The organism is Corallococcus sp. AS-1-6, assembly GCF_020037015.1.
Classification (GTDB): Bacteria; Myxococcota; Myxococcia; order Myxococcales; family Myxococcaceae; genus Corallococcus.
On the sequence record NZ_JAIQDE010000007.1, the window covers coordinates 1 to 56,927 of the forward strand.

At 69.3% G+C, this 56,927-nt stretch carries 51 protein-coding genes, 1 tRNA gene and 1 pseudogene (1 of these 53 running past the window's edge); 40 read left to right on the forward strand and 13 right to left on the reverse strand.

Annotated elements, in window-relative coordinates; genetic code table 11:
• The 33 genes and pseudogenes from tuf to polA form a co-directional block, all read left to right on the forward strand.
• Positions 1–135: pseudogene (gene tuf, locus K8612_RS11560) on the forward strand (elongation factor Tu); the annotation flags it as partial.
• Positions 136–229: 94 nt separating this feature from the next.
• On the forward strand, positions 230–394 hold the full coding sequence (rpmG, locus tag K8612_RS11565; protein ID WP_002617522.1) for a 50S ribosomal protein L33: 165 nt from the start codon (positions 230–232) through the stop codon (positions 392–394).
• A gap of 22 nt (positions 395–416) precedes the next feature.
• Positions 417–492: transfer RNA gene (locus K8612_RS11570), tRNA-Trp, on the forward strand.
• Between the two features lie 88 nt (positions 493–580).
• On the forward strand, positions 581–1,024 hold the full coding sequence (gene secE, locus K8612_RS11575; protein WP_223741317.1) for a preprotein translocase subunit SecE: 444 nt from the start codon (positions 581–583) through the stop codon (positions 1,022–1,024).
• Positions 1,024–1,572, forward strand: a complete 549-nt coding sequence (gene nusG / locus K8612_RS11580) for a transcription termination/antitermination protein NusG (protein WP_014397772.1) — start codon at positions 1,024–1,026, stop codon at positions 1,570–1,572. Before secE ends, nusG begins: the two co-directional genes overlap by 1 nt.
• Positions 1,573–1,680: 108 nt before the next feature.
• Complete coding sequence (gene rplK / locus K8612_RS11585; protein WP_120596209.1) at positions 1,681–2,127, forward strand: 50S ribosomal protein L11; 447 nt, start codon at positions 1,681–1,683, stop codon at positions 2,125–2,127.
• Positions 2,128–2,155: 28 nt separating this feature from the next.
• Positions 2,156–2,869 (forward strand): 50S ribosomal protein L1, encoded by a 714-nt coding sequence (gene rplA / locus K8612_RS11590; RefSeq protein WP_223762317.1) that lies wholly within the window; start codon positions 2,156–2,158, stop codon positions 2,867–2,869.
• A gap of 397 nt (positions 2,870–3,266) precedes the next feature.
• Positions 3,267–3,788, forward strand: a complete 522-nt coding sequence (gene rplJ, locus K8612_RS11595) for a 50S ribosomal protein L10 (RefSeq protein ID WP_206793013.1) — start codon at positions 3,267–3,269, stop codon at positions 3,786–3,788.
• Between the two features lie 89 nt (positions 3,789–3,877).
• Positions 3,878–4,249: a 50S ribosomal protein L7/L12 gene (rplL, locus tag K8612_RS11600; protein ID WP_120587545.1), complete on the forward strand. Its 372-nt coding sequence runs from the start codon at positions 3,878–3,880 to the stop codon at positions 4,247–4,249.
• Positions 4,250–4,430: 181 nt separating this feature from the next.
• Positions 4,431–8,657: a DNA-directed RNA polymerase subunit beta gene (rpoB, locus tag K8612_RS11605; protein ID WP_223741319.1), complete on the forward strand. Its 4,227-nt coding sequence runs from the start codon at positions 4,431–4,433 to the stop codon at positions 8,655–8,657.
• Between the two features lie 139 nt (positions 8,658–8,796).
• Positions 8,797–13,008, forward strand: a complete 4,212-nt coding sequence (gene rpoC, locus K8612_RS11610; RefSeq protein WP_223741320.1) for a DNA-directed RNA polymerase subunit beta' — start codon at positions 8,797–8,799, stop codon at positions 13,006–13,008.
• A 178-nt stretch (positions 13,009–13,186) separates the two neighbouring features.
• Positions 13,187–13,648, forward strand: a complete 462-nt coding sequence (locus K8612_RS11615; protein ID WP_223762318.1) for a hypothetical protein — start codon at positions 13,187–13,189, stop codon at positions 13,646–13,648.
• A 104-nt stretch (positions 13,649–13,752) separates the two neighbouring features.
• Positions 13,753–14,103 (forward strand): phasin family protein, encoded by a 351-nt coding sequence (locus tag K8612_RS11620; RefSeq protein ID WP_223741322.1) that lies wholly within the window; start codon positions 13,753–13,755, stop codon positions 14,101–14,103.
• Positions 14,100–14,861, forward strand: a complete 762-nt coding sequence (locus tag K8612_RS11625) for a lytic transglycosylase domain-containing protein (protein WP_223741323.1) — start codon at positions 14,100–14,102, stop codon at positions 14,859–14,861. The genes K8612_RS11620 and K8612_RS11625 overlap by 4 nt, the downstream gene beginning before the upstream one ends.
• Positions 14,862–15,022: 161 nt before the next feature.
• A complete protein-coding gene (locus K8612_RS11630; RefSeq protein ID WP_223762319.1) occupies positions 15,023–15,703 on the forward strand; it encodes a hypothetical protein in 681 nt (226 codons plus the stop codon).
• Positions 15,704–15,726: 23 nt separating this feature from the next.
• Positions 15,727–16,191 (forward strand): social motility and stimulation tgl protein, encoded by a 465-nt coding sequence (locus tag K8612_RS11635; protein ID WP_171413696.1) that lies wholly within the window; start codon positions 15,727–15,729, stop codon positions 16,189–16,191.
• Between the two features lie 23 nt (positions 16,192–16,214).
• A complete protein-coding gene (tgl, locus tag K8612_RS11640) occupies positions 16,215–16,973 on the forward strand; it encodes a social motility TPR repeat lipoprotein Tgl (RefSeq protein WP_223741325.1) in 759 nt (252 codons plus the stop codon).
• A gap of 21 nt (positions 16,974–16,994) precedes the next feature.
• Positions 16,995–17,381 carry a RodZ family helix-turn-helix domain-containing protein gene (locus K8612_RS11645; RefSeq protein WP_120568121.1) on the forward strand — a complete coding sequence of 129 codons (387 nt, stop codon included), beginning with the start codon at positions 16,995–16,997 and terminating at the stop codon, positions 17,379–17,381.
• A gap of 9 nt (positions 17,382–17,390) precedes the next feature.
• Positions 17,391–18,125: a DNA repair protein RecO gene (gene recO / locus K8612_RS11650; protein WP_120587552.1), complete on the forward strand. Its 735-nt coding sequence runs from the start codon at positions 17,391–17,393 to the stop codon at positions 18,123–18,125.
• Between the two features lie 31 nt (positions 18,126–18,156).
• Positions 18,157–19,161, forward strand: coding sequence for a carbohydrate kinase (locus tag K8612_RS11655; RefSeq protein WP_223762320.1), 1,005 nt, complete (start codon positions 18,157–18,159; stop codon positions 19,159–19,161).
• A 78-nt stretch (positions 19,162–19,239) separates the two neighbouring features.
• Positions 19,240–20,529, forward strand: a complete 1,290-nt coding sequence (locus tag K8612_RS11660) for a DNA polymerase beta superfamily protein (protein ID WP_223762321.1) — start codon at positions 19,240–19,242, stop codon at positions 20,527–20,529.
• Complete coding sequence (locus tag K8612_RS11665) at positions 20,526–21,314, forward strand: DNA polymerase beta superfamily protein (protein ID WP_223762322.1); 789 nt, start codon at positions 20,526–20,528, stop codon at positions 21,312–21,314. The genes K8612_RS11660 and K8612_RS11665 overlap by 4 nt, the downstream gene beginning before the upstream one ends.
• Positions 21,315–21,410: 96 nt before the next feature.
• A complete protein-coding gene (locus tag K8612_RS11670; protein WP_223762323.1) occupies positions 21,411–23,675 on the forward strand; it encodes a serine/threonine-protein kinase in 2,265 nt (754 codons plus the stop codon).
• Between the two features lie 89 nt (positions 23,676–23,764).
• The gene (gene glyQ / locus K8612_RS11675; protein ID WP_120619333.1) at positions 23,765–24,757 is read left to right on the forward strand and encodes a glycine--tRNA ligase subunit alpha; all 993 of its coding nucleotides are present in this window, start codon (positions 23,765–23,767) and stop codon (positions 24,755–24,757) included.
• Positions 24,747–26,846: a glycine--tRNA ligase subunit beta gene (gene glyS, locus K8612_RS11680; protein ID WP_223762324.1), complete on the forward strand. Its 2,100-nt coding sequence runs from the start codon at positions 24,747–24,749 to the stop codon at positions 26,844–26,846. Before glyQ ends, glyS begins: the two co-directional genes overlap by 11 nt.
• 167 nt (positions 26,847–27,013) lie before the next feature.
• Positions 27,014–28,543, forward strand: a complete 1,530-nt coding sequence (locus K8612_RS11685) for a YncE family protein (RefSeq protein ID WP_223762325.1) — start codon at positions 27,014–27,016, stop codon at positions 28,541–28,543.
• 2 nt (positions 28,544–28,545) lie between these two features.
• Positions 28,546–30,774: a hypothetical protein gene (locus tag K8612_RS11690; RefSeq protein ID WP_223762326.1), complete on the forward strand. Its 2,229-nt coding sequence runs from the start codon at positions 28,546–28,548 to the stop codon at positions 30,772–30,774.
• Positions 30,775–30,837: 63 nt separating this feature from the next.
• Entirely contained in the window at positions 30,838–31,695 is an 858-nt protein-coding gene (locus K8612_RS11695) for an FHA domain-containing protein (protein WP_223741335.1), read from the forward strand.
• Positions 31,696–31,807: 112 nt separating this feature from the next.
• Positions 31,808–32,344 carry a prepilin peptidase gene (locus K8612_RS11700; RefSeq protein WP_223741336.1) on the forward strand — a complete coding sequence of 179 codons (537 nt, stop codon included), beginning with the start codon at positions 31,808–31,810 and terminating at the stop codon, positions 32,342–32,344.
• Between the two features lie 46 nt (positions 32,345–32,390).
• Positions 32,391–33,839, forward strand: coding sequence for a type II and III secretion system protein family protein (locus K8612_RS11705; protein WP_014397747.1), 1,449 nt, complete (start codon positions 32,391–32,393; stop codon positions 33,837–33,839).
• Positions 33,840–33,988: 149 nt separating this feature from the next.
• Positions 33,989–35,740 (forward strand): ATPase, T2SS/T4P/T4SS family, encoded by a 1,752-nt coding sequence (locus K8612_RS11710; protein WP_223741337.1) that lies wholly within the window; start codon positions 33,989–33,991, stop codon positions 35,738–35,740.
• Positions 35,741–35,747: 7 nt separating this feature from the next.
• The gene (locus tag K8612_RS11715) at positions 35,748–37,964 is read left to right on the forward strand and encodes an FHA domain-containing protein (RefSeq protein WP_223762327.1); all 2,217 of its coding nucleotides are present in this window, start codon (positions 35,748–35,750) and stop codon (positions 37,962–37,964) included.
• 59 nt (positions 37,965–38,023) lie between these two features.
• On the forward strand, positions 38,024–40,729 hold the full coding sequence (gene polA, locus K8612_RS11720; RefSeq protein WP_223762328.1) for a DNA polymerase I: 2,706 nt from the start codon (positions 38,024–38,026) through the stop codon (positions 40,727–40,729).
• Between the two features lie 296 nt (positions 40,730–41,025).
• Here the strand turns inward: polA and K8612_RS11725 are convergent, their stop codons facing one another.
• The 5 genes from K8612_RS11725 to K8612_RS11745 form a co-directional block, all read right to left on the reverse strand.
• Entirely contained in the window at positions 41,026–41,568 is a 543-nt protein-coding gene (locus K8612_RS11725; protein ID WP_223741340.1) for a hypothetical protein, read from the reverse strand.
• Between the two features lie 182 nt (positions 41,569–41,750).
• Positions 41,751–43,034 (reverse strand): peptidase MA family metallohydrolase, encoded by a 1,284-nt coding sequence (locus K8612_RS11730; RefSeq protein ID WP_223762329.1) that lies wholly within the window; start codon positions 43,032–43,034, stop codon positions 41,751–41,753.
• Between the two features lie 8 nt (positions 43,035–43,042).
• Positions 43,043–43,342 carry a DUF167 domain-containing protein gene (locus K8612_RS11735; protein WP_223762330.1) on the reverse strand — a complete coding sequence of 100 codons (300 nt, stop codon included), beginning with the start codon at positions 43,340–43,342 and terminating at the stop codon, positions 43,043–43,045.
• 10 nt (positions 43,343–43,352) lie between these two features.
• Positions 43,353–43,880: a DivIVA domain-containing protein gene (locus K8612_RS11740; protein ID WP_014397740.1), complete on the reverse strand. Its 528-nt coding sequence runs from the start codon at positions 43,878–43,880 to the stop codon at positions 43,353–43,355.
• An 88-nt stretch (positions 43,881–43,968) separates the two neighbouring features.
• Positions 43,969–44,538: a HEAT repeat domain-containing protein gene (locus K8612_RS11745; RefSeq protein ID WP_223762331.1), complete on the reverse strand. Its 570-nt coding sequence runs from the start codon at positions 44,536–44,538 to the stop codon at positions 43,969–43,971.
• 146 nt (positions 44,539–44,684) lie between these two features.
• Between K8612_RS11745 and K8612_RS11750 the strand changes: the two genes are divergently transcribed.
• A complete protein-coding gene (locus K8612_RS11750; RefSeq protein WP_223741344.1) occupies positions 44,685–45,200 on the forward strand; it encodes a J domain-containing protein in 516 nt (171 codons plus the stop codon).
• Here K8612_RS11750 and K8612_RS11755 read toward each other — a convergent pair.
• Both K8612_RS11755 and K8612_RS11760 read right to left on the reverse strand, forming a co-directional pair.
• Positions 45,116–46,126, reverse strand: a complete 1,011-nt coding sequence (locus tag K8612_RS11755; RefSeq protein WP_223741345.1) for a stage II sporulation protein M — start codon at positions 46,124–46,126, stop codon at positions 45,116–45,118. The two genes, K8612_RS11750 and K8612_RS11755, sit on opposite strands and share 85 nt — an antisense overlap.
• Position 46,127: 1 nt before the next feature.
• On the reverse strand, positions 46,128–46,892 hold the full coding sequence (locus tag K8612_RS11760) for an RDD family protein (protein ID WP_223741346.1): 765 nt from the start codon (positions 46,890–46,892) through the stop codon (positions 46,128–46,130).
• A gap of 484 nt (positions 46,893–47,376) precedes the next feature.
• Here K8612_RS11760 and fruA point away from each other — a divergent pair, with 484 nt between their 5' ends.
• The gene (gene fruA / locus K8612_RS11765; protein WP_043321786.1) at positions 47,377–48,063 is read left to right on the forward strand and encodes a response regulator transcription factor FruA; all 687 of its coding nucleotides are present in this window, start codon (positions 47,377–47,379) and stop codon (positions 48,061–48,063) included.
• Positions 48,064–48,124: 61 nt separating this feature from the next.
• Here the strand turns inward: fruA and K8612_RS11770 are convergent, their stop codons facing one another.
• Entirely contained in the window at positions 48,125–48,352 is a 228-nt protein-coding gene (locus tag K8612_RS11770) for an MbtH family protein (RefSeq protein WP_014397734.1), read from the reverse strand.
• Between the two features lie 189 nt (positions 48,353–48,541).
• Between K8612_RS11770 and K8612_RS11775 the strand changes: the two genes are divergently transcribed.
• Positions 48,542–49,549 carry a DUF4105 domain-containing protein gene (locus K8612_RS11775; protein WP_223762332.1) on the forward strand — a complete coding sequence of 336 codons (1,008 nt, stop codon included), beginning with the start codon at positions 48,542–48,544 and terminating at the stop codon, positions 49,547–49,549.
• A gap of 19 nt (positions 49,550–49,568) precedes the next feature.
• Here the strand turns inward: K8612_RS11775 and K8612_RS11780 are convergent, their stop codons facing one another.
• Positions 49,569–50,318 (reverse strand): hypothetical protein, encoded by a 750-nt coding sequence (locus K8612_RS11780; protein ID WP_223762333.1) that lies wholly within the window; start codon positions 50,316–50,318, stop codon positions 49,569–49,571.
• A gap of 58 nt (positions 50,319–50,376) precedes the next feature.
• On the opposite strand from K8612_RS11780, the gene K8612_RS11785 reads away from it, so the two are divergent.
• Positions 50,377–51,009 carry a YdeI family protein gene (locus K8612_RS11785; RefSeq protein ID WP_223741349.1) on the forward strand — a complete coding sequence of 211 codons (633 nt, stop codon included), beginning with the start codon at positions 50,377–50,379 and terminating at the stop codon, positions 51,007–51,009.
• Positions 51,010–51,028: 19 nt separating this feature from the next.
• Here K8612_RS11785 and K8612_RS11790 read toward each other — a convergent pair whose 3' ends face one another.
• On the reverse strand, positions 51,029–51,652 hold the full coding sequence (locus tag K8612_RS11790; protein ID WP_223762334.1) for a hypothetical protein: 624 nt from the start codon (positions 51,650–51,652) through the stop codon (positions 51,029–51,031).
• A gap of 127 nt (positions 51,653–51,779) precedes the next feature.
• Between K8612_RS11790 and K8612_RS11795 the strand changes: the two genes are divergently transcribed.
• Both K8612_RS11795 and K8612_RS11800 read left to right on the forward strand, forming a co-directional pair.
• Entirely contained in the window at positions 51,780–52,229 is a 450-nt protein-coding gene (locus tag K8612_RS11795; RefSeq protein ID WP_223762335.1) for an NUDIX hydrolase, read from the forward strand.
• Between the two features lie 116 nt (positions 52,230–52,345).
• On the forward strand, positions 52,346–52,756 hold the full coding sequence (locus tag K8612_RS11800) for a hypothetical protein (protein WP_223762336.1): 411 nt from the start codon (positions 52,346–52,348) through the stop codon (positions 52,754–52,756).
• A 27-nt stretch (positions 52,757–52,783) separates the two neighbouring features.
• Here K8612_RS11800 and K8612_RS11805 read toward each other — a convergent pair whose 3' ends face one another.
• Positions 52,784–53,680 (reverse strand): cyclic nucleotide-binding domain-containing protein, encoded by an 897-nt coding sequence (locus K8612_RS11805; RefSeq protein ID WP_223741352.1) that lies wholly within the window; start codon positions 53,678–53,680, stop codon positions 52,784–52,786.
• A 213-nt stretch (positions 53,681–53,893) separates the two neighbouring features.
• On the opposite strand from K8612_RS11805, the gene K8612_RS11810 reads away from it, so the two are divergent.
• On the forward strand, positions 53,894–54,889 hold the full coding sequence (locus K8612_RS11810; RefSeq protein WP_223762337.1) for a hypothetical protein: 996 nt from the start codon (positions 53,894–53,896) through the stop codon (positions 54,887–54,889).
• A gap of 13 nt (positions 54,890–54,902) precedes the next feature.
• Here K8612_RS11810 and K8612_RS11815 read toward each other — a convergent pair whose 3' ends face one another.
• Entirely contained in the window at positions 54,903–56,072 is a 1,170-nt protein-coding gene (locus K8612_RS11815; RefSeq protein ID WP_223762338.1) for a right-handed parallel beta-helix repeat-containing protein, read from the reverse strand.
• A 137-nt stretch (positions 56,073–56,209) separates the two neighbouring features.
• A protein-coding gene (locus K8612_RS11820) for an alanine racemase (protein ID WP_223762339.1) crosses the window boundary here: on the reverse strand, positions 56,210–56,927 show its 3' portion. It continues 377 nt past the right edge of the window; only the last 718 of its 1,095 coding nucleotides appear in the window; the start codon falls outside the window, past its right edge — the gene reads right to left on this strand; its stop codon occupies positions 56,210–56,212.

Genomic DNA, 56,927 nt, shown 5'->3' on the forward strand with positions numbered 1-56,927 from the left:
GTCATGCCGGGCGACAACATCGCCATCGAGGTGGAGCTCATCACCCCGGTCGCGATGGAGAAGGAGCTCCGGTTCGCCGTCCGCGAGGGTGGCCGTACGGTGGGCGCCGGCGTCGTTGCGGAGATCATCGCCTAGTCGGCTTCCCGCCGACCGGCTTTCACGGGCACTGAGTTGCGGAGGGGAGGGCTGCTTTTGTAGCCTTCCCTTCTCGCATCTGGTGAAATGAACCATGCCTAAGGGTAACCGTTCCATCATCTCGCTCGAGTGCACCACGTGCAAAGAGCGGAACTACACGACCACGAAGAACAAGCGGAAGAGCCAGGACAAGCTTGAGCTGAGCAAGTTCTGCCCTCGCTGCCGCAAGCACACGGACCACAAGGAAGGCAAGGTCTAGGTCGTCGGTTTCATGAAGGTTTAGGCCAGTAGCTCCAACGGTAGAGCAGCGGTCTCCAAATCCGCGTGTTGGGGGTTCGAATCCCTCCTGGCCTGCCAGCTTCAGTACAGGGACCCCCGGTACCGAGCGGTGCCGGGGGTCCCTGCCTTTTCGCAGTCCCGCTTCCGCAGTCCCTCGTGAGGCACCATGGCGACGGCATCTGAGGCCAGCCAGCAGGCTAACCGCTCGGGCATCGACCCCAAGCGGCTCGTGGTCATCTTCTATCTCGTCTCCGGCATCGTCCTGGCCCTCTTCCTGGAGCACGTCTTCGGGTTGCTCTGGAGCCGGTTCGGCTGGAGCGACGCGGAGCTCTTCGAGGGCCTCGGCTGGCGCGTGTCGACCCTGGTGGGCTACGCGGCCGGCCTGGCCGTGGTGCTGGCGGCCTACTTCCACCCTCGTACGCACGCCCTCTCCATCGACGTGGCGTCCGAGCTGATGAAGGTCACCTGGCCTACCTGGTCGGAGACCCGCGCATCGACCATGGCCGTGGTCGTCGCCTCGCTGGTGGCGGCCGTTCTTCTCTTTTGCATCGACACCGTCGCCTACAACTTGATGGTGGAGTGGCTGCCTGCGCTGTGGGGGAAGCTGTAATGGCGAAGAAATGGTTCACGGTCCAGACCTACTCGAACTACGAGAACCAGGCGAAGAAGAACCTGGAAGAGCAGGTGCGCCTCAAGGGCCTGCAGGACCAGGATCTGATTGGTGAGATCCTCATCCCCATGGAGCAGGTCGTGGAGATGGTGAACGGCGAGAAGAAGACCACCCGCCGCAAGCTGTTTCCGGGCTACATCTTCGTCCAGATGGAGCTCAGCGACACCACCGTCCACCTGGTGAAGAACACCTCCAAGGTGACGGGGTTCCCGGGCGTCGGCCAGAACGAGCAGCCCCGGCCCATGTCGGACCGCGAGGTCGAGCGCCTCACCGCGCAGGTCACCGAGGGCGCCCACAAGGCCAAGCCCAAGGTCCAGTTCGAGACCAGCGACACGGTGCGCGTCATCGATGGCCCGTTCGCCAACTTCAATGGCACCGTGGAAGAGGTCAACCCGGAGAAGGGCCGCGTGCGCGTGCTCGTCAGCATCTTCGGCCGTGCGACCCCCGTGGAGCTCGACTTCATGCAGGTGGAGAAGACCACCGGCTAGTTTCACAAGTCTTCCGCGCCCGGGTGACGGGCGCGGATCAACGGGTGGGAGGGTCGCCCCGTCTGGCGGCCCGTCGGAACCACCCTCTCGAAAGGCAGCAGTCCGCCGATGAAGAAGGTCACAGGTCAGGTCAAGTTGCAGATCCCCGCCGGCAAGGCGAACCCCGCCCCGCCGATTGGTCCCGCGCTCGGTCAGCAGGGCGTGAACATCATGGAGTTCTGCAAGCAGTTCAACGCCAAGACGCAGGCGGAGGCCAAGGAGGGTCTGATCATCCCGGTGATCATCACCGTGTATCAGGACCGCTCCTTCACCTTCATCCTGAAGACCCCTCCCGCCGCCATCCTCATCAAGAAGGCCGCGGGTCTCCACACGGAGAAGAAGAAGGGTTCGGGCGCGAAGAAGCCGGGCAAGGAGAAGGTGGGGCAGATCACCCGCAAGCAGCTCGAGGAGATCGCCAACAAGAAGATCCAGGACACCACCGCCGCGTCCATCGAAGCCTGCATGAACACCATTGCTGGCACCGCGCGCTCCATGGGCATCGACGTCGTCGGCTAGCCCGCCCTCTCTCTCAAGGATTCCTGCAATGGCTAACTCCGGAAAGAAGTTCCGCGCGTCCAACGAGCTGGTGGACCGCAACAAGCGCTACCCCGTCGCCGAGGGTTTCGCGCTGCTGAAGAAGACGGTCGAGGCCCGCGCGACGAAGTACGACCAGACGGTCGACGTCGCCATCAACCTGGGCGTGGACCCGAAGCACGCGGACCAGATGGTCCGTGGCGCCGTGGTGCTCCCGCACGGCACCGGCGCCACCGTGCGCGTGGCCGTGTTCGCCAAGGGTGAGCGCGCCACCGAGGCCACCAACGCCGGCGCGGACATCGTCGGCGCCGAGGACCTCCAGAAGCGCATCGAGGAGGGCTTCCTCGACTTCGACACCGTCATCGCGACGCCGGACATGATGGGCATCGTCGGCCGCCTCGGTAAGGTGCTCGGTCCCCGCGGCCTCATGCCGAACCCGAAGGTCGGCACCGTGACCATGGACGTCGCCAAGGCCATCCGCGACTCCAAGGGCGGTAAGGTGGACTTCCGCGCGGAGAAGGCGGGCATCGTCCACGCCAAGATGGGCAAGGCCTCCTTCGCCTCGGACAAGCTCGAGGCGAACTTCAACGCGCTGGTGGACCTGGTGATGAAGCTCAAGCCGGCCACCGCCAAGGGCGTGTACCTGAAGGGCATCGCCATCTCGACGACCATGGGGCCGGGCATCAAGCTCGACACCCAGGAAATCCTGGCGCGTCACCGCTAATCGCGGGTGTCAGGACGGGCAGGGAAGGGTGCGCTCCCTCACAGGGAGCGCCAGTCCTGTCGCCCGGAGAACGTCATCCAGATAGAAAGTGCTGGATCTTTGCGAAAGCCGGGGGTATAGGCCCCCGGCTTTTGCAATTGGAGCGCCATGTCGAGAGACGCGGCGTTCCGACCTGGTTCATGACAGCAGGGACCTGGATTGGGGAAGGCGCGTCCGTTGGGAACCGGGCAACCGGTCGGGCCGTCCATCCGCTCCTGGTTCAAACGGCCGCAAGGCCAGCCCTGCCGAGACTGGAGGTGCGGTGTGGTGCCTCTCGGAGGCTCCTCTCTCGCTCTGCCACTTTGGCCCAGGCATCACGCCCGACCGTCAAGTCGGGCCATGAAGGAGGTGAGTCAAGGTGCTGAAGAGCGAGAAGGAAGAGATGATCAAGGAGCTTCACGAGAAGTTTTCGCGGACCAAGACCGCGGTGCTCGTGGAGTCCTCCAAGGTGAACGTCGAGACCGTCACCAAGCTGCGTCGCAAGTTCCGCGAGGGCAAGGTCGAGTACAAGGTCATCAAGAACACGCTGGCGCGCCGTGCCGCTCAGGGTACGACCGTCTCCGCGATTTCTGATGACTTCACCGGTCCCGTGGCGCTGTGCATCAGCTACGACGACGAGGTGGCTCCTGCGAAGATCCTGATGGATTTCATCAAGGACATGGAGACCATCAAGGTCCGTAGCGCCGTCGTCGCCGGTAACAAGGTCGACGCCAACGGCGTGAAGGCGCTGGCGAAGCTGCCGGGCCTCAATGAGCTGCGCGGGATGTTGCTCGGCATGCTCAACCAGCCTGCAGGCAAGCTGGTCCGGACCATCGCGGCCCCCGGGTCGCAGCTCGCGCGCGTCATCCAGGCGCACGCGGACAAGGCGCAGGGGCAGTAATCGTCCCGAGAAGTTTTTCTACCGCAACCTCTTCGGCCGAGCCGCCCAAATGGGTCGCCGGCCGTTAGTCAACCAGAAGGAACAGTTCCATGGCCGATTTGAACGCGATTGCTGAAGAACTCTCGAAGCTCACCGTCCTCGAGGCGGGCGAGCTCGTGAAGCTGCTGGAGAACAAGTGGGGCGTTTCCGCCGCCGCGGTGGCCGTTGCCGCCGCCGGCCCCGCCGCCGCCGCCGCTCCTGTCGAGGAGAAGACGGAGTTCAACGTGGTGCTGGCGAACGCCGGCGCCAACAAGATCAACGTCATCAAGGAGATCCGCGCCATCACCGGCCTGGGCCTGAAGGAGGCCAAGGACCTGGTCGAGGGCGCGCCCAAGACGGTCAAGGAAGGCGTCAACAAGGACGACGCCAAGAAGATCAAGGACCAGCTCACCGCGGCTGGCGCCACCGTCGAGATCAAGTAGTTCTGTACAGGGGCTGCCCTGTTCTTCCGGGAAATCCCGGGTAGCCGCCTGATCGGATGAGCAGGCCGGCGCTCCCTTTGCTGGGGCGCCGGCTTTGCCCATTTGACATTTGCCAAATTTCCCGGCGCCGCCGCGCGTTACTGAAGTTTGCCCCGCCCGAGCAGCCGTCCCCGGAGACCGAATGCCGACGCAGATCCAGAACAATTTCCGCGTGCGGAAGACCTTCGCGAAAATCGCGAAGATCATCGACATTCCCAATCTCATCAACATCCAGAAGCAATCCTACGAGAAGTTCCTCCAGGCCGACATCGCCCCGGAGAAGCGTGAGGACCTTGGCCTTCAGGGTGTCTTCAAGTCCGTCTTCCCGATCCGGGACTTCAACGAGACCTCCTCGCTGGAGTTTGTGAGCTATCACCTGGAGAAGCCGAAGTACGACGTCGATGAGTGCCACCAGCGTGGAATGACCTACTCGGCGCCTATCAAGGTCGTCGTGCGCCTAGTCGTCTGGGACAAGGACGAGGAGACCGGCGCCCAGTCCATCCGCGACGTGAAGGAGCAGGAGGTCTACTTCGGCGAAATCCCGCTGATGACCCAGAACGGCACGTTCATCATCAACGGCACCGAGCGCGTCGTGGTGAGCCAGCTGCACCGCAGCCCGGGTGCGTTCTTCGACCACGACAAGGGCAAGAGCCACTCGTCGGGCAAGCTGCTCTACAACGCCCGCATCATCCCGTACCGCGGGTCGTGGATCGACTTCGAGTTCGACCACAAGGACCTGCTGTACGTGCGCATCGACCGGCGCCGCAAGCTGCCGGCCACCGTGCTCATCCGCGCCCTGGGCGCTGTCGGCGACACGGCGAAGAAGAACCCGCTCGACTTCAAGGGTTCCACCGAGGAAATCCTCAACTACTACTACGCCACCGAGACCATCTACCTGCAGAGCGCCGCGGACTTCGAGAAGTCCGTCGAGCTGGAGCTCCTGCCGGGTCAGCGCGCCACGCGCGACATCAAGACCAAGTCCGGTGAGCTGATCGTCAAGAAGAACCGCAAGTTCACCCGCGCCGCCATCAAGAAGCTCGAAGCGGCGAAGATGACCAAGCTGCCCATCGACGCGGACGAGCTCTTCACCAAGGTGTCCGCCTACGACGTGGTGGACGAGAACACCGGTGAGGTCATCCTCGAGTGCAACGAGGAGGTCTCCCAGGAGAAGGTGGACGAGCTCCTCAAGCGCGACATCAAGGAGTTCAAGGTCCTCTTCATCGACAACCTCAACGTGGGCCCGTACCTGCGTGAGACGTTGATGTTGGACAAGATCGAGTCGCCCGAGCAGGCCATCATGGAGATCTACCGGCGCCTGCGCCCGGGTGATCCCCCGACGCCGGAGACGGCGACGAACCTGTTCAGCAACCTGTTCTTCAACCCGGAGCGCTACGACCTGTCCAAGGTCGGCCGCCTCAAGCTGAACTTCAAGTTCAGCCTCGAGGAGCCCCTCGACGGTCAGATCCTGACCAAGCGCGACATCCTGGAGGTCATCCGCTACCTGATCGACCTGAAGAACGGCAAGGGCACGATCGACGACATCGACCACCTGGGCAACCGCCGCGTCCGCGCGGTGGGCGAGCTGCTGGAGAACCAGTACCGCATCGGCCTCGTCCGCATGGAGCGCGCGATCAAGGAGCGCATGAGCCTCCAGGAGATCGAGACGCTCATGCCGCACGACCTGATCAACGCCAAGCCGGTGACGGCGGTGATCAAGGAGTTCTTCGGGTCCAGCCAGTTGTCGCAGTTCATGGACCAGACGAACCCGCTCTCGGAGGTCACGCACAAGCGCCGTCTGTCCGCGCTCGGGCCTGGCGGCCTCACGCGTGAGCGCGCGGGCTTCGAAGTCCGCGACGTGCACCCGACGCACTACGGCCGCATCTGCCCCATCGAGACGCCGGAAGGCCCGAACATCGGCCTCATCGCGTCGCTGTCGACCTACGCGCGCGTCAACGAGTTCGGCTTCGTGGAGACGCCGTACCGCAAGGTGGACGCGGGCAGCGTCACGGGGGACGTGGCCTTCTACTCGGCGCTCGAGGAGGAGAAGCACACCATCGCCCAGGCGAACGCGGAGACGGACAAGAAGGGCAAGTTCGTCAACGCGCTGGTGCAGAGCCGCCGCAGCGGCGAGTTCGTCCAGGTCAAGGCCGAGGACGTGGACCTGATGGACGTGTCCCCGAACCAGTTGGTGTCGGTGGCCGCCTCCCTCATCCCGTTCCTGGAGAACGACGACGCGAACCGCGCGCTCATGGGCTCCAACATGCAGCGCCAGGCGGTGCCGCTCCTGCGCACCGCGGCCCCGCTCGTGGGCACGGGCATCGAGGCCATCGTCGCGCGCGACTCGGGCGTGACGTGCGTGGCCCGCCGTGACGGCATCGTGGAGTCCGTGGACGCCAGCCGCATCGTGGTGAAGGCGGACGCCAACGCGGCCCTGAGCGACGTGTCGAGCGAGGTCGACATCTACAACCTGCTCAAGTACCAGCGCTCCAACCAGAACACGTGCCTCAACCAGAAGCCCATCATCCGCAAGGGTGACCGGGTGAAGAAGGGCGACGTGATCGCGGACGGTCCGGCCACCGAGACCGGTGAGCTGGCGCTGGGGCAGAACGTGGTCGTCGCGTTCATGCCGTGGCAGGGCTACAACTTCGAAGACTCCATCCTGCTCAGCGAGCGCATCCTCAAGGAGGACGTCTTCACGTCCATCCACATCGAGGAGTTCGAGTGCATCGCGCGCGACACCAAGCTGGGCAAGGAGGAGATCACCCGCGACATCCCGAACGTGGGTGAGGAAGCCCTCAAGGACCTGGACGAGAGCGGCATCATCCGCATCGGCGCCGAGGTGAAGCCCGGCGACGTGCTGGTGGGCAAGATCACCCCGAAGGGCGAGACCCAGCTCTCCCCTGAAGAGAAGCTGCTGCGCGCCATCTTCGGTGAGAAGGCCGGCGACGTGCGCGACAGCTCCCTGCGCGTGCCCCCGGGCGTGGTCGGCACCGTCATCAACGCCAAGGTGTTCAGCCGCAAGGGCGTGGAGAAGGACGAGCGCGCCAAGCAGATCGAGTCCATGGAGGAGGCGAAGCTCCTCAAGGACCAGAACGACGAGATCAAGGTCCTCCAGGACTCCGCGTACAGCCGCCTCCGCGGGCTGGTCCGCGGCAAGGAGGTCCAGGGCAAGCTCGTGGACGACAAGGGGAAGATCCTCCTGAAGAAGGGGGACATCCTCAACGACGAGCTGCTGGCCACGGTGCCGTACAAGTACTGGGGCGAGATCTCCGTCGGTGATCCGCTGGACGCGCGCCTGCGCGACATCCTGCGCAACCTGGAGGAGACGAAGGAGGCCGTGAAGCTGGCCTTCGGCGAGAAGATCGCCCGCATCAAGAAGGGCGACGAGCTCCCCCCGGGCGTCATCAAGATGGTGAAGGTGTACGTCGCCATCAAGCGCAAGCTGGCGGTGGGCGACAAGATGGCCGGCCGCCACGGCAACAAGGGCGTCGTGTCCCGCGTCCTCCCCGAGGAGGACATGCCGTACCTGGAGGATGGCCGTCCTGTGGACATCGTCCTCAACCCGCTCGGCGTTCCGTCCCGCATGAACATCGGGCAGATCCTCGAGGTCCACCTGGGCTGGGCCGCGAAGGGCGTGGGCGAGCAGCTCCAGCGCTACATCGAAGAGAACTTCAGCGGCGAGCAGCTCAAGAAGCAGTTGAAGACCGTCTACGACGACAAGGCCTTCGGCGACTTCGTGGACGGCCTGTCCGACCAGGAGGTCCAGGACCTCTGCCGCCGCCTGAAGAAGGGCATCCACGTGGCGACGCCGGTGTTCGACGGCGCTCGCGAGACGGAGCTGCACGCCCTCTTCGACGAGGGCCGGCTGCCGCGCTCCGGTCAGATGGTGCTCTTCGACGGCCGCACGGGTGAGCCGTTCGACCAGAACGTCACCGTGGGCGTGATGTACATGCTCAAGCTGCACCACCTGGTGGACGAGAAGATCCACGCCCGTTCCATCGGGCCCTACTCGCTCGTCACGCAGCAGCCTCTGGGCGGCAAGGCCCAGTTCGGCGGTCAGCGTCTGGGCGAGATGGAAGTCTGGGCGATGGAGGCCTACGGCGCGGCGTACACGCTGCAGGAGTTCCTCACGGTCAAGTCGGACGACGTGGTGGGCCGCACGCGCATGTACGAGGCGATCGTCAAGGGCGACAACGTCCTGGAGTCCGGCCTGCCTGAGTCGTTCAACGTGCTCCTCAAGGAGCTCCAGTCGCTGGCCCTGGACGTGGAGCTGCTGGAGAGCGCGCCCCCGGAGCGGCAGCGCAGCTTCGGCGGTGACTTCCTGGGCGGCGGCGACGGCGAGGACCGGAAGTCGGGGACCGAGGCTTAAGGCCTAGGCCTTTTCAAAGAAGCCGGTGCGCCCGCCTGACCGGCTGGCTGCTCCCTCGTGGAGGGAGCGGCTGGCCGGGCGCAGGGCGGGGGCCCGAAACGTTTGGCGCCTGAGGCGCTCATAAGTTTTCGGAGGCAACGTGAAGGACATTTTCAACTTCTTCGAGAAGCCGAAGGACCCGCTGTCGTTCAACGCCATCCGCATCGCGCTGGCGTCGCCCGACAAGATCCGCCAGTGGTCGCACGGCGAGGTGAAGAAGCCGGAGACGATCAACTACCGCACCTTCAAGCCGGAGCGGGACGGCCTGTTCTGCGCCCGCATCTTCGGGCCGGTGAAGGACTACGAGTGCAACTGCGGCAAGTACAAGCGCATGAAGCACCGTGGCGTCGTGTGCGAGAAGTGCGGCGTGGAGGTCATCCAGTCCAAGGTGCGCCGTGAGCGCCTGGGACACATCACGCTGGCCACGCCCGTGGCCCACATCTGGTTCCTCAAGTCGCTGCCCAGCCGCATCGGCAACCTGCTCGACATCACCCTCAAGGAGATGGAGAAGGTGCTGTACTGCGAGAGCTACATGGTCATCGACCCCAAGGCGACGCCGCTCCAGAGGGGCGAGCTGATCTCCGAGGAGAAGATGCACCGGCTCTTCCAGGAGCACGGTGAGGACTCGTTCAGCGCGGGCATGGGCGGCGAGGCCGTCCGCGAGATGCTCAAGTCCCTGGACGTGGAGAAGCTGTCCGAGGAACTGCGCAAGGACATGCGCGAGACCACCAGCGAGGCGAAGCGGAAGAAGTACGCCAAGCGCCTGAAGGTGGCCGAGGCGTTCCGCTCGTCCGGCAACAAGCCGGAGTGGATGATGCTGGACGTCATCCCGGTCATCCCGCCCGACCTGCGTCCGCTGGTGCCCCTGGACGGCGGCCGCTTCGCGACCTCCGACCTCAACGACCTGTACCGCCGCGTCATCAACCGCAACAACCGCCTCAAGCGGCTGCAGGAGCTGAACGCGCCGGACATCATCATCCGCAACGAGAAGCGGATGCTCCAGGAGGCCGTGGACGCGCTGTTCGACAACGGCCGCCGCGGCAAGACGATCACCGGCCCGAACAAGCGGCCGCTGAAGTCGCTGTCCGACATGCTCAAGGGCAAGCAGGGCCGGTTCCGCCAGAACCTGCTCGGCAAGCGCGTGGACTACTCGGGCCGCTCCGTCATCGTGGTGGGCCCCGAGCTGCGCCTGCACCAGTGCGGCCTGCCGAAGATCATGGCGCTCGAGCTCTTCAAGCCGTTCATCTACAACAAGCTCGAAGAGAAGGGCTACGTCACCACCATCAAGTCCGCGAAGAAGATGGTGGAGAAGGAGCGTCCCGAGGTCTGGGACATCCTCGAGGACGTGATCCGCGAGCACCCGGTGCTCCTCAACCGCGCCCCCACGCTGCACCGCCTGGGCATGCAGGCCTTCGAGCCGGTCCTCATCGAGGGCAAGGCCATCCAGCTCCACCCGCTGGTGTGCGCCGCGTTCAACGCGGACTTCGACGGCGACCAGATGGCCGTGCACGTGCCGCTGTCCATCGAAGCGCAGATGGAAGCGCGCGTGCTGATGATGTCGACGAACAACATCCTCAGCCCCGCGAACGGCAAGCCCATCATCGTCCCGACGCAGGACATGGTGCTCGGCATCTACTACATGACGCGCGCCCGCGAGTTCGCCAACGGTGAAGGCCGCGTGTTCTCGTCTCCGGACGAGGTGCGCGCCGCGTACGACCACGGCGAGGTGCACCTGCAGGCGAAGATCGTCTGCCGTATCGACGGGAAGCGGAAGGAGACTACGGTCGGCCGCGTGCTGCTGTGGGAAGTCGTTCCGCGCCGCGTGGGCTTCGACGCCATCAACAAGGTGCTCGACAAGAAGTCGCTCGGTAACCTCATCGACCTCTGCTACCGCCTCACGGGCGAGAAGGAGACGGTGCTACTGGCGGACCGCGTCCGCAGCGCGGGCTACTTCCACGCGACCCGCGCCGGTATCTCCATCGCGCTCAAGGACATGATCATCCCTGCGAAGAAGCAGGAGTTCCTGGACTACGCGCGCAAGGAAGTGTCGGAGATCGAGAACCAGTACCTGGAAGGCCTCATCACCGACGGTGAGCGCTACAACAAGGTCATCGATATCTGGGCGGAGATCACCGAGAAGGTCGCCCAGGAGATGATGCAGCAGATCTCCCAGGACGAGGCCAGCGGGGACGTGGACGGCAAGCGCGTGACGCGCAAGCAGCCGTCGTTCAACCCCATCTACATCATGGCCGACTCCGGTGCCCGCGGCAGCGCCCAGCAGATCCGCCAGTTGGCGGGTATGCGCGGCCTGATGGCGAAGCCCTCCGGCGAAATCATCGAGACGCCCATCACGGCCAACTTCCGTGAAGGCCTCTCCGTGCTCCAGTACTTCATCTCCACGCACGGCGCCCGCAAGGGTCTGGCGGACACGGCGCTCAAGACGGCGAACTCCGGTTACCTCACCCGCCGTCTCGTGGACGTGGCGCAGGACGCCATCATCAACGAGTACGACTGCGGCACCATGGACGGTCTGTTCATCGGCGCCCTGGTCGAGGGCGGCGAGATCATCGAGCCGCTGGGTGAGCGCATCCTGGGCCGCGTGGCCCTGGACGACATCCTCGACCCGGTGACGGGCGAGGTGCTGGTGCGCGCCAACGAGGAGATCGACGAGGACCGCGTCCGCCGCATCGAGAACAGCGGCCTGGACAAGGTGAAGATCCGCTCGGTGCTCACCTGCCAGGCCAAGCGCGGCATCTGCGTGGAGTGCTACGGCCGTGACCTGGCGCGTGGCCGCAAGGTGTCCGTGGGCGAGGCCGTGGGCGTCATCGCGGCGCAGTCCATCGGTGAGCCGGGTACGCAGCTCACGATGCGCACCTTCCACATCGGTGGCGCGGCGACCCGTCGCGCGGAGCAGTCCAGCCTGGAGAACCGTTACGCGGGTTCCGTGAAGTTCGCGGGCCTGAACACGGTGCAGAAGGCGGACGGCACGCTGGTGGCCATGAACCGCAACGGCGAGATCGTCATCGTCGACGAGTCGGGCCGCGAGCGCGAGCGCTACCAGATCATCTACGGCGCCCGCATCCTGGTGAAGGAGAACCAGAAGCTGGAGCCGGGCGTGCTCCTGGCCGAGTGGGACCCGTTCGCCATCCCCCTGCTCACGGAAGTGGGCGGTGTCGTGCGCTACGAGGACATCATCGAAGGCGTGACGATGTCCGAGACGCTCGACGAGGTGACGGGCCTGTCGCGCAAGACGGTCATCGAGTCGAAGGACCCGGAGGCGCGTCCGCGCGTCACCATCCGCGACGCGGCCGGCAACGTGAAGGACCTGCCGTCCTCCAAGAACCAGGCGAGCTACTTCCTGCCCCAGGGCGCGATCATCACGGTCAACGACCAGGATGAGATCTCCGCGGGCGAGGTCATCGCCAAGGTGCCGCGCGAGACGACGAAGACCAAGGACATCACGGGCGGTCTGCCCCGCGTGGCCGAGCTCTTCGAGGCGCGCAAGCCCAAGGACGCGGCGGCGATCGCGGAGATCGACGGCGTGGTGTCCTTCGGCAAGGACACCAAGGGCAAGCGCAAGCTCATCATCACCCCCGAGGTGAGCGGCGAGCAGCGCGCGGACCTGGCCAAGGAGTACCTGATCTCCAAGGGCAAGAGCATCAACGTCCACTCCGGCGACCGCGTGAAGGCCGGCGAGGCGATGATGGACGGCGCGGCCAACCCGCACGACATCCTCAAGGTGCTGGGCGAGAAGGAACTCGCGCGCTACCTGGTGGACGAAGTGCAGGAGGTCTACCGACTGCAGGGCGTGAAGATCAACGACAAGCACATCGAGACGATCGTCCGGCAGATGCTGCGCCGGGTGCGCGTCACCGACGTGGGCGACACCAACTTCCTGGTCGACGAGCAGGTCGAGAAGTGGGTGTTCGAAGAGGAGAACGAGAAGGTCATGTCCGAAGGGAAGCGCCCTGCCGTGGGCGAGCCCCTGCTGCTCGGCATCACCAAGGCGTCGCTCTCCACCGAGTCGTTCATCTCCTCGGCGTCGTTCCAGGAGACCACGAAGGTGCTCACCGAGGCCGCCATCAACGGCAAGGTGGACTACCTGCGCGGCCTCAAGGAGAACGTCATCATGGGCCGGCTCATCCCCGCCGGCACGGGCCTGCCGAACTACAAGCACCTCGACATCGAGGTGGAGAGCCCCACGGACGAGGTCAACGAGATGGAGGCCGCCCTGGCCGCCACCCACGGCGACACCGGCCCCCTGGCCCCTCCGCCGTCGCGGCCGGACACCCGGTCCACCGACGTCGCCTAGTGCTTGCGTAGGGAGCGTCCCTGACGCTTCGTGAGTCCGCCGCCGTCCTGGTGTCATGCCGGGGCGGCGGCTTTCTCGTTTTGCACACTTCGTTTCCTGTTTGCTTGACAGCATGTCGCGGTGCGTTATCTTGACGCATCACGTTATGAGACCCGGAACACCCGGGGGGGAGCGCGACATGGCGACGACGACTGAGAAGGCTGACGCGAAGACGGGCGTGACGCAGAACGTGGAGGCCTACCTGAAGGGGCGGTTCTCCGAGGCGCAGAAGCGGTTCCAGGGCCTGGAGGGGGAGGCGAACAAGGCCTTCCGTGCGCTGGAGACGCGGGGCCAGGTGGCGGCGAAGGAGGTCCAGGCCCTCTGGACGAAGGTGCAGGCCGCTGAGCTGCGCGCCGACCCCCGGGTGCAGGAGCTTGGCAAGAAGGTGGACGCCGCGGGCGTGGAGCTGCGCAAGCGGCTGGATGGGCTCCAGACGAAGGTCGTGGAGGCGGTGGGAGTTGCCAGCCAGTCCCAGGTGGAGCAGATCACCCGGGAGCTGGACCGCCTTTCGAAGAAGCTGGATGTGCTCCTGAAGCCCACCCGTCGTGCCCACCGGACGACCAAGAATTCGGGCAGCGGGGCGTCTTCTCCGCGGGCCTGAGCAGCGTTTTCATCACCCATGGGGTGTGCTTAGGTCGCAAACCCCTTTGAATGCCCAGGGTTCCTTCCATTGGAAGGGCCCGGGGTAACTCCCGGAGCGACTTCATGGACAACAACACCGAGGCCCCCCGAGAGAAGACCTCCGTGGCGGAGGCATTCGAGCGGATCTGGAGCCAGGCGCTCCTGGCGGTGAACACGGCGGAGGAGGAGGCTTCCCGCGCCGTGCAGCGCGTGGCGTCCGTCGCGGGCTGGAGCCAGGACGAGGTGAAGCGCCAGGCCCGTGAGTTCGCGGAGCGGCTGACGGGGCACCGCAAGGACCTGGAGCACAACGTGGAGGAGCGGGTCCGCACGGCCCTGACCCTCCTGAAGCTGCCGCGCCGCGAGGAGCTGCAGGCATTCGGAGCCCGCCTGGAGCGTCTGAGCGAACGCATCCAGGCCCTGGAGCACCGCAAGTGAGTGGACCCGCCGCCTCGGGCGGCAGGTCGTTGGGAACGCGGTTCTTCGCGGGGCTGCATGCCCTGAGCAGCGGGTGCTCCCGGCTCCCGCTGCTCGCGGGCGTGGCGCTCGTGGTGTCCGCGCGGGTGGTGCCCCTCCTGGAGGAGTCCGCCCCCCAGCCCGTGGTCCCCGAGGTGGTGGCGCAGGAGGCCGTCTCCGAGGAGGCGGCCCTCATCGACGCCGTGCTGGCCAAGCGCGCCCCGGACCTGGGGCTCACGCTGCGCCGGCGGCTGGGGCAGGCCATCGACGAGGAGTCGCGCCGCACGGGGTATGACCCGCTGCTGGTGCTGGCCCTCATCGACGTGGAGTCCGACTTCGAGGAGGAGTCCGTCTCCGAGAAGGGCGCCCGGGGCCTGATGCAGATCAAGCCCAGCACGCTGCACTTCCTGGCGGAGAAGGAGGGCCTGCGGCTGTCGCGCGAGGAGGTGGTGGCGGATCCCGCCGTCTGCGTGCGCCTGGGCATCCGCTACCTGCGCAACCTGCAGGGCCGCTTCGGCGGCGACCTGGACCTGGCGCTGATGGCCTACAACGCCGGCCCCACGCGCATCCGGGACGCCATGAAGGCCGGGGAGCTGGAGAAGTTCCGCCGCTACCCCCGGGCCGTGCGGCGCGACTTCCGCCGCTTCCGCGAGGGCCATGGCTTGGGCGGGGACTGGGCGCTCGCGCAGCGCGAGCTGCCTCCGCCGGCGCCCGACGAGACGCCGACCGCGGCGCCCTGACGGCCTCCGCGGCCGGACTGGAAGACGGGCCCCCGGGTGAATGTTCGGGGCGGCGGAGCGCTCCAAGGTGGGCCGTCCCCGCCTTGTCCCGCTCCCCCGGGTGCGCTAAGTCGTTCGCAAGCTCCCGGGACTGTTGAGGATTCCCAGGAGGAATGCCCGCCATGCCCCGTCCATCCGCTCGAATCGCCATCACCCTCGCGGCCTCGCTCGTCCCCATGCTGGCCCTGGCCGGTTCGGTCTTCCTGAACGGCGTGAAGATCGACGGGGTGACGAACACGCGCTTCGAGAAGGCCACCGTCCGCATCGACGCGGAGGGCAACGTCCACATCGACGCGCCGGGGTACGCCGCCCGCGTGACGACCGTGACGCCCACGCCCTCGCCCCCGCCGCCTTCCACCGCCACGCCTCCGGCCGCCGCGCCCCTGGACGCGGGCGTCGCCGCGCAGGCCCCCGCGCCCGCCGCTCCCGCGACCGCGCCGGGGCGCATCACCCAGCGCTACTGGCTGGTGACGGAGCAGACGACGCCGGGCATGACGGAGTTCGACATCGACGTGTACGTGAACTCACGCTGGCTGCGCCGTTTGCGCAACAACGAGGACCAGGTGGTGGTGGACATCACCAGCCAGTTGCGTCCTGGCGCGAACGCGGTGACGCTGATTGCCCGCAAGCAGAGCGCGGGCAGCCGCCGGAGCACGTCCCCCGGGAACGTCTTCAAGGTGATCATCGGCGAGGGGAACGAGGGCGGCGGCAACGTGATGATTGACACGCCCCTCATCCGCTTCCAGAAGACGGCTGCGGACTCGCAGGACGCGACCGAGGAGTTCACCCTCACCACCCGTTAGGGTGCGCGGGAAGGGAGACGACGGTGTTCACCATCGACGAGCGCTACCGGGGCCTTCCCGCCAACCGCGACCAGGTGCTCGCGCTGCACCTGTCCCTCAACGCGCCGCACGTGGCCATCCCCGGCAAGCAGGCCGGGCCCGCGCAGGCCTTCGTGGTGGGGCTGCGCGGCGGTCAGGGCGCGGGCGTCTTCGTGTACCTGTACCTCGTGGAGGCGGGGGACTGCGCGGTGTACGTGTCCGGCCGGCGCATCCAGTCCGCGGATGAGCTGCGCGAGGACGAGGACGACGCGCTCGCGTTCGTGGAGTCGCTGGGCTTCATGATGGACAACGCGAACTGGCGGGCCGCGGCCCCCGCGCAGCAGGACGAGTGGCTGAAGACGCTGCCCGTGTTCTTCCGGGAGCCCACGCTCGTGCCCGCCGTGAAGGCCCGCGCCGAAGAGAAGCGCAACGTCGCCACCACCCTGGGCCGCTTCCTGGCCGCGTTCTGACCCTCCACCCCGGATTGGCACCCATGTCCCGCATCACTTCCTCCTGCTTCCTCGCGTTCGCGCTCGCGTCGGCGGGCTGTGCGCACGTCCCCACGGAGAAGGAGCGCCAGAGCTCGGAGATCCACTACGACCTGGGCGTGCAGGCGCAGCAGCTCGGCCATGTGCAGGACGCGCTCGCGGAGTACCAGAAGGCGCTGGAGAAGAACCCGGACAACGCGGAGGCCCACAACGCGGTGGGCCTGCTGCTGCACCTGTCCTTCCGGCGGCTCGACGAGGCGTCGTCCCACTACGAGAAGGCGCTGAAGCTGCGGCCGACCTTCTCCGACGCGCGCACCAACCTGGGCAACCTGCGGCTGGACCAGGGGCGCTACGACGACGCCATCAAGCTGTACGAAGAGTCGCTCAACGACATGCAGTACCGCTACGGCTTCTCCGCGCAGGGGAACATGGGCTGGGCGTTCTACAAGAAGGGCGACACGGCGAACGCGCTGCAGAACATCAAGGCCGCCGTCACCACCAACCCGGACTTCTGCCTGGGCTACAAGAACCTGGGCATCATCTACGACGAGACGGGCAAGACGGAGGACGCGTGCCGGCAGTTCGGGCGCTACCGTGAGAAGTGCCCGGACGTGGCGGACGCCTACCGCCGTGAAGGCGTGTGCCAGGCGAAGCTCGGGCGGGTGGACGAGGCGAAGAAGGCCTTCGCGGACTGCGAGGCCAAGGCCCAATCCAACGAGCAGGAGCTCAAGGAAGACTGCCGCTCACTGCTGGACCACCTCTAGCCGCGGGGGCCCCGAAAGACCGTGGACCACGTCGACTTCGGCAAATACCTCAGCCAGCAGCGCGAGCTTCGCGGCCTGTCTCGCGAGGACGTCTCCCGGGAGACGAAGATTCCCCCCAGCCTCGTCGCGGCGCTGGAGGCGGGGCAGGTGGAGCGGCTGCCCGAGCGCGTGTTCGTGCTGAACTACATCCGCGCGTACGCGCAGGTCATCGGCCTGTCGCCGGAAGAGGCGGCGCTGCGCTACGAGGAGGTGGACCGGGCGGTGCCCGCGCCTTCGCCGGCACAACTCGAGAAGGCGCGGCGCAAGCGGGCGTACGTCATCCTGGCCGTGCTGCTGGCGGTCCTGCTCCTGGGCGCGGGGCTGTTCCTGGTGCTGTCCGGGAAGCTGCCGCCCCCCGCCGCGCGTTGAAGAGGGATCATGGAGCGGTACGCCGACGACGCGTTCGTGCTGTCCACGGTCGACTACGGAGAGTCCGACCGGCTGGTGACGCTGCTCACGCGTGAGCACGGCAAGCTGACCGCGTTCGCCGCAGGCGCGCGCAAGAGCAAGCGCCGGTTCGCGGGGGCGTTGGAGCCGTTCATGCGGCTGCGCGTGCAGCTCGTGGAGACGCGGGGCAGCACGGTGCGGATCGACTCGGCGGACATCGTCGCGGGCTTCTACGCCGCGCGCGAGGACCTGTCGCTCATCGCCCGGGCGCTCTACGCGGTGGAGCTGTGCCGCGAGCTCACGCGCGAACACGAACCGCACCCGGAGCTGTTCGAGCTGGTGGAGGGCTACCTGCACCGGCTGGACGCGAAGGAGGCGGGGCCCACGTCGCTGCTCGCGTTTGAGCTGGCGGCGCTGGCGCAGGCGGGGTTGATGCCGCGGTTCGACTCCTGCTCGCTGTGTGGCGGTCTGCCCGGCGAGCGGCCCCGGTTCGACCAGGGGCACGGTGGCGCGGTGTGCGAGCCGTGTGGCGGGCGCGCGCGCGACTCGGTGCCGGTGCCGGTGGCGCTGCTGGCCGGGCTGCGCTCGCTTCAGGAAGGGCAGCGCACGCCGCTGCCCGCGGACCTCCGCGCTCGGGCGCGGGGGCTGCTCAACGTCTTCATCGCGCACCACGTGGGCCGCAAGCTCAAGAGCGTGGACTTCATGGCGCAGGTGGGCCTGGACTGACAGGCAGCGCGCGGTCCCCAGGGGAGCTGTCATGCACGAAGCCGGGCCGCTGGACGTGGTGTGTGTCGGCGAAACGCTGGTGGACTTCCTTCCCGTGGCCGGCGGCGCCTCGCGCGTGCGGGACGTGGAGGCCTGGAAGCCCTCGCCGGGTGGCTCCCCGGCCAATGTCTCCGTGGGGCTCGCGCGGTTGGGCCTGCGCTCGGCGATGGTGGGCGTGGTGGGCTCCGACGAGTTTGGCCACTTCCTGCGCGACCGGTTGGCGGCGGACGGCGTGGACGTGAGCCGCCTGCGGCAGGTGGACCACGCGCGCACGGGCCTGTTGTTCGTCTCACTGGATGCGCACGGCGAGCGCAGCTTCACGTACTTCCGAACTCGTTCAGCGGAGTTCCTGCTGGATGACTCCGACGTGGACGGTGGCTTCGTGCGGCGCGCGAAGGCGCTGCACTGCGGCTCCAACTCCCTGCTCCTGCCACCAGCGCGCGAGGCCATGGTGCGCATGCTCACCCTGGCCCGCGATGCCGGGATGCTGGTGAGCTGTGATCCGAACCTGCGGCTGCACATGTGGACGCAGCCCGAGGAGCTGCGCGCCCTTTTGGGGCGCATGCTCCCGTTGTGCACGGTGGTGAAGCTGTCCGAGGAGGAGATCCACTTCGCGACCGGCGAGCACTCGCCCGAGGCGGCCCTGCACGTCCTGGCCGCGTGGGGCGTGCCGCTGCCCGTGGTGACGCTGGGGCCTCGCGGCGCGGTGTTCCTCTGGCGGGGGGAGGTCCTCTCCGTCCCCGCGCCCCAGGTGACGGTGGTGGACACGACGGGCGCGGGGGATGGCTTCGTGTCCGCCATGTTGAGCGGCCTGGTGCGCGGGTACGGCGACGCGCGCTCGCTGGCGGAGGCGACACGCGAGGAGCTGGTCGCGCTGATGACCTTCGCGGCGGGCGTGGGGGCTCGGGTGGTGACGAGGCTGGGCGCGGTGTCGGCGCTCCCCCTGGCCTCCGAGGTGGAGGGGCTGTTGCCCGCCGTGCGACGCATCGCGCGCTGACGGGAAGCGCCGTGCCGGGTCAGGCTCCCGTGCTTCGCTGCGTCCTGCGTGGCCCACCATCCCATCCAGGAGGGACCGATGAGTGACACCCGCGAGGCTTCTTCCTCCGCTCCGGCGCGCGTCCGGGGGCTGGAGCAGATCGACCGGCTGTCGGTGCCCCTGCCGCATGGCACCGAGGTCACCACCCGCGTGGAGCGCGTGGCGTCCGGGGGGCGCCGCATCCCCCAGGGCGTGGTGGGCCGCGTGGTTCGCGCGCATGACGGGGGCTTCGACGTACAGATTGTCGGCGTGGGCGAGGTGTGGTTCGCCCGCGACGAGCTGGTGCCCCGGCGCGCGGGACAGGTGCAGTTCGCCCAGCGGCGCGAGGCGGCCTGGAGCGCGCTGCGGCCGTGCGTGGTGCTGGAGACGCGCGTGGGCAGTCACGCCTGGGGACTCGCGGACGAGCGCTCCGACGTGGACGTGCGCGGGGTGTTCGCGCTGCCGCTCCCGTGGACGCTGGGCCTGGGGCAGCCGCCGCAGGACCTGGTGAGCGCGGATGGCAGCACCACGTACTGGGAGGTCCGCAAGACGGTGGAGCAGGCGCTGCGCGCGGATCCGAACACGCTGGAGACCCTCTTCGTCCCCGGCGCGACGGCGGTGGACGAGCTGGGCACGTGGGTGCTGGAGGCGCGCGAGGCGTTCGTCTCCAAGGCCATCTTCGGCAGCTTCGGGCGCTACGCCATGAGCCAGCTCGACAAGCTCACCCGCAGCCAGCGGCTGGCCGAGCACCGCGACCTGCTCCTCGCGTGGCTGTGCGAGGAGCCCACGCCGGACCTGGACGAGGTGGCCCGCCGCCTGGCCGCCGTGTCCCCCCGCGCCGCGCCCACGCCCGAGGACGGGGTGCTCGCGGCCAAGACGTACGTCAAGCAGCTCTACCGCTCGCTCTGGGACCAGGGGCTGCTCGCGGCGAACGACTTCGCGGCGCTCACGGCGTACGCGCGCGGTGGGGGCCAGCGCCCGCCGTCCGCTCGGGAGCTGCGGCCGAAGAACGCGTACAACCTGCTGCGGCTGGTGGCGCTGGCGACCGGCTGGCTGCGCGACGGCGTGCCGACCTTCGAGGCGACGGGAGCGTTCAAGGCGCGGCTGCTCGACATCAAGGGCGGAGCGGTGCCCCTGGAGGACGTGCTGCGCGACGCCGAGGCCATGGCTCCGGCGCTGGAGGCCGCGCACCGCGAGAGCCGGCTGCCGGAGCATCCGGACTACGCCCGCGCGGACCGGCTGCTGCGGCGTGTGGGAGACGAGGTGGCGCGGCGCTGGGTCTTGAAGACGCCCGGTCCGCTGGGCCGTGACGCGCCGGAGGCTCCGGCGCTGGAAGGAGGGACGGAATGAAGGGCAGGGTGACGGAACATCAGGAGCGCATGGCGGACCGCGTGCTGGACGCGGAGTCCCTCCTGCGCGAGCACCTGGTCATCTCGCTGTCCGGCGCGCATGCGTATGGCTTCCCGTCGCATGACAGCGACCTGGACCTCAAGGCCATCCACATCGCGCCCACCGCCGCGCTGCTCGGCCTCCAGCCCCGGCACGTGCCGGCGGAGCGGCTGGAGGTGCTGGAGGGCGTGGAGGTGGACTACTCCTCCAACGAGCTGCAGCCCGTGCTGCTGGGCATCCTCCAGGGCAACGGCAACTACATCGAGCGGGTGCTGGGCGCCATCACGGTGCGGGCCCTGCCGGAGCTGGAGGCGCTGCGGCCCCTGGTGCGGGCCGTGCTGTCGCGCCGCGTCCACCGGCACTACCGCGGCTTCGCGCAGGGACAGCTCCGTGAATGGGAGAAGAGCGGATTCCGCTCCGTGAAGAAGTTGCTGTACGTACTGCGCACCACGCTCACCGGAACGCATGCGCTGCGCACGGGCGAGGTGGAGACGGACGTCACCGGCCTGCTGGAGCCGTATGGTTTTGGCGAGGCCCGTGCGCTGGTGGAGCGCAAGCGGAGCGGGGAGCGCATCGAGCTGACCGACGCGCTCAGCGAGCAGTGGCGGGGGGAGGTGACGCGCGCTTTCGCCGTGCTCGACGCGGCGGACGCGGCCTCCGTGTTGCCCCTGGAGCCACCCCCGCCGGCCGTGGCCGCGCTCGAGGCCTGGATGCTCGACGTGCGGCGACGGCGGTTCGGCGCCTAAACCGCTTTCTCCGGGCTCCTGGCCCGGGGGGAGCGGCCTGTCTGGAAAGACGGTCATCGACCTGGGAGGGTTCGGCGGGTAACATCCGCCCCCGCCATGAGTACGCAGGGAGTCGCCGGAGACGATCCCGACCGGGGGCGGCGCATTGGAAAGTACGAGATCCTCACCCGACTCTCGATGGGCGGGATGGCGGAGCTGTTCCTCGCGTACACCTCCGGGCCCGGTGGCTTCCGCAAGTTCGTGGCGGTGAAGCAGATCCTCCCCGACATCAAGAAGGACGATCAGTTCGTCAAGATGTTCCTCGACGAGGCGCGCATCACCGCGGCCTTCTCGCACGCGAACATCGGACAGGTGTTCGACCTGGGGGAGGAGGACGGCGAGCTGTACCTCGCCATGGAGTTCCTGCCCGGCCAGAACCTGGAGCAGGTGGTGAAGATGGCGGAGCGGCGCAAGTACGCGCTGCCTCTGGGCTTCAGCGCGCGCGTGATGCGCGACACGTGCCTGGGCCTGCACTACGCCCACCACTTCATGGACCCGTCCGGCCGCCCCGTGGCGGTGGTGCACCGCGACGTGTCCCCGAAGAACGTGATGATCACCTACGACGGCGTCGTGAAGGTGATCGACTTCGGCATCGCCAAGGCGCGCGGCAAGCTGGGCCGCACGCAGGTGGGCACCGTGAAGGGGACCAGCGGGTACATGTCCCCGGAGCAGGTGCGCAACAAGGACCTGGATGGCCGCAGCGACCAGTTCTCCACCGGCGTGATGTTCCACGAGCTGCTGGCCGGACAGCGCCTGTTCAACGCGCCCGGCGAAGCCGCCGTGATGATGCAGATCGTGGACGGGGACATCCCGGCGCCGCGCTCGCTCAACGCGGCCGTGCCGGAGGCCCTGGAAGCGGTGGTGCTCAAGGCGCTGTCGCGCGATGCCACCCAGCGCTTCGGCACCTGCCGGGAGATGGCGCGCGCCATCGAGGCCACGCTGGGCGCCGAGCTGTTCGACGAAGACCAGATGACCGCCGTGATGGGCGAGCTCTTCGAGGAGAAGCGCCAGAAGACGCGCACGCTCCTGGAGCTGGCCAGCCGCGCCGAGGACGCCCGCGTCAGCGAGGCCGCCGGTGCGCTCCAGGTGGAGGAGGGGGGGGACCAGGCCTCCGCCGCGGCCACCGCGCAGGTGAAGTCGCCGCACGCGGAGGCCCCTGCCGCGGACGCCGCGGCGTCCTTCAAGCCCACGCCCGTCCGCCGCGCCGCGGCCGAGTCCGCGACGCCCGCCCCCCGCGCGACCCCGCGTCCCGCGAACGAGGCCGTGGAGGCCCGCGCCTCTCGCGTCAACACGCCCACCGTGACGCCGCGAGCGCAGCGGCCCTCGGGCTCGGACGCGGCGCCCGTTCCCCGGGTCATCCGTCCTCCCGCTGACGCCGCGCGGCCGCCCGCAAGGGCTCGTCCCAGCGCGCGGCCCGAGCCCACCGAGCCGCCCTCCGACGGGCTGATGGATCCGCCCAGCGAGCTCCAGACCCAGCGCTTCAAGGCCCGTCCGGTGCGCGGCACCTCGCGGCCTCCGCGCCAGGTGGAGGAGGCGGAGTCCGTTGAAGCGCCCCCCGTGGCCCCGCCCCGGCGCGAGGGCTCCGGCTGGGGCATGCGGTTGTTCCTGCTCCTCCTGCTGGGGGGCGTGGCGTACCTGGCGACGCTCGAACCCGTGCGCCGGCTGTTCATGCCGGCGTTCGACTCCGCGAAGCAGTGGGTGAAGGCGGAGCTGGACCCGGCTCCCCCCGTGGACCCCGCCGCGAACGGACAGTGGCCGCCGAAGCCCTCCGGTCCTCCGCCGGGCTTCGTCCAGAAGACCACCCCCGAGCCCGAGCCCGAGCCGGCGCCCGTGGAGGCGCCGACCACGCCCGAGCCGGTGGTGGACGCGGCGCCCGCCGACACGAAGAAGACCCCCGCCGCCAAGGGCGTACGCCGGACGAAGCCGGCCGTCACGCCGGAAGCGCCCGTGGTGGCGAAGGTGGAGCCGCGCCCCGCGAAGCCCGAGCCCTCGGCGCAGGTCCCGGAGCCGGTCACCACCGTCACGCAGACGGAGGCCCCGGAGGTGCTCGACACGACCACCTCGAAGGGCGCGGCGAAGGCGGGCCTGGGCTGGCTGACGCTCTACACGGTGCCGAAGAACGCGGCCGTGTTCGACGGCGCCACGCAACTGGGCACGTCCCCGTTGATCAAGTTCCCCCTGCCCATCGGGACGTACCGTCTGCGCGTGGTGGACCCGCAGGACCCCGGCGGTACGAGCAAGCTGTTGTCCGCTCCCATCCGTCCCGGAGAGGTGACGAAGCTGCAGATTCGACTGGCCGACCTCCCGGCCTACTCGAACTGACCGCCGTCCTTGACGCTCCTGGACCCCCTCACTAGGGTCCGCCGCGTTCCGCCTTCGCCTTCGACGCACTGCGAGAAGGACTCGCCATCATGTATTTCCAGGACCTCATCCTCACGCTCCAGAAGCACTGGGCCGACCAGGGATGCATCGTCACCCAGTCGTACGACACGGAAGTCGGCGCGGGCACGATGGCCCCGTACACGTTCCTGCGCGTGCTCGGTCCCGAGCCGTGGAACGTCGCCTACGTGCAGCCCTCGCGGCGCCCCGCTGACGGCCGCTTCGGTGAGAACCCGAACCGCCTGTTCCAGCACCACCAGTTCCAGGTCATCCTCAAGCCCGCGCCGAAGAACGTCCAGGAGCTGTACCTGGAGTCGCTGCGGAAGGTTGGCCTGGACCCGCTGGAGCACGACATCCGCTTCGTCGAGGACGACTGGGAGTCCCCCACGCTGGGAGCCTGGGGCCTGGGCTGGGAGGTGTGGTGCGATGGCGAGGAGGTGACGCAGTTCACCTACTTCCAGCAGTGCGGCGGCTTCGACTGCCGTCCCGTGGCCGCGGAGCTGACGTACGGGCTGGAGCGCCTGGCCAGGTACCTCCAGAACGTGGAGAGCGTCTTCGACATCGAGTGGGTCAAGGGCGTGAAGTACCGCGAGGTCTTCCACGCGAACGAGGTGGAGATGAGCAAGTACGCCCTCCACGAGTCCGACCCGCAGATGCTCTTCACGCTGTTCGACGCGTACGAGAAGGAGTGCAAGCGGCTCATCGAGCGCCACCTGCCGATGCCCGCGTACGACTACGCGCTGAAGTGCTCGCACACGTTCAACCTGCTGGACGCGCGCGGCGCCATCTCCGTCACCGAGCGAGCCAACTTCATCAAGCGCGTGCGTGACAACGCGCGCCTGTGCGCGGAGGGATATCTCCAGATGCGCGAGCGGCTGGGCTACCCGCTGATGAAGACGCCGTGGACCGTGGGTGAGCAGCCGCCGGTGCTGGAGGGCAAGCCCGCCAGCGACTACTGGAAGACGGTGCAGCTCAACAAGCCGGTGGAGAAGAAGGAGAAGTCGGAGGTGGCCCGTGGCGCGTGATCTGCTGCTGGAGGTCGGTGCCGAGGAGATCCCGGCGTCGTTCATCGTCCCCGCGCTGGAGGACCTGAAGCGCGTGCTCACCGAGCGCATGGCCGACGCCCGCCTGAAGCACGGCGAGGTGCGCACGTTCGGAACGCCGCGCCGGCTGGCCATCTGGGTCCGCGACGTGGCGGACGCGGGCGAGGACATCACGAAGGAGGTGCTGGGGCCCAGCGCCAAGGCCGCCTTCGACGCGCAGGGCAAGCCCACCAAGGCGGCGGAGAAGTTCGCCGAGGGGCTCAAGCTGACCGTGGACGCGCTCGGCCGCACGACGACGGCCAAGGGCGAGTACGTGTCGGCGCGCGTGGAAGAGAAGGGACGCCCGGCGAACGCCATCCTCCTGGATGCGCTGCACGCCGCGGTGCACGGCATCAACTTCAAGAAGTCCATGCGCTGGGGGGACGTGGACACGTCCTTCGCGCGCCCCGTGCAGTGGATGGTGGCGCTCCTGGGCGACACGGAGCTGCCGGTGGTGCTGGGCGACGTGAAGGCGGGCCGCACCACCTACGGCCACCGCTTCCTCGCGCCGGGGCCCATCCCGCTGAAGGCGCCCGCGGACTACGAGTCCGCGCTGGAGAAGGCGCATGTGCTGGCGGACCTCGGCAAGCGCCGCGCGTCGCTCGTGGAGAAGCTGCACGCCGCGGCGAAGGGCGCCGGCGGGCAGCTCATGGAGGACGAGGGCCTGGTGGACCAGGTGACGAACCTGGTGGAGCTGCCAAACCCCGTGGTGGGCAGCTTCGACCCGCGCCACCTGGACCTGCCGCCGGAGGTGCTGGTGCAGGAGATGAAGAGCCACCAGCGCTACTTCTCGCTGCTGGACGCGCAGGGGAAGCTGCTGCCGCGCTTCATCGCCGTGTCCAATACGCCGGTGCGCGACGCGCAGTTGTCGCTGCGTGGCTACGAGCGCGTGCTGCGCGCGCGGCTCGCGGACGGGCGCTTCTTCTTCGACGAGGACCGCCGCACGCCGCTGGCCGACCGCGTGGAGAAGCTGGGCCGCGTGGTGTGGCAGGGCCAGTTGGGCACGTACCTGGAGAAGGTGGAGCGCTTCCGCGCGCTGGCGGGCTGGCTGGCCCAGGCGACGGGCAGGGCAGGGGAGGCGGCCACGGTGGAGCGCGCCGCCACGCTGTCCAAGGCGGACCTCGTCACCGGCATGGTGGGCGAGTTCCCGGAGCTCCAGGGCGTGATGGGCCGCGAGTACGCGAAGGCGGGCGGCGAGCCCGACGCGGTGGCGCTGGCCATCTTCGAGCACTACCTGCCCCGCGGCGCCGAGGACGCGCTGCCGTCTCAGGACGCGGGCGCGCTCATCGGCCTGGCGGACCGGCTGGACTCGCTGTGCGGCATCTTCGCCATCGGCAAGGCGCCGTCCGGCGCGGCGGATCCGTTCGCGCTGCGCCGCGCGTGCCTGTCCATCATCCGCATCGTGCTGGGGCGCGGCTACCGCTTCAGCCTGTCCGCGGCGGTGGATGAGGCGCTGCGCCTCTTGGCCCCCAAGCTGGCCAACGTGAAGCGCAAGCCGGGGGAGGCCGCCCCGCGCGAGCAGGTGCTGGAGTTCTTCCGCGGCCGCCTCAAGGCGCTGTGGGGCGAGCAGCACCGCACGGACGTCGTGGAGGCGGTGCTGGCCGTGGGCTTCGACGACCTCGTCGCGGCGCAGAAGCGCCTGGAGGCCTTGAGCCGGCTCGTGGGCCACTCGGACTTCCAGCCGCTCGCGGCGGCGTTCAAGCGCGTGGTCAACATCGTGGAGAAGCAGGGCAGGGACGTGGCCGGCGGGCAGACCAACCCGCTGCGCTTCACCGACGAACCGGAGAAGAACCTCCACACCGCCTTCACCCAGGCGCGCGACAAGGTGGGCGAGCGCGTGCGCGCGGACGACTTCGCCGGCGCGCTCAAGGAGATCACCGGCCTGAAGCCCGCCGTGGACACCTTCTTCGACAAGGTGATGGTGATGGCCGAGGACAAGGACCTGCGGGAGAACCGCATCCGGTTCCTCACGGAGATTGGCGCCCTGTTCAACCAGGTGGCGGACTTTTCCAAGATCCAGGCCGAGGCCTGAGCCCCCCGTCACCGCGCCACGGACGGAGCGTGCCCGTTCCCCCACCAGGGGAGCGGCGCACGCCCTCCGGGCGGGGGCGGATGTCGGCGGGAGGGCGGCCGGGAATAGCGACAGCCCTATTCAGTTGCCCGGGGCAGGGCCGCGTTCCTACACTCCGCCCCCCTCTGATGCGCCTCTACTTCCTGACCCCCGCGCTGCTGCTCCTCGGGGCGTGTTCGCTTGAATCCGAACCGAACCCGCCCCCGTCCACCCGCTTCGTGTACCCCAGCGGGGTGGCGTTCTGGCGCCCTCCGGCGGCGGGAGGCCCCTCGGCGAGCAACGGCTACCTCTTCGTCGCGAACGCCAACTTCGACAACTGCTACGACTCCGGTTCGGTGGTGGCGCTGAACCTGGACACGCTGAGCACGCAGGTGGACGGGCAGGCCGTCATGGTCCCCCACCTGGGCGGCGCGCTCCCGGACTCCGCGCTCTCCTTCGAGGACCTGAGCTCCGCGGACGAGTCTCTGGTGCAGATCCGCAGCTTCGCGGGCGAGCTGGGCCTGTGGGTGAACCCGGCCACGGGGCTGCCGCGCCTGTTCGTCCCCTCGCGCGCGGAGGGCAACAACCTGAACGCGGTGGACGTGAGCGTGGAGGCCAACGGCGCTCCGGTGCTCACCTGCGTGCAGGGCGGCGTGGACTGCCGCGACGGCGCGCTGTCGCTCACCGACGACATCCCGTCCTCCCTCAGTGACGAGGGACGCGCGGGCCTGCCCCGCGCCCCGTCGCCCATCGGCGTGACGGTGGATGAGGCGAGCGGCAACCTGTACGTGACGCACTCGGAGGCGGCGGACTCGCCCGCGAAGTCCAGCAGCAACTTCGAGAACTACCTGGCCACGGTGAAGCTGGACAACCCCACGCGCGACACGCTGGGCTTCATCTCGCTGTCCCCCTCGGGCTACGCCTACGGCGGCTCGGATTCGGTGACGGTGGGCGCGGGCTTCCTCTACGTGACGGGCCGCAACTTCGTGGCCGGCATCAGCGGCACCGTGCCCGGCAACTTCGTGCTGCGGCTGGTGGACAAGAACGACCCCGGCACCATCCTGGAGCCCTCGCTGCAGGCGAGTTTCCGCATCCGCGAGGCGCGCGCGGCGCGCGTGGTGCCCCGCCCGGTGACGGCGGAGGAGCTGGCGGCGCGTCCGAACTTCGTGCGCGAGCGGCTGTACATGCTGGCGCGCGGCCCGGACACCCTGCTCACCATCGACTTCGAGTACGACGCGGTCCCGGGAGGGGCCTCCACCCAGCCCTTCTTCCGGGTGGTCTCCGCGGTGCCCATGCCCGACGGCGTGAGCGACATGCAGGTCATCTCGCGGACGCCGGGCGTGCCCAACGCGGACACCCACATCATCGCGGTGACGAGCACCGGCGACAGCGCGGTGTCCCTCTACGACGAGGCGCTCGGGCAGGTCGTGGCGCAGGTGCCGCTCGTCAACAACCAGAACCAGACCAGCAACCCGTCGCAGGCCTTCGGGCTGACGGTGGACAACCCCGCCGGGACGAACGCGGCGCGGCTGTTCGTGACCAATTTCGGTGACGGACAGGTGGCCATCGTGGACATCCCCGACCTCGGGCGTCCCCAGGACGCGCGGGTGGTGGCGAAGCTGGGCACGCAGCAGCAGCGTGATCCGAACCAGGGCACCAGCGTGTGCCAGGAGAACTGACCTTGAAGCGCGGCTTTCTTGCTGCCCTGTTGCTGAGCGGCGCGAGCCTCGCGCTCGCCTGCTCCGACACCACCTCCACTGCGGGCGCCGCCGGCCTGTCCGGCACGTACGACGTGGTGCTCGCCAACCAGCTCGTCTTCGTCACCTCGCAGGACCGGGATGAGTTGCGCGTGCTGGACCTGACGCGCTCGCCGCGTGAGTTCATCCCCGCGCCCAACCCGCTGGAGCCCCTGGCCATCCCCGTCATCGCGCGGCCGGACTCACTCACGCGCGACGTGGGCTACGACGCCGCGGGCAAGGACGTGTCCGGCCCGTACATCTACGCGCGCAGCTCCGGCGGCCGCGGCATCTCCGTGGTGGCCGCGGACCGCGCGCGCCTCAACGAGGTGACGCGCCTGGCGACCGGCCAGCTCATCACCGCCTTCGCCGCGCACGCCCCGGTGGCGGAGGGCGCGCCGAGCGTCCTGTACTACGCGCTCCAGACCCGCCCGGAGGCCGCCGAGCAGCTCTGCGGTCCCTTCGGCGGCGGGGTGGTGATGCGCCAGGACCTGCCCGGCCCCGAGGGCTTCGACGCGAGCGCGCTGCCTCCGGCGCTGCCCGTCTTCTGCCTCAAGCCGGCGGACACGGTGCTGTCCATGGTCACGCTGCCCGCGCGGGCCGACGCGGCGGACTCGCTGGTGGTCGCCATCCGCAACGTGTCCGGCACCAGCCGGCTGGTGCGCGTCGTCGCGGACGGGGCGTCCGTGGAGGTCGCGTACAAGCGGCCGCGTCCGGCTCCCTACGCGGTGCCCGACTACGCGGACCTGGTGGACATCCCGGCGCGGCTCGTGGCCACGCACCCCAGCTACGAGGTGCAGAAGCCCAAGCTCGACAATGGGACCTGCCCGGCGGGCAGCGAGGAGAAGAGCCGGGAGGACGGGACCACGTACTGCAGCGAGTCCTGGCCCGCGGGCCGCTTCGTGTTCGCGGTGCTGGACGAGCTGACGTGCAACTCGTCTGACTGCGAGGGCGTCATCGCGCTCGACAACGGGCCGGACCCGGTGGCGGCTCCGTCCCCGGCGCCGGTGCTCGCCCGCGACATCACCGGCGCGCCCATGCTGACCCTGCGGCCCACCGCGGGGCTGCCCACCGGCCTCACGCTGCGCACGGGCCTGGAGGTCCGCGAGCTGCTGGCGGACGGCGTGGGCTACACCACCGGTATCCCGCTCCTGGGCATCATGCCGTCGTCCGACGGGAAGATTACCCTCTTCCGCGCGGACGAGCGGCGCGCGTTCAACCTGGACCGCGGCTCCGACAACGTTCCCCTGGACGCGTCCGTGTCCGCGGAGCTGCGCGACAGCAACGAGCTGACGCGTGCGGATCAGTTCCCGGGCATCCTCGTGGAGCAGCCCGGCTGTCCCCAGGTGCAGAACACGACCAACGTGACCGCGTTCCTCTGCAACGGCTCGGTGCCCAACGGGACGTACCGCTTCGTCTTCCAGGGCGTGCTGCCCGGACTGGTGGGCCTCTCGCGCGACCTGACCCAGGAGGACCCCGCGCTCCTCGTGGAGACGTCCGTGGCGACGGCCCGCGGCGTGATCCCGGGAGACTCCATCATCCTGGCGAACAACGCGGGCGCCTGCCCGGCGGTCATCCCCATCCTGCGCCTGGAGGACCAGGGCAACGGCCTCACCCGGCTCTACCCGAACCTGTCCGACCCGGCGGTCGCCGCCGCGGCGGAGCCCTGCGCGTCGTTCCCGTCGTTCTCCGTGCGCGCGGGCCCGAAAGTGAAGCCCTTCGTGCTCTATGCCGGCGCGGAGACCCGCGACAGCTACCTGCAGCGCCTGGACGTCAACGAGGCGTACACGGTCTCCACGTTCCTGGACTACTACTACCACGCGGACGGCTTCGACCTGGGGCTGGACCCGCCCCGCTCGCCGACCACCTTCGCGCCCGCGCCGTTGACGCTCAAGATCACGCCCACCATCGGCGTGGAGAGCCGGCTCAACGCCGGTGACCGCTACCTGGTGACGCTGCTGCCGCGCTTCCGCCGCTACGTCTTCGGCGTGGACACCACATCGGCGAGCAACCTGGCGGTCTACACCCTGCCTTCCTCCGTGGTGGCCACGGACGTGGACGGCTCCAGCCTGGCCTACGTCGCGTACCCCTCGGCGGACGGCGTGCTCCAGGTGGCCCTGGAGTCGATCACCGACAACCTGGACAACCTCACGTATCTCCGGGCGTTCCAGTAACTGGGCGCGCCCGAGCGGCTCTGCTATCGTCCCTCACGTCCAGCATTTCCCGAGCCAAGACCGATGATCGATCAGAACTCCCGTCCCGCACGCAAGGTCGGCATCGCCGAGCACCTGTGGGAGACGTACGAAGAGATGGCCCAGCAGATGGGCTCGGATCGCGACGCGCTCATCAACCAGGCGCTGTTCATGTTCGCGCGCCTCAACGGCTTCATCGACGTGAGGACGAAGGGCGAGCCCGCCGTGGCGGCGGTGCCGTCCGCCGCGCCCGCGCCGGCGGCGCGTCCGGCCGCTTCCACGCCCCCGGCCTCGGCGGCCAAGGGCGCTCCCCCGGTCCTGGCCCCCGCGCCGGCCGCCCGCCCCGCCGCGCGCAACGCGGAGGAGCGGCCCTCCTCCAACGGGCTGGACAATGATCCGGTCCGCCGCGAGGTCGCCGAGCGCGTCCTGGAGACGGCCGCCGAGCTGGAGCGGCTCATCAAGGGCAAGAACGAGCCACCCCCGCCCTCCGCGGACGACATGATCGAGGACGAGGAGGAGCCCCTGCCCGAGCAGGAGGAGCCGCCGCTCGACGACATGCAGGACGAGCCTCCCGAGGAGGCCGAGGAAGAAGAGCCCATGGAGGAGCCGGACGAGGAGGAGGGCGCCGCGCTCTACCTCGTCACGGAGTCCGGCGAGCAGGAGAAGATCGTCAAGGACCGCTACGTCATCGGCCGCGGCAAGCACTGCGACTTCGTCATCAACTCCGGCAAGGTGTCGCGCGAGCACGCCGTCATCGCCCGCGACGGCGGCGACTTCTACATCGAGGACCTCGGCTCCTCGAACGGGACCTGGTTCAACAAGCAGCGCATCAAGCGCCGCAAGGTCGAGGACGGGGACGAGTACTTCATCTGCAGCGAGAAGATCCGCCTCGTCATCCACTGATGCCGGGATGACGCGGGGCCCCACGGTGCGATGGCCTTGTTCAGGAATTGACGGGCTGAGGGCCTCCATTGTTTGATGGGGGTCGCCTGCTCCCCATGGGAGCAGGTGCCGAATGACACCTGTTCAGCTCGCGCTGTGGACGATTCTGGGAGTGGCCCTGGTGATTGCGGTGGTGACCGACGTGCTGCGCCGGCTCATCCCGAACGCCGTGACCTATCCGCTCATCGTGCTGGGGCTCGGGGTGCGCGGTGTGTCCGAAGGGGTGGGCGGGCTGGAGTCGGGGCTGGTGAGCGGGCTTCTGGCGGGCGCGGGACTCGCGCTGCTGCTGGTGCCGGGTGCGCTGCGCGGGCGCATGGGGTGGGGTGACGTCAAGCTGATGGCGGGCGTGGGCTGCGTGCTGGGCTTTCCCACGGTGCTCGCCGCGGCGGCCTTCATCTCGCTCACGGGTGCGCTGCAGGCCCTCGTCACGCTGCTGTGGCAGGGGGCCGTCTGGGACACGCTGGCGGCGGTGGCCCGCCGCTGGGCGGTGCGGATGAAATGGATGCGCGAGGAAACCTCGCCCGCTCCGGTGCGACACATCCCCTACGGCGTCTCCATCGCGCTCGGGACTTTCTGGGCCATGTGGTGGCAGCAACAACATCTGGGATAGCGCGCCGTCAGGCCGGGCGCGCGCACGCAAGAAGGGGACTCACACGATGTTCACTCGCTTCACGCAAGCCCTGGCGCTCGGCGCCGTCGTCACGGTGGTGGCCAGCGCCCCTGCCCAGGCCCAGGAGGGCAGCTCCGTCAGCCTGGGCGTGGGTACCCAGAAGGTGCTCACCATTCCCGGCCTCAGCCGCGTCGCGCTGGGTGATCCATCCATCGCCGAGGTGAAGACGCTCGGCACCGGCCAGTTGCTCGTCACCGGTAACGCCGAAGGCAAGACGACGCTGCTCGTCTGGAAGTCCTCCGGTCAGCGCATCAGCTACCTGGTGACGGTCCGCAAGCAGGACCCCAACGAGGTCATCTCCGAGATCAAGCGCCTGCTCGGCGAAATCGAAGGCGTGTCCGTGCGCATGGTGGGTGACCGCATCTACCTGGACGGTCAGGCCTACACCACGCAGGACGCGGACCGCATCGAGCAGGTGGTGAGCCTGTACCCGAACGTGAAGTCGTTCGTGAAGATCGCCCCCAACGCCAAGAAGCTGGTGGCGCAGAACCTGAACGCGGCCTTCCAGAAGGCGGGCCTGAAGAACGTGCAGGCGAACGTGGTGGGCGCGACCATCTTCCTGGAGGGCTCCGTGGAGAGCCAGCAGGACCTTCAGAAGGCGGAGCTCATCACCAAGGCCATCGGCGAGAAGGTGGAGAACCTGCTCGTGGTCGGCATCAAGCGGATGATCCTCTCCGAGGTCCAGTTCGTCGAAATCCGCCGCAACAGCCGCGACCGCTACGGCATCAAGTACCCCACGGACATCACCGGCACGCTGACGGCCACCGCCACGCTGAACAAGGCGCTCATCCCGTCTGGCGACGCCATCTCCAACCTGGTGATGGGCGCGACGGGCGGCTCCGACCTGAGCATCGGCTTCCAGGCCAACGACGGTTACGGCCGCCTGCTGGCGCAGCCCAAGCTGGTGTGCGCCAGCGGTGAGAAGGCGGAGTTCCTCGCCGGCGGCGAGGTGCCCATCCCCCTCATCACCAACACGCAGTTCACGGTGGAGTACAAGCCCTACGGCGTCATCCTGAACATCCGCCCCACCGCGGACCGCAACGGCAACATCCAGACGGAGGTGGAGGCCGAGGCCTCTGAAATCGACACCTCCGTGTCCGTGTCCTTCGGTGGTTCGTCCGCCATCCCCGGCTTCCGCACCCGCAAGGTGAAGACGAACGTCACCGTGCGCCACGGCGAGACCATCGTGCTGTCCGGCGTGTTCAGCCACGACGAGCAGAAGGCCGTCGCGAAGCTGCCCGGCCTGGGTCACATCCCCATCGTGGGCGAGCTGTTCAAGAACCGCGCGTTCGACTCCACCAAGCGCGAGCTGGTGATCTTCGTCACCCCGCGCATCGTGAACCCGGACTCGGACAAGGTCCGCAGCATCATCGAGGACGTGAAGACCCGCTACAAGCAGGCCCGCTCCGAGGTGAACTTCAACATCTTCGACTGACGGCCTTTCGCGCCGCCACGTCGGATCCGGGCCGGCCCCATCCCTGCTTCAGAGGGGGAGGGTGCCGGCCCGTTCGTTTCCGGGCAGCAGGCGGGCGAGCGTCTCAGGAGTCTTTGAGGTCGTAGGAGGGCTTGGTAGCATCCCGACCCATGTTTCTCATCACGCTGACGGAGAAGGGCGGCGGCTCGGAGCAGCGGGAGTACCCCAAGAACGAGATCACGATCGGCCGGATTGCTGGCAACGACATCGTGCTCGCCAAGGGGAACGTCTCCAAGACCCACTCCCGCATCGTCGAAAAGGACGGCCGCTTCATCATCGTGGACATGAAGTCCACGAACGGCACCTTCGTGAACGGCAAGAAGATCGCCGGGCCCATGGTGCTCAAGCCGACCGACCAGGTCTCCATCGGCGACTACATCCTCAACGTCGAGCCGCTGGAAGAGGAGCCCGCCGACGAGGGCTACGACGAGGAGCAGGGCGAGGAGGCCTACGAGGAAGAGGCCTACGAGGAGGAGGAGCCCTACGAGGAGGAGCCGCCTCCGCCCGCCCCCGCGGCGCCCAGCCGCATGCCCGCGTCCATGGCCGCGGCCATGGCGAAGAACAAGCGCAAGGTGGACCCCCGGCTGGAGCGCTACTCGCGGCTCCAGAAGGAGATCCACGACCGGCTCATCGAGTACCTGGACCTGCGCCGCATGGACATGGACCGGCTCGGGGACGAGGAGCTCTGGCGCCGCACCGAAAAGGCCATCCGGGACATCATCGACCAGATGGAGGCGGACCAGGAGCTCCCCGGGGACGTGGACCGGGAGGAGCTGCTCACCGACGTCATCAACGAGGCGCTGGGCCTGGGGCCCCTGGAGGCGTTCCTCGCGTCGGAAGAGATCAGCGAGATCATGGTGAACCACGCCAACCAGATCTACATCGAGCGCAAGGGCAAGCTGACCCTGTCGGAGAAGACGTTCTCCTCCAACCAGGCGGTGCTCGGCGTCATCGAGCGCATCGTGGCGCCCATTGGCCGCCGCATCGACGAGTCCAGCCCGCTGGTGGACGCGCGCCTCAAGGACGGCAGCCGCGTGAACGCCATCATCCCGCCGCTGGCGCTCAAGGGCCCCTGCATCACCATCCGCAAGTTCAAGAAGGACGCGCTGAAGATCCAGGACCTCATCAAGTACAAGACCATCACCGCGCAGATGGCCGAGTTCCTGGAGATGTGCGTGACGGCCCGGCGCAACATCGTCATCTCCGGCGGCACGGGCTCCGGGAAGACGACGACGCTGAACATCATCAGCTCGTTCATCCCGGAGGGTGAGCGCATCATCACGGTGGAGGACGCGGCGGAGCTCCAACTGCCGCAGGACCACTGGGTGCAGTTGGAGAGCCGCCCGCCCAACCTGGAAGGCAAGGGCGCCATCACCATCCGCGAGCTGGTGAAGAACTGCCTGCGCATGCGGCCGGACCGCATCGTGGTGGGCGAGTGCCGCTCCGGTGAGACGCTGGACATGCTCCAGGCCATGAACACCGGCCACGACGGTTCGCTCACCACGCTGCACGCGAACACGCCGCGCGACGCCATCGCCCGGCTGGAGACCATGGTGCTCATGTCCGGCATGGAGCTGCCGGTGAAGGCCATCCGCGAGCAGATCGCCAGCGCCGTGCACCTCATCGTGCAGCAGACGCGCTTCTCCGACGGGACGCGCAAGATCTGCTTCGTCACGGAGGTGTCCGGCATGGAGGTCGACATCGTGACCCTCCAGGACATCTTCTATTACAAGCAGGACGGCTTCACGGAGGACCACAAGGTGCGCGGGCGCTTCGTGGCTTCGGGCTTCGTGCCGAAGTTCTACGACGAGCTCCAGCGCAAGGGCATCCCCGTGAACATGAGCATCTTCCGCGAGGACTGACGCGTCCATGCCTACCCTGGTCGTCCGTCACCCTGACGGCACTGAGCACGAGCACGAGATCGCGGGCGAGCTGAAGATCGGCCGCCAGCAGGGCAATGACCTGGTCCTCACGGAAGGCGGGGTGTCGCGGCAGCACGCGCGCGTCTACGTGGAGGGCGGCGCCGTCTACATCGAGGACGGGGGCAGCCAGAACGGCACCTTCGTGGACGGCGAGCGCATCGAGGGGCCCACGGCGCTGACGCCGGCCTCGCAGGTGCTGCTGGGCGACTACGAGCTGAAGCTCAAGGGCAGCGCCCGGAGCACCAGCGGCCGCCGCGCGGCGACGCCTCCTCCCGGCGATCCCGCGACGCTCGCGGACGCGCCCGTGAAGGGCACGCGCGCCATGCCCAGCATCCGCGCCAAGGCCACGCAGAACGGGGCCGCGAAGCCCGAGGGCGCGCTGGCGAAGCGGCCGGCGCGCTCGACGTCCGCGGGGGCCGCTGCCGCGGCCGCGGCGGGCGCGAGCTCGGGGCCGGTGCTCAAGGGCATGACGGGGCCGTGGGCGGGCAAGTCCTATCCCATCAACGGCACGGTGCTGGTGGGCCGGGCGCCTCCGGCGGCGGTCGTCCTGGATGACGACTCCGTGAGCCGGAAGCACGCGGAGGTGAAGCGCGAGGGCTCCGGCGTCATCGCGCGCGACCTGGGCAGCGCCAACGGCACCCTGCTCAACGGCGAGCTGCTGGGCGAGGAGTTCGTCGACCTGCAGCCCGGGGACGTCCTCCAGTTCGGCGTGGTGGAGATGACCTACGAGGCCGCCGACACGCCCTCGCGCCGTCCCGGTGCGGGCGCGGCGCCGGCCCGTCGCGGCGGCCGGGCGGCTCCCGAGGCGGACAAGAAGCGCAAGCTGCTGGTGGTCGCGGGCGGAGTGATCGCGCTGCTGGCGGTGGCGGCGGTGGTGAAGACCTCCATCGGGGCGCCGCAGAAGGCGCAGAAGACGGGGCCCGCCGCGCCGCTGGATCCCGCGGCGCAGGTGCAGGAGTTCCTCAGCGAGTGCCGCTCGTACTCCTCCAACGAGATGGGGGCTCCCGACTGGGACCGCGCCGAGAAGGCGTGCGAGCAGGCCCTGGACATGGACCCCATCAACGCCGAGGCGAACACCCTCGTGCGGCGCATCAAGCTGGAGAAGGAGGCCTTCGGCAACTTCGAGGCGGCGAAGAAGGCCATCGAGCTCAACCGCGAGAAGGACGCGCTGGAGTACCTGCGGAAGATTCCGAAGGAGAGCGAGTACTTCCGCCGCGCCCGCTCCAAGGCGAAGGAGACGGCCGAGCAGTTCGTGGAGCGCGCGAAGTTCGACTGCAATCGCTACCTGAACAACTCGCAGTGGGGGCCCGCGGTCCAGCGCTGCCAGCAGTACATGGAAGTGTGGTGCCAGAAGCAGAGCAAGGAGGACCTGGAGCCGCCCATCGGTCAGACGCTCCGCCTGGAGGGCGGCCTGCGCAAGAACGAGTGGCGCCCCAAGGACGCCATGTTCGTGAAGTTCCTGGTGGCCCGCAACCGCGTGGACCGCAACGCCCAGCCGTGGACGTGCCCGGTGTCCGACATCCTGCAGGAGGATGGGCTGGGCGTGGATCAGGCCAGCGAGGTGCGCGCCATGTTCGCCAAGCGCTACGCACCGAAGCTCGTCCAGGCGGCGATGATGGACTACTGGAACGGCCGCGGCAGCGAGGCCATGGCGACGCTGCAGAAGCTGCGCTCGAAGGAAGACCAGGCGCAGTACCACCAGTTGGCGGACGACCTCATCCGCGACGTGTCCAACGTGGATCAGCTCTTCAAGACGGGCGAGAGCTCCATCACCAACGACGACCCCGAGCGCGCGGTGGCGCCGTTCAAGGACGCGCTGGCGACGGACAAGCGCATCATGGCGGAGCTGGCGGAGTCGCACCTGTCCTTCTACCGGAAGAACATGTTCCAGGACCTGGCGGCCTCCGCCTACCTGCGCGGCAAGCACTTCGCCGACCGCGAGGACCGCCGCCGTGGCTGCCGCATCTGGAAGATGGGCTTCGACTTCTACAAGGGCAACACGAACCTGAACCGCGTGGTGGCCTTCTGCTCCACGCAGGCGCAGAACGCGTTGAACAACGTGGGCGGTTGCTCGGACTTCCAGGCGGTGGAGGACTACGCCGTGCCGGGTGACGGCATCGCCGAGCAGATGGCCGCGAAGAAGGCCGAGCTGAAGTGCCGCTGAGCGGCGCTCCGGTGTGGGGCTTCGTGGACAGACAGCGGTAGGCGCGCTAGGGACGGGGGATGGCCGACACCAGCCCCCCGCGCTCCGAGCGCCGCCTGGCGCTCTTCGACGCCTCTGGCTTCATCTTCCGCGCCTATCACGCCATCCCCCCGCTCACGACGAGCAAGGGGGTGCCCACCAACGCGGTGCTGGGCTTCACCCGCATGGTGCTCAAGGCCCTGCAGGAGCTGAAGCCCACGCACGTGGCGCTGGCGTTCGACAAGTCCGGCCGCGTGGAGCGTCAGAAGATCGACCCCACGTACAAGGCGAACCGCAAGGCGCCGCCGGAGGACCTGACGCCCCAGTTCCCGCTCATCCGCAAGGTGGGTGACGTGCTGAACCTGCCCTCGCTGGACGCGGAGGGCTGGGAGGCGGACGACGTCATTGGCACGCTGGCGATGCAGGCGAAGGCGGAGGGCTTCCAGGTCCTGGTCATCACCAGCGACAAGGACTTCATGCAGATCGTCGACGAGGACATCACCCTCTTCGACCCCGCGAAGAACAAGCGCATCGGCGTCGCGGACGTGCAGGAGAAGATGGGCATCCTGCCCGGGCAGGTTCGCGACTTCCTGGCCCTGGTGGGCGACGCGGTGGACAACGTCGCCAAGGTGCCCGGCGTGGGCGACAAGACGGCGGTGGAGCTGCTCCACCAGTTCGGCGACGTGGAGACGCTGCTCGCGCGCGTGGAGGAGGTGAAGAAGCCGAAGATCCGCGCGGCGCTGGAGTCCCACCGCGAGAGCCTGACGCGCGCCAAGCAGCTCGTCACGTTCAACACCGGGCTGGCGCTCAACGTGAAGCTGGACGACCTGGTCCGCCGCGCGCCGGACGCCACGCGCGCCAGGGACCTGTTCACGGAGCTGGAGTTCTACGCGCTCCTGCGCGACCTGCCCGCGGAGGAGGCCCCGGCCCGGCCGGACGTGGCGCCGCTCGCCACCACCACCACGCTGGTCACCACCGAGGCGGAGCTGAAGGCGCTGGCGGACGCGGCGAAGGCGGCCGGGGCCCTCACGCTGGTGCCCGCCTTCGAGGGCATGCCCTTCGCGGCGCCCCTGGTGGGCCTGGGCGTGGCGCTGCCGGACGGCTCCACGCGCTACGTGCCGCTGCGCCACCAGCAACTGGGCGCCACCCAGGTGCCGGTGGCGGCCTTCACCTCGGTGATGAAGGACGTCGTGGCGGACGCGGCGGTGAAGAAGGGCGGACACGACCTCAAGGCGCTCACGCTGGTGCTGGCCAATGAGGGGCTGACGCTGGAGGGCGCGCACGACGACGTGGAGCTCTTGAGCTACCTGCTCAACCCGTCGCGCCGGGAGCACGCGCTGGCGGACCTGGCGCGGGAGCGGCTGCGCTCGGAGCTGCCCGCGCTGCCCGCGTCGGTGGAGGGCAAGAAGGGGCGGCCGCTGGCGGACCACGGGCCGGAGGAGGTGGCCGCGGCGTACGCGGTGCGCGCGGACGCGGCGCGCAGGCTGGCGCCGGAGCTGTGGAAGGAGCTGGAGCTGGGCGGGCTCGCGGAGCTGGCGCGCACGCTGGAGCTGCCGCTGCTGCCCGTGCTCGCGCGCATGGAGCGCGAGGGCGTGAAGCTGGACGTGGCGGAGCTGGGCCGCACGTCCGAGCGCGTGGACGTGGAGGTGAAGGCGAAGGAGGCCGAGTGCCACCAGGCCGCGGGCCACGCCTTCAACCTGGGCTCCAACCCGCAACTGGCGCAGGTGCTCTACGAGGAGCAGAAGCTGCCCATCCTCAAGCGCGGCAAGACGGGCCCGTCCACGGACCAGGAGGTGCTGGAGAAGCTGGCGGAGGAGCACCACAGCGTGCTCGCGCGCGCGCTGATCGAATACCGGGGCCTGTCCAAGCTCAAGAGCACCTACCTGGACACGCTGCCCACGCTGGTGGCGAAGGACGGGCGCATCCACACCACGTACCACCAGGCGGCCACCGCCACCGGCCGGCTGTCCTCGTCCGACCCGAACCTCCAGAACATCCCCATCCGCACGGAGCTGGGGCGGGAGATCCGCCGCGCCTTCGTGGCGGACGCGGGGCACCAACTGGTGAGCGCGGACTACTCGCAGATTGAGCTGCGGCTGTTGGCGCACATCGCGGAGGACCCGGTGCTCATCGAGGCCTTCCGCAACGACGAGGACATCCACAGCCGCACGGCGGCGGAGATCTTCGGCGTGGACCCCAAGGACGTGGACCGCGAGCAGCGCCGCGTGGCGAAGACGGTGAACTTCGGCATCGCCTACGGCCTGTCCGCGCACGGCCTGTCCACGCGCCTGGGCATCTCCCAGGAGAACGCGCGCGACGTCATCGAGCGGTACTTCACCCGGTACGCGGGCATCCGCCAGTACCTGGAGGACACCGTGGAGAAGGCGCGCAAGGTGGGCTACGTGGAGACGCTCTACGGCCGCCGCCGCCTGATGGGGGACCTGCTCTCCAAGAACCGGGCGGTGGCCCAGGCCGCCGAGCGCGCCGCCATCAACATGCCCATCCAGGGCACCGCCGCGGACCTGATGAAGAAGGCCATGCTGGCCGTGGACGCCGCGCTCAAGGAGCAGAAGCTGAAGACGCGCGTGCTCCTGCAGGTGCACGACGAACTGCTCTTCGAGGCGCCGGACGCGGAGGTGGAGGCCGTGAAGGCCCTGGCCGTGAAGAGCATGGCCTCCGTCGCCGAGCTGAAGGTGCCGCTCAAGGTGGAGGTGGGCGCGGGGAAGAGCTGGGCGGACGCGCACTGAGCACGAAAAAACGCGGGAGAGCGCCCACCCCCGTAGGCGCCCTCCCGCTGCCCCATCCCCAATCCCCCCGACAAAACATGCCGATCCGTCCGACCGGCGGAGCGCGCGGACCCCCATCCACACGTTCCGGCGTTCGACTGTGTGCGGCTCACCGCTCCCCCGAGCAGGAACTCGCACCCTCAAGGCGCGTCACGGACCCCCATCCATGACAGCGCTCCCTCCCGCCAGCCCCCGGACCCTTCCTCAATGAGGAGTGTCAAGCCGGACGGATCGGCAAACCTTTAAACCCAATCCTCTCAATGCATGGCGGACCGCTCGTCGCGGCGGCCCATGGGGGCCCGGCGCGCGTGGGACGGCCGCTCGAAGTACTCCACCACCAGACCGCCGAACGGCACCCGGGGCCCATCCGCCTTCGGGTCCGCCATCCGCTGGAGCAGCGCCACCGCGCTGTCCACGGCCTCGTCGAGCGCGCTGTTGATGCGCTGGCGCTCCGCGTCTCCACCGCCCAGCACCTCCAGGGCGTCCACCAGGCACCGCCGCAGCAGTGCGAACTCGTCATGCAGGGCGCGCGCGCCACGCTCCGGCGCCAGGCGCAGCACCGCGCGGGTGCGGCTCCAGGGGCTGGACTCCACGCCCTCCAGCGTCAGCCCCAGCTCCCGGACGAAGGGCTCCACCAGTCCGTCCAGCAGGCTGGGGCCCGGAACGCCCTGGCCCTCGTGCGCCGCCAGCCGCATCCGCCGCCACAGGGCCGCGATGCGCTCCGGCTGCTTGCTGAAGACCCGGGCCGCCCCGGCCTTCTTCCGTCCCCGCTCCGCCGCCATGTCCGTTGTCGTCCGCATCGCGAGCAAAGACATAGCAAGGGCTTTGCCAACGCCAGACGGTTGCCGGTCCCCAGTGAAATCGCCCACTTGGGCAATGGGGCTGCCCTGAAGGGTGGCCGGAGGACGTAAATCCTACGGGGCGGGTGTTGAAAGGCGGGGGGCAGGGGAAGAACCTTCCCTGCCTGGGAACGCCGCGCCTCTCAGTGGAGCGTCGGCTTGGGCGGGCGGCCCGACGGGGCCTCGCCGTCCAGCTCGTACTCGCCGCTGGGGGACTCCAGCTCCTCGTCATCCCCGTCCATCCCGTCCGGGCCCTCCGGATGGCCCGCGCCCGACTCCAACGTCTCCGGCGCGCCCTCCAGGGCCTCCGGCTGGCTGGGCGCGGACGGATTGGGCGGGGCGGCGGGCGGGGTGGCGGCGGGCCACTCCGGCCAGGGGAGGGCGGGGGACAGCGGCTCGGCGCCGTCCACGGGGACGGGCCCCGCGGCGCGGGCGGCGGCGAGCAGGCGCAGCGCGGCGTCCTCGGCGGCGTCCTCCGCGGCCAGCTCCGTCATGCGGGCGGCCTTCTGGCGCATGCGGCGCGCGAAGGCGGCCACGCACAGGATGGAGGCCGTGAGCCACAGGAGCGCGGAGCTGGTGGTGAGCGGCAGCCAGCCGTAGCGGGCCGCGAGCCCCTCGCGCCAGTCCTGCTCCTCCAGCAGCAGCGACGTGCGGAAGGCCTTGCCGAAGGCCTGCTCGAAGGGCTCACCCGCGCGCACGCCGTCCACCAGCAGGCCCATGGCGTGCGCGCCGTGCTTGCCGGTGAGGAAGGCCACGAAGGCGGCGCTCTGGGCGTAGGCGATTTCGACGTCCGCGGGCACGTCCGGCCACTCGTCGGACAGGTCCTCGAAGTGGAAGACGCGCTCCTGGGTCACCGCGCGGAAGAGGGCGCTGTAGTGGGCGACGGAGAAGCGCTCGTCGGTGAGGTTCTGCGCCACGCCCTCCTGGAACCAGCGCGGCCAGTCCTTCGCGAGCTGGCCCAGCGCCACGTGCGCCAGCTCGTGCCGCAGCGTGGTGGGGCCCTCCGAGTCGCTCAGGCTGAGCGCGTCCAGCAGGATGATCTGATGCCCGGGGTAGGCGAGCGCCACGGCCCAGCCCGGAGGCTTGCCACCGGGGAGCGCCAGCGCCTCGAACTCCTGGCGGCCCACGCCCAGGCGGATTTCAGTGGTGCCCGGCCAGTCGCGCCCCAGCATCGCGCCGAAGGCGTCCCGCACGCCTTCAATCTGCCCGGCCAGGGCCCGGGCCGCGCCCGCCGCCTTCGCGGTGTGGAGGATGACGAAGCGCTGCGTCTTCAGCTCCCCCGCGACGATGGCCGGGCGGGCGTGGGGCACGAGCGCGGCGTCCGTGACGACGGCCTCCGTGGCGTGGATGCCCCGGGGGCCTTCCTCCTGCGCGAACACGCCCGGCGAGGCCAGCAGCATCATCAAGAAGGCGAACAGGCGGAGCATGCGTGGCCTCACGGTCCACCAGAGATAACAGCCTCGGCCGCCGCCGCATCAACCCCTTCCACCCTCAATCGCTTACGGCGCGACGTGTCACCCGCCACGAGTGTCACCTGGCGACGCGGCACGCCCAGCGTTTTGGCGATGAATTCCACCAGGGCCGCATTCGCTTCACCATCCACGGGCGGCGCGGCGAGCTGGATTTTAAGCTGGCCGTCATGCTCGCCCACCACCTTGGTGCGGGACGCGCGCGGCTGGACGAGCACCGTCAGCTCCACCCCGGCGGGTATGGCCTTGATCCAGGGGGCGGTCATGCGCGTGACGCTAGTCGTTGGAGGTGGCCTTCTTCTGCGACAGGAACGCGACGTTGTCCTCCACGCGCGCGTAGTCGCGGTCCGCGAAGGTGGGCGCGGCGAACGTCTCCAGCAGCTTGCGGTGGGCCTCCACCACGGAGCGCACCTGCGACTCGAACTGGGTGCGCTGGCGCTTGAGCTCGTTGATGTCCTCCACCACCTGCACCAGCCGTTGGTGGGCGCCGTGGACGATCTTCTCCGCCTGGTGCTCCGCGTCCGCGATGATGATCTCCGCTTCCTTCTTCGCGGCGTCCTTCAGGTCCTCGCTGATGCGCTGGGCGGTGACCATCGTCTCCTGGAGGGTGCGCTCGCGCTCCTGATGCTGCTCGAGCCGCGCCTGCGTGCGCTTCAGCTCCTCCTTGAGCGCGATGTTCTCCTTCACCACCTCCTCGAACTCGCCGGCGATCAGCTCCAGGTACGCGCCCACTTCGGGACGCGCGAAGCCGCGCATCACCGTCTCGAAGCGCTTCTGCCGGATGTCGAGGGGGGTGATCTTCATGCGCCCCAGTCTAACCCATACACGCGCGCACTCCAGGAATCGGCCCGGGCGGGGCGTCAGGCCCGGAGGGCAGACAGGCAGGCGTGTTTCAGGGCGCGGCGGCCGGGGCGGCCTCCCACTGCGACGCCACCGAGCGCGCGGCGTTCTGCACCGCGTAGCCCACGCGGCTGTCCGCGGCCACGTCCTGCACCACCCGGCGTGCGGTCTGCGTGCGCTGGTAGAGCAGCCCGCTCAGCGCTTGAATCTTCAGGGCGTCCGGCAGGCGCGGGTGGCGCACGACGTTGCCCAGGATCTCCTCCGCGCGGCGGTGCTGGAAGAGGGCCACCGCGCGCAGCGCGGCCTGCTGGATGCGCGGGTTCGGGTCCCAGATGAACGCGGCCAGCGGGTCCAGGGCGCGCGGGTCGCCCAGGAGCGCCAGGTCCTCGATGGCGAGCGCGCGGATCTCCTCCGGCGCGGGCTCCGCCGCCCACAGCAGACCCCTCAGGAGGGAGACGTCGGCGGCGCCGGCATCCACCGGGGGCCGCGCGGGGGCGGCGCGCTCCGCGGGGGCCTTGTCGGCCTTCGGGGCGGCCTTGGGCGCCACGGCCGGGGAGGCCGACGGGGCCTGGGCGTGCGCGGCGGCGGTCAGGAGCAGGGCGGCGGCGAGGAGCGGTCGCATGGGGCTCGTTCTACCCGAAACCCGGGAAGCCCGGCAGCGCACCGGGGCCACCCCCCGGGTCGTGCGCGACATTTTCTTGACGGGATCCGCCGCTGTGGGAGTTTGCCGGTGCTACAGGCGTGTTGCGAACGGAGGTCGAAGTCACCATGGGTGCGGCGGTCGCGAGCTGGCAGACACTGGAGAACGTCACGGTGGAGTGCACCCACTGCGGCGTGATGATGACACTCCAGCCCGGAACCCGGGTGAAGTACTACCGGTGCGGTTCGTGCCACCGCTGGGTGTCCAGCACCTACAGCGAGGTGTTCCGCGCGGACGCGAAGATGCGCACGCACCCGGTGAAGGACACCTCGGACGCGGACGCGCGCTTCGTGGAGGTGAAGGACCGGCTGGACAAGTGGCTCTCCGCCGTCCAGGAGCAGTGCCCGTACCAGACGCTGGGCGTGTCGCCGCTGGATTCGCCGGACGTGATTCGCGCGCGCTTCCACGCGCTGGCCCTGGAGCGGCACCCGGACCGGGGCGGCTCCGCGGAGCAGATGCGCGAGGTCAACGACGCGTACGAGCGCATCCTCAAGCACCGTCAGCGCAAGCGGCTGGAGGCCATGGCGTCCGGCACGTCCTCGCGCGCCACGCCCGCGTCCGTCCTGCCCGCGCGCAACAGGTAGAGCCAGAAGAGGGCTCCCAGCGACAGGCCCAGCCCCACCTTGGCCCAGGTGGGGAACAGGTGGCCCGGGGAGATGAAGCCCTCCACGAAGCCGATGCCGGCCAGGAAGGGCGCGCAGCCCACCACCAGCTTCACGGCTTCACGCCCGCGCGCCTGGAGCGCCTGCGCGCGCGGCAGTTCGCCGGGGTCGATGAGCGCCTGGCCCACCATCAGCCCCGCGCCGCCCGCGATGACGATGATGGACAGCTCCACGGGCCCGTGCGCGGCGATGAAGTCCAGGAAGCCCGCGGCCATGCCCTCGCGGAAGCACAGCGCCCCCACCGCGCCAATGAGCACACCGTTGTTCACGAGCGTGAAGATGGGCCCCACGCCCAGCAGGATGCCGGACGCGAACGCGAACAGCGTCACGGTGAGGTTGTTGGTCGCGATGCCGGAGGCCACGGCGTTGGGCGGCGCCACGGACAGCAGGTCATCCGTCCACATGCGCCCCTGCGCCACGTAACGCCGCACGCCCTCCGGCACCAGCAGCTCCGCGCCGCGCGGCTCCAGCGTCACCACCAGCGCGCCCAATAGCAGCCCCAGCACCAGCAGGCCCGCGCTCACGCCCACGAAGCGCGCCTCGCGGCGCAGGGTGGCGGGGAAGTCCCGGCGGAAGAAGTCGCGCGTGGAGGCCCAGCGCTCGCGCGGCGGCTGGTAGATGGCGCCATACGCCCGCGCGCACAGTTGGTTGAGGAAGCGGTGCGCGTCCGTGCCCGGATAGAACGTCTGCGCCCGCGCCAGGTCCGCGGCCGCGCGCCGGTACAGCGTGTCCAGCGTGCGCAGCTCCGCCAGGCTCAAGCGGCCCGCGCGCTGGCGCGTCAGCAGCGCCTGGAGCGCGTCCCAGTCCGGCCGGCGCCGCGTGACGAACGTGGGCAGGGGCGCGGCCATGTCAGTGGACCGCCTTCGCGCGCGTGCGCAGGAAGGCCTCCGTGGCCTCCGGCGACTGGAGCACCCGCGCGCGCTCCTCGTCCGTCAGGGACGCGCCCACGCGGTCCACCAGCCGCGCGCCCAGCCGCCGCCGCACCTCCGGCTCCAGGCCGGGCGCGCGCGACAGGAACGCCAGCACCAGCTCCACGTCCTCCGCGTCCAGGGGGCGGTGCGCGCCCGCGTCTGGCGCGTCCACCGCGGGCGCCTGCGTGTACTTGTCCAGGTCGATGGCCTCCTCGCGCACCAGCACGGTGCCGGCGAGCATGTCTCCCAACCGGCGGTGGCGTGAGTCCAGCAGCATGGTGATGCAGCCGGTGGCGTAGAGCACTGGCAGGAAGTCCACGGCACGGCAGAGGTTCCTCACCGCGCTTTCGAAGAAGCCCACCGGCGAGCCATCCTCTCGCACCACGCGGATGCGCAGCACCCGCTTGCCGGGTGTCTGTCCATGGAAGAAGACCTCCGCCAGCGTCCAGTACAGCCATTGCGTGGCGAAGAGGCCCACCGCGAGCAGTGTCTGCGTGAGCCCCGACAGCGCCTGGAAGGCCCCCAGCACGTCGGACACCAGCAGGGTGATGACGAAGTAGAGCGCCACCCAGAAGAAGAACAGCAGGCTCGCGTCCACCAGCCACGCGAGACAGCGGTAGCCGATGCCGGCCACGGGCAGGGACAGGGCCACCCGCTCGGGCGTGGCGACGTCGACATGGGGTGCGGGGGCGGAGGGAGTCATGCGCGCGGGACGCACAGCATACGCCCTTGCCATCCAGGACGCGCCATCTCCATGCATGCCGGGGCCTCGCCCGGGCATGGGACGAAACACCGATGAAAACATCCGAATCTGGACGCGGGACGTATGTCCCTGGGCTGACAGCGATCACGACCTGACGGACGAGGCCCTGGATTTCCATGCGTTCCGTGCGCAATTGACAGTCCTGCTCGGGTCCGTTCGCAAGAGGCCTTGGATGATGTTAGGGTCTCGGTTGGCTGGATTTGCTTGAAACGAAAAAGGAGGTTCGGCCCGGACGGGCCAGTTCGGCAGTCGCAGACGCAGTCCGCAGGGCAGCAGTCACAGGACCCCCGGATGGAGTTGAAGCGCGGTTCTCGCACGCTCAGCACAGGCGGAAGTTCCGCCGCGGTTCCACCGACTCCGGGGCAGGTTGAAGTCGACAGGTAGCATTGAAAGCAATTCGCCACGACGGCTGGGGGGCCATCGCATGGCAGCGAATCAATCGGCAGTTCGAATTTCGATTCTCGAAGGACCGTGGGCGGCCTGGCAGGGCCTTTCCGACGGGCTTCGGGGTGAGGGTCATTCCACTTCGGTGACGCGCGACGTGCGCGGCTTCCTGGACGGGCTCGGGACGGATCCACCGCAGGTGGCCATCCTGGACGTGGAGAGCGACGGCGAGGCCGCCATCGGGTGCTCCGTGACGGAGGGGCTCAACCTGCTGCGCGAGGCCCGCAAGCGCCGGCTGGAAGTGCGCATGCTGCTGCTGTCCGCGGTGAGCACGCCGGAGGTCATCTCCCAGTGCTTCGACGAAGGGGCCTCCGGGTATCTCTTCCGCGCGGGGCTGGGCGTGAACGCGGTGTCCTCCGCGGTCCAATCGCTGGTGCGGGGGGAGCGCCTCTTCCCGGTGCAGCTCCTGCGCAACGACTTCGAGCACCCGCCGGTGACGTCACCCACGGCGAGCGTCCTGTTGCTGCTCACGCAGCGCGAGCGCGAGGTGCTCCAGTACGTGGCGGGCGGGGCGGACAACCTGAAGATCGCCGCGCACCTGCAAATCGCGGAGCGCACGGTGAAGTCACACGTCACGCAGCTCTACCGCAAGCTGGGCGCGGAGAACCGCACCCAGCTCGCCCTGCGCGCCTGCCACCTGGGCGTCAGGCCTCCGCCGGACCTCTAGCGGGGCCGGCCCACCCTCCCCGTTGAAGCGGGGAGGGCGTGGTGGGAAGCGCACGCGGCCTTCAGTTCTTGTTGCGGGCCGCGTCCTCTTCCATCTTCTTGCGGAGGCTCAGGGGACGCATGTCCGTCCAGACCTCCTTGATGTACTCCAGGCACTCGGCCTTCAGGCCCTGCTTGCCGGCGTCCTTCCAGCCCAGCGCGTTCTCACGGTCCGCGGGCCAGATGGAGTACTGCTCTTCGTGGTTCACGACGACCTTGTAAACGGTCGTGTCTTCGCGCTCGTCGCTCATGGGGTGTGACTCCTGGAAGCTGGGGACCCCCCTTTCGTCGCACACCCAGGGAAAAGCGGTCAAGGTAGGCGGTTGCGACAAATCCCGGTCCTTCCCGGGAGGGGGGATCCGCGCCCGGCCGCCCGCCGGGACCGCCCCCGGAAGCCGCCTCCGTGACACGAGCGGCACGGGGCGCGGATACTCGGCCGCATGCGCATCTGGAAGAACGCCGTGTCGGGGCTCGTGCTCCTCCTGGGGGGCGCCTGGGCCTCGCTGGCCCTGGCCCTGACGGGGACGGGGCCGGAGGGGCCGCACGGGGCCCGGAGCCTCGTGGCGGGGGCCCTGGTGGCCCTGGCGGTGGCGGCCTGGCGGTGGCGTTCGCGGCGCTGGGGCGTGGCGGTGATGCTCCTGGGCTGCCTGTCCGTGTACGGGTGGGTGCGGACGTTCCAGCCCTCCAACACGCGGGACTGGGCGCCGGACCTGTCGCGGGCGCCATGGGCGGAGGTGGCCGGGACGCAGGTGACGCTCCACGACGTGCGCGACTTCCGCTACCGCAGCACCACGGACTGGGACCCCGCCTGGTACACGGCCACCTACGACACGGACGCACTCACGGACGCGTCGTTCATCGTGGAGCCGTTCTCCGGCTTCTATGGCGCCGCGCACACGATGGTGAGCTTCGGCTTCCAGGACGGCCGCCACGTGGTGTTCTCCGTGGAGGTGCGGCGCGAGCAGGGGGAGACCTTCTCCGCGCTGGGGGGGCTGTTCCGCCGCTTCGAGCTCACCTACGTCGTGGGCGACGAGCGGGACCTGGTGCAACTGCGCTCCAACTTCCGCCATGACGACGTGTATGTGTATCCGGTGAACGCGTCGAAGGAGCGCATCACCGCGTTCTTCATGGACATGGTGCGGCGGATGAACGGGCTGCACACGCAGCCGGAGTTCTACGACACGCTCACCAGCAACTGCACCACCAACCTGGTGCACCACTTCGAGAAGGTGGCCACGAAGGACGTGCCGTACGACCACCGCACGCTGATGCCGGCGTTCTCGGACGCGCTCGCGTACGAGCTGGGCATCATCGACACGGACGTGCCGCTGGAGCAGGTCCGCCAGCGCTACCACATCAACGCGCGAGCGCTGGCCGCGCAGGGGCGGGACGACTTCTCCGCCCGCATCCGCGCGCCGCTGGAGACCGCCGCCGCGCCGGTGCCCTGAGCCCTGGCGCCGTCTGGCTTCAGGTGCCCGTCGCGGCCCGGGGCTGCTCGGGCATGGGGCCGCGCTTCAGGTGCTTGTCGTAGTGGGCCTCCAGCGCGGTGAAGTAGCCGCGCTCGTCCCACATCTCCTGGAGGAGCCGGTCCGTGAGGGACCGCACCTCCGCGCTCTCGTCCTTCGGGTCGGGCACGCGGGCGCCGCCGCGCTTCGGATCCAGGAAGGCGCGGGTGGCCTCGGCCATCAGCACCCGGCTGCCGCGGAAGAGCCGGCGCAGGGCCTGGTTGATGGGGCGGGCGTCCATCTCCGAGCAGGCGGCGACGATGGCGGCCTGCACCCTGCGGGGCGCGTCCCCCTGGAGCGAGGCCGCGTCCAGGTCGCCTCGCTCCAGCGCGTGGTGCAGCAGGTAGCCGTGGTGCAGGCACACGCTCGTCAGGTCCACGCAGTCCTTCACCCAGAGGACGAAGAAGACCTTGCGGAACACCTTTCGCACGGGGAAGAGGGCCACGGCCTTGAGGTAGGACACCAGCCGTCCGCCCAGGCCGCGCGCTTCGTATGAGCCGGCGAGCACCGCCACGGCCTTGTCCGGGGCTTTGAGGCCCTTGTCCTTGAGCTGGTCGCGCACGGACTGCTCGCGCACCTGGCGCAGGGCGTAGTCGTCCAGGAAGGGCACGGGGATGAGCGGGGTGAGCCCGGCCGCCACGGCGTGGAAGGCCACGCGGGCGAGCGAGGGCGGCACGGCGTTCGGCGGACGGGCGTGGGTGGAATCATCCATGGCGTGGTTCATAACCGCTTCCGCCCGGGCCGCCTTCCGCCGGTAGAGTGGGATTGTCATGAACCCGGCGCGAGCCAGGGGGCAGGGAAAGGTGTTGGACCGCATGAAGGCGAAGGCGAAGCAGGAGCTCCCCGTCGTGCCCTTCGCGTCGGAGAAGGCGTGGGAGAAGTGGCTGGAGAAGAACCACGTCGACTCGCCGGGGGTCTGGGTGAAGCTCGCCAAGTTGGAGTCCGGCATCCCGTCCGTGACGTACGCGCAGGCGCTGGAGGTGGCGCTCTGCTACGGCTGGATCGACGGGCAGAAGGGCGCGCTCGACTCGGAGTACTGGCTCCAGCGCTTCACGCCGCGCAAGCCGCGCAGCAAGTGGTCGAAGATCAACTGCGGCAAGGTGGAGACCCTGGTCGCCGCCGGACGCATGAAGCCCGCGGGCCTGCGCGAGGTGGAGGCCGCGCGCGCGGATGGCCGCTGGGAGGCGGCGTACGCGGGGCAGAAGACCATGGAGGTGCCGGAGGACCTGACGCTCGCGCTGGAGAAGAACCCGAAGGCGAAGGCGGCCTTCGCCACGCTCAAGGGCGCCAACCGTTTCGCCATCCTCTTCCGGCTCCACGACGCGAAGAAGCCGGAGACGCGCGCGCGGCGGCTGGAGAAGTTCATCGCGATGCTGGAGGCCGGGGAGCTGATCCACGGCTGATGCCGGTCGCGATGACTGGCTAAGGCAGGATGCGCTGCAGGAGCGCGCTGCCCGCGATGAGGTGCGCGCGGGTCTCGCCGCTCATCAGCGACGCCGCCATGCTTACCCCCAGCGGCTGCTGCCGGAAGAACGCGGTCTCGCGCATCGCGAACTCCCAGATGTTGGAGGGCGTCGCGGGCCGGTTGAGCAGCTCGCGGTTCGCCTCGTAGAAGTCACCCACCTGGCCCGCCGCCGCCTCGCGTCCCGCGGCCTGTCCCGCGCGTGCCTGCTCCTGCATCCGCTGGAGCAGGTGGGGGGCCATCTGGGACTGGGCCATGCCCTCCACGCCCAGGGCCGCCGCGCCCGGCGCAGCACCTGCCGCGTAGCCCACCGCGCCCATCGCCTGCATCGCGCCGGACAGCAGCGGGCGGATGGCCGCGCCCACCGAACCCGGGGGCGCCTGCCGCACCACCTCCAGCGCCCGCTCGCGCTGCCCCATCGGCGCCGGACCGCCCGCGCCCGTCAGGTTCACCGGGGCCGGAGCGCGGGGGCCCTCGAAGCCATCCTGTTGCAGCGCCACCTGCCGTGGCGTGCGTGCGGGCGCGGCCGGAGCCGTGGAGGCGGCTGGAGCCGCCGGACGGGCCTCCGTCACCGGGTTGGACACGGGGAGCGAGACACTCCGGTTGCCGACTGGACCTATGTTTCCCATGTCTTCCACTTTAACACGGGTTCCTCCGGCCCTGCCGTGGCCGGGTAGCCTCGGCGGCATGAGCACCCCGATTGATTCCGTCATGCGCGTGGCCTACCGCGGCGCCTATCACCTGGCGCTCGCGTGGTGGTTCGTGCGCCGTCCGCGCACGGAGGGCACGCTCGTGGGGGTGTGGCGGGGGCGTGAGGTGTTGCTGCTGCAGAACTCCTACAAGCAGGCCTTCTCGTTGCCGGGCGGCGGCCGGCACCGCGGCGAGTCTCCGGAAGAGACGGGCGCCCGGGAGCTGCGCGAGGAGGTGGGGCTGCACGTGCCGGCCTCGAGTCTGCGCGTCGTGTGCGAGCTGCGTCACACGGACGAGTTCAAGCGGGACCTGTGCCACTTCGTCGAGCTGGAGCTCGCCGCGGAGCCCCGGCTCGTGCTCGACCAGCGCGAGGTGGTGTGGGCCCGGTGGCTCGACGTGGAGACCGCGCTGCGCCTGCCGCTCATGCCCGTGGTGCGCGCCTACCTGGAGGATGCCGCGCGGCGGAGGTGATTCGTGCCCTCTCGCCCGTCCCCCTGGCGTGGAGGCGGCCTCACCCCTGTCTTGCACCCGCCAGTTCGCCACCCCACCTTTCGGTGATTGGGATTGAACCGGGACGGAGGCGGACCGTGCTTCAGGAAGCCAGGACGACACCTTTGCAGAACGTGGGGCGCGGCGTGTTGGGCTCGTTCATGGTCGGGGCCGGCGCGGGGCATCTCTCCTTCGCGCGCGGACCATTCCAGGCGCAGGTGCCGGACTGGGTGCCCATGGACAAGGACCTCGTCGTCCTGCTCTCCGGCGTGGTGGAGATCGGCCTCGGGCTGTCGCTGCTCTTCGACAAGCGCCACCGGGTTCCCCTGGGGCTGAGACTGGCGGCCTTCTTCGCGGCGGTCTTCCCCGGCAACCTGCATCAGTACGACAAGCGCCTCTCCGCGTTCGGTCTGGATACGGACCGCAAGCGCCTGGCGCGGCTGTTCTTCCAGCCCGTGCTGATGGCCTGGGCGCTCTGGTCCACCGGTGCCCGGAAGGCGTTGCGGTAAAGACAGACGCTCGCGGAGGACGGCGGACTACTTCGCTTCGCCCATGACTTCCATGGTGTGCTTGAGCCGCTCCAGGCCCAGGCGCACCAGCGCGCCGCGCAGGTCGGGCTGGCCCAGGAAGGCCTTCCTGAACACCTCGCGCTCCAGCTTGAGCAGCGTGCAGGGCGTCACGGTGCGCACGGTGGCGGTGGCCAGCCGGCTGCGCAGCAGGGAGATCTCCCCGAACAGGGCGCCTTCCTCCAGCTTGGGATAGGCGGACTGGCGGCCGTCGCTGTGCGTGTGGAAGACCTCGCACTGGCCCCGGATGAGGACGTAGAGCGCGTCCCCTGGCTGGCCTCGGGTGAGCAGCGTCTCACCGGCGGGGACGGTGCAGGGGACGAACGAGTCTCCCAGCTCGTGCTGCACCTCCGGGGGCAGGGCGGCGATGAGCGGGTTGCTGCGCAGCGCGTCCGCGAGCAGGCGCTCCCGGGCGGCGACCTGCATCTGTTCGCCCTTCACGCCGTAGTCCTTGCCCAGCTCCCGGACGCCGGCCTGGGTGAGCTCCAGCAGCACGGCGTCCTCCACCGTCACGATGGTCGCGGTGCGCTGCGTGCCGGTGAGCAGCGCCAGCTCCCCGAAGAACTCGCCGGCCCCCAGGCGGCCGACCTCCGTGTTGCCGCCGGGTTCGCCGCCGCGAAGCACCGCGACGCGGCCCTCCAGCACCACGAACATGGAGTGTCCCGGGTCGCCCTCGCGCACCACCACCTGGCCCGCGGGCAGGTAGCGTGTGCAGACGGGCGGCGGCGCGGGGGCGCCTTCCGCCTCCGCCTGGGCGCCGGTCGCCACCGGGTGCGCCGAGGAGGCCGCGGGCGACTGTCCGGCCGCCGGAGCCGGGGCGGACGGGTGGGCGGACAGCAGGGCCTGCAGGCGCGCGAACAGGGACATGGTGCGCGAATGCTACCGGCCCGTCCTCGCGGAAACTGTGAAGCGCTTCACAGGCGGCGTGGAGGCGGCCTGAAAGACAGCCAGGCGGCCAGGAGGAGTCATTGAACAGGGATTGACGGACGTTCGCCACGTCTGTGTTCATCCCACCCGCCACGGCGGGGTGGACGCCGGGGATGGCGTGGCCGGACCGGTACGCCCTACAGTCCCGGGCCCATGGGAGACACGCTGGACGTCGTGGTGGACCTGGGGGACGTGGGAGAGACGGCCGCGGACGCCGTGCTGCTGAAGTACGCGCAGGGCTTCCACGGGGCGGACGGCGCGGTGGCGCGCCGGCTGGAGGCAGCGGGCGTGGCCATGGACGCCTTCGACCTGCTCCCGGGGGACCACCGCTTCATCGAGTCGCGCCGGACTCTGGGCGCCCCGTGGGTGCTCTTCCTGGGCACGGTGCGCCTGAGACAGTTCGGCTACCACGAGATCCGCCAGTTCGCCGTGCGCGCGCTCCAACTGCTGGAGCCACGGCATGAGGTGCGTCACCTCGCGTGCACGGTGCACGGTCCCAACTACGGGCTGGACGAGGACGAGGCCGTGCTGGCCCTGGTGGGTGGTTTCGTGGACGCGTTCCAGCGGGGCAGCGGCCCTCGCGACCTGGAGCGCATCACGGTGGTGGAGCTGAACCCCAAGCGGGTGGAGCGGCTGCGAAAGGCATTGGCGCTGGGGCTGGGGCTCACGCCGGGAGTGGAGCCGCTGATGGGGGCCACGGGCTTCCGCGTGCGGCGGACGTCGCGCTTCGTCCAGGCGCCGTCCATGGCTTCCGCGGGCGCGAACTCCCAAGAGAAGCCCCATGCGTTCGTGGCGATGCCCTTCGCGCAGGAGCTGGAGGACACCTACCACTACGGCATCCTTCACCCCGTGAAGGCGGCGGGGCTCCTGTGCGAGCGGGTGGACCAGGCCGTCTTCGACGGGCCCATCATCCAGCGCATCCGGGACCGCATCGACACCGCGAAGGTCGTCATCGCGGACCTGTCGCTGGCGAACCCCAATGTCTATCTGGAGGTGGGCTATGCCTGGGGACGCGGCAAGCCCACCCTGATGCTGGTGCGCGACGTGAAGGAATTGCGCTTCGACGTGTCCAGCTACCGGTGCCTCGTCTACCGGAACATCCGGCACCTGGAGGAGCTGCTCACGCAGGAGTTGAAGCGCATCCCCTGAGCGTGTGGCGCGGTCAGTAGGGGGCGCAGGTGACGCCCTCGCAGTTGCCGGCGCCGTTGTTCCGCGCGACGTTGCCGCCCCCGTCGAAGGCGGTAGGCGCGTGGATGCCCCAGCCCGTGTTGCCCAGGGCCACGTTGCCCAGCACCGTGGGCGTACTGGCCGGGAGGACGCGGAGGCCGTCACCGTTGTTCCGGAGGAACCGGTTGGCGCGGACGATGCCGGTCTGCGGGAGGCTGACGATGGGCGTGTCTTCCAGGGTCAGCCCGCCCGCATTGTCCCAGAAGGTGTTGCCCTGGATGTAGACCTGGAATGAGCCGGCTGTCAGCCCATTGTCATTGCCCACGATCCAGTTGTTGATCATGTCGAGCTGGACCACGTTCCAGATGGGCGTCTCCGTGGGAGCGAACGACGCGTTGTTCGCGATGAGCGTGTTCTCGAAGCGGAACCGTTCGCAGATATCCCGGCCCCCGATGGGCACGGTCGTGGAAGCGACGGCGTCATTCCGCGCGAAGACGCTCGACCGGACGCGGGCACTGCCGGCGAAGCAGTAGATGCCGACTTTGTTCCCCGTGAAGGTTGAATCGAGGACGTCGGCCGCATGGGTATCCAGGTAGATGCCGAGGCGGTTGTTCTCGAAGTGGCTCGACCTCACGTCGAACGAACCGAGGGATGCGTCGATCTCGCTTCCGAGCCCGACGTCATTGCCGATGAACCGCGAATTCGTGACGAGGAAGGAGGTGGTGGAGAAGAAGTTGTAGATGGCGGTGCCGTTGACCGCGAACGTGAGCTTGTGCACCCGCAGGGAGTCGACTCCCTCGGTCTGGATGCCTCTTGCGAACCCGCGAATCGTGCCGTTGCGCACCATGCTGGTGCCGGTGACCACGATGCCCAGGGTGTCTTGCCGGACCGGACTCGAGCGGCGCACGGTGTGGCCACCCAGGTCGAGGACGATGCCATCCCCTTCGATGCGGAGTGCGGGCTCGTCCGTGCCCGGGCAGGAGAGGTCATGCGTGAGCTTCGTGTGCTGGGTGATGACGTCGCCACACTGGACGTCGCATTCGACCGGCTTCGCTTGCTGGAGCCGGGCGTCGAGCGCCTCCCTGTCCGACGCGAGCGCCGCGGGTGCTCCCAGGAACAATGCGCCGATGGCCGCCGTGACAGAAAAGCCCTTTGCCTTATGCATGCCGCCTCCCCGCCGGAAGTCGTTCCGGCGACCGGCGAAATGCTAGACATGGCACCGTCAGCGGCATCCCCTCTGCCAGTGGCAGCGCGCGGACCAGTGGATGACAACCTGGCTGCACGCTGGGGCGGTACGGCCTGTCACCAGCCCCGCGCTGTGACCTCCCATGTCGCCACCTGCGTGTCACCCCGCACGACGTGCAGTCGCGGATGCTGGGGGACGGAAACACAGACATGGTTGGGCACCACACGCACCCGCTCGCCGATGCGCGGGCGCCACGTCGTGCCGGACACGTCCAAGAGGCCGTGCTCCTCCGACAGGTTCTTCACCACGACCTCCGGCCGGTCCAGCACGACGCCATAGCCCGGCGCCAGCCCTTCCTCCTTCACCAGCGCCTTGGCTCCCGCGTCGATGACCACCTGGCCCGGCACGGCCGTGCTCACGACGGTGGCCAGTACGGAGTAGGCGCACTCCGTCCAATCACACGCGCCGATGACCGCGGCGTTGCGGTCGTTCAGCGCGTTGAGGCCGGGGCGGATCTCCGTGAGGCCCTTCACCGTATGGGATTGCCAGAGCGTCGGCGTGGAGCCGCCACTGACCACCTCCGGCGGCAGACCCGCGGCCTTCAACGCGTCCACGAACGTCGTGACCGCATCGGACTGCGCCTGCATCACGGCGGGCAGCTCCGCCTGCGGGACGCGGATGTGGCCCGCGTAGAAGGTCAGCCCGCGAAACGCAACCCCAGACATGGACGCCGCCGCGCGCGCCAGGGCCAAGGCTTCATCCGGCGTGCGCAGCCCCACGCGGCGCATGCCCAGGTCCACCTCCACGAGCACGCCCACGGTGCGCCCGGCATCC

What these genes read in the sequence shown, in the direction of transcription:
- rpmG (WP_002617522.1), top strand. Translation starts at nt 230, where the DNA reads ATGCCTAAGGGTAACCGTTCCATCATCTCGCTCGAGTGCACCACGTGC.
- secE (WP_223741317.1), top strand. Translation starts at nt 581, where the DNA reads ATGGCGACGGCATCTGAGGCCAGCCAGCAGGCTAACCGCTCGGGCATC.
- nusG (WP_014397772.1), top strand. Translation starts at nt 1,024, where the DNA reads ATGGCGAAGAAATGGTTCACGGTCCAGACCTACTCGAACTACGAGAAC.
- rplK (WP_120596209.1), top strand. Translation starts at nt 1,681, where the DNA reads ATGAAGAAGGTCACAGGTCAGGTCAAGTTGCAGATCCCCGCCGGCAAG.
- rplA (WP_223762317.1), top strand. Translation starts at nt 2,156, where the DNA reads ATGGCTAACTCCGGAAAGAAGTTCCGCGCGTCCAACGAGCTGGTGGAC.
- rplL (WP_120587545.1), top strand. Translation starts at nt 3,878, where the DNA reads ATGGCCGATTTGAACGCGATTGCTGAAGAACTCTCGAAGCTCACCGTC.
- rpoB (WP_223741319.1), top strand. Translation starts at nt 4,431, where the DNA reads ATGCCGACGCAGATCCAGAACAATTTCCGCGTGCGGAAGACCTTCGCG.
- K8612_RS11615 (WP_223762318.1), top strand. Translation starts at nt 13,187, where the DNA reads ATGGCGACGACGACTGAGAAGGCTGACGCGAAGACGGGCGTGACGCAG.
- K8612_RS11620 (WP_223741322.1), top strand. Translation starts at nt 13,753, where the DNA reads ATGGACAACAACACCGAGGCCCCCCGAGAGAAGACCTCCGTGGCGGAG.
- K8612_RS11630 (WP_223762319.1), top strand. Translation starts at nt 15,023, where the DNA reads ATGCCCCGTCCATCCGCTCGAATCGCCATCACCCTCGCGGCCTCGCTC.
- tgl (WP_223741325.1), top strand. Translation starts at nt 16,215, where the DNA reads ATGTCCCGCATCACTTCCTCCTGCTTCCTCGCGTTCGCGCTCGCGTCG.
- recO (WP_120587552.1), top strand. Translation starts at nt 17,391, where the DNA reads ATGGAGCGGTACGCCGACGACGCGTTCGTGCTGTCCACGGTCGACTAC.
- K8612_RS11655 (WP_223762320.1), top strand. Translation starts at nt 18,157, where the DNA reads ATGCACGAAGCCGGGCCGCTGGACGTGGTGTGTGTCGGCGAAACGCTG.
- K8612_RS11660 (WP_223762321.1), top strand. Translation starts at nt 19,240, where the DNA reads ATGAGTGACACCCGCGAGGCTTCTTCCTCCGCTCCGGCGCGCGTCCGG.
- K8612_RS11665 (WP_223762322.1), top strand. Translation starts at nt 20,526, where the DNA reads ATGAAGGGCAGGGTGACGGAACATCAGGAGCGCATGGCGGACCGCGTG.
- K8612_RS11670 (WP_223762323.1), top strand. Translation starts at nt 21,411, where the DNA reads ATGAGTACGCAGGGAGTCGCCGGAGACGATCCCGACCGGGGGCGGCGC.
- glyQ (WP_120619333.1), top strand. Translation starts at nt 23,765, where the DNA reads ATGTATTTCCAGGACCTCATCCTCACGCTCCAGAAGCACTGGGCCGAC.
- K8612_RS11685 (WP_223762325.1), top strand. Translation starts at nt 27,014, where the DNA reads ATGCGCCTCTACTTCCTGACCCCCGCGCTGCTGCTCCTCGGGGCGTGT.
- K8612_RS11695 (WP_223741335.1), top strand. Translation starts at nt 30,838, where the DNA reads ATGATCGATCAGAACTCCCGTCCCGCACGCAAGGTCGGCATCGCCGAG.
- K8612_RS11700 (WP_223741336.1), top strand. Translation starts at nt 31,808, where the DNA reads ATGACACCTGTTCAGCTCGCGCTGTGGACGATTCTGGGAGTGGCCCTG.
- K8612_RS11705 (WP_014397747.1), top strand. Translation starts at nt 32,391, where the DNA reads ATGTTCACTCGCTTCACGCAAGCCCTGGCGCTCGGCGCCGTCGTCACG.
- K8612_RS11710 (WP_223741337.1), top strand. Translation starts at nt 33,989, where the DNA reads ATGTTTCTCATCACGCTGACGGAGAAGGGCGGCGGCTCGGAGCAGCGG.
- K8612_RS11715 (WP_223762327.1), top strand. Translation starts at nt 35,748, where the DNA reads ATGCCTACCCTGGTCGTCCGTCACCCTGACGGCACTGAGCACGAGCAC.
- polA (WP_223762328.1), top strand. Translation starts at nt 38,024, where the DNA reads ATGGCCGACACCAGCCCCCCGCGCTCCGAGCGCCGCCTGGCGCTCTTC.
- K8612_RS11725 (WP_223741340.1), bottom strand. Translation starts at nt 41,568, where the DNA reads ATGCGGACGACAACGGACATGGCGGCGGAGCGGGGACGGAAGAAGGCC.
- K8612_RS11730 (WP_223762329.1), bottom strand. Translation starts at nt 43,034, where the DNA reads ATGCTCCGCCTGTTCGCCTTCTTGATGATGCTGCTGGCCTCGCCGGGC.
- K8612_RS11735 (WP_223762330.1), bottom strand. Translation starts at nt 43,342, where the DNA reads ATGACCGCCCCCTGGATCAAGGCCATACCCGCCGGGGTGGAGCTGACG.
- K8612_RS11740 (WP_014397740.1), bottom strand. Translation starts at nt 43,880, where the DNA reads ATGAAGATCACCCCCCTCGACATCCGGCAGAAGCGCTTCGAGACGGTG.
- K8612_RS11745 (WP_223762331.1), bottom strand. Translation starts at nt 44,538, where the DNA reads ATGCGACCGCTCCTCGCCGCCGCCCTGCTCCTGACCGCCGCCGCGCAC.
- K8612_RS11750 (WP_223741344.1), top strand. Translation starts at nt 44,685, where the DNA reads ATGGGTGCGGCGGTCGCGAGCTGGCAGACACTGGAGAACGTCACGGTG.
- K8612_RS11755 (WP_223741345.1), bottom strand. Translation starts at nt 46,126, where the DNA reads ATGGCCGCGCCCCTGCCCACGTTCGTCACGCGGCGCCGGCCGGACTGG.
- K8612_RS11760 (WP_223741346.1), bottom strand. Translation starts at nt 46,892, where the DNA reads ATGACTCCCTCCGCCCCCGCACCCCATGTCGACGTCGCCACGCCCGAG.
- fruA (WP_043321786.1), top strand. Translation starts at nt 47,377, where the DNA reads ATGGCAGCGAATCAATCGGCAGTTCGAATTTCGATTCTCGAAGGACCG.
- K8612_RS11770 (WP_014397734.1), bottom strand. Translation starts at nt 48,352, where the DNA reads ATGAGCGACGAGCGCGAAGACACGACCGTTTACAAGGTCGTCGTGAAC.
- K8612_RS11775 (WP_223762332.1), top strand. Translation starts at nt 48,542, where the DNA reads ATGCGCATCTGGAAGAACGCCGTGTCGGGGCTCGTGCTCCTCCTGGGG.
- K8612_RS11780 (WP_223762333.1), bottom strand. Translation starts at nt 50,318, where the DNA reads ATGGATGATTCCACCCACGCCCGTCCGCCGAACGCCGTGCCGCCCTCG.
- K8612_RS11785 (WP_223741349.1), top strand. Translation starts at nt 50,377, where the DNA reads ATGAACCCGGCGCGAGCCAGGGGGCAGGGAAAGGTGTTGGACCGCATG.
- K8612_RS11795 (WP_223762335.1), top strand. Translation starts at nt 51,780, where the DNA reads ATGCGCGTGGCCTACCGCGGCGCCTATCACCTGGCGCTCGCGTGGTGG.
- K8612_RS11805 (WP_223741352.1), bottom strand. Translation starts at nt 53,680, where the DNA reads ATGTCCCTGTTCGCGCGCCTGCAGGCCCTGCTGTCCGCCCACCCGTCC.
- K8612_RS11810 (WP_223762337.1), top strand. Translation starts at nt 53,894, where the DNA reads ATGGGAGACACGCTGGACGTCGTGGTGGACCTGGGGGACGTGGGAGAG.
- K8612_RS11815 (WP_223762338.1), bottom strand. Translation starts at nt 56,072, where the DNA reads ATGCATAAGGCAAAGGGCTTTTCTGTCACGGCGGCCATCGGCGCATTG.